We start from the raw sequence: 57,671 nt of genomic DNA, 5'->3' as shown, positions 1-57,671 counted from the left end.
TTATTTTTGATAAGATAATTCGTTCGAGAAGAAAGCCAACCAGCATCATTCGATTCATATTTGTAATCTTTAAATAGAATAACCGCATTTTTATCTTTTATAATTTTCAAAATAGATTGCTGTTCTTCAGAGGCATTTATTACCGTAAAATCAGGCAATTTATCGCCTGTTTTTAACAATTTAAGATCGTTAATTAAACGTTGTATATTTTTTTTGTGTTCAATATTTGAATTCAATTTAAAGAACGTAAAAAATACTTGTTCTTTATTTTGCTGATTTGGTTCGTTAAAAAAATGACGAATTACTGTATGATATAATAATTTGTTTTTTATCTCTTCAGAACCAACATTGGCATCAATATTATTTAATAAATCAACAATAAAATTGGCTGTTTTTCCTTTTTCAAGATAGACATCATTATAAAATTTATCGACTACAAAACCGTAATAAGGACTGAAAAAAATTAACGAATCCTTTTTAGTGTTGGTATTTTTGCGATATTCAAAATAAGAATCGACTAATTTTTGCGGGTTTTTTTTATTGAAATTACGAATCGCATATTCCTCTAAATTCGTGTAAATAGGGTAGAGTAACGCAATTTTTAAAATCTCTGAAAAATCATTAGAAAACGTTTTTGAATTCTTTTTATAGTCTTCAATGCGTTGTTCTTTCTTTTTGATAACCGTTTTTATTTCTGATAAAAATTCCTGTTGATTCAAGTTATAAAGCGATAAAAAATCTTTATTATCTTGTTCGGTTTGCAGAAAAGCTTCAATTAATAAATTATTTCGTTCAGCATCAATACCGCTAAAAACTAAAGATTCATCGAAATCCCACGTATTTAAACGCAGGAGTAAACTATCTTTTGGCTCTAGATATACATCTTGATATTCTGGTCCGTGTTGAAATTTATACAATCCTTTTTTAAAGGATTTATAACTTGCTAAAAAGCTATTATCTTTTTTTAAATAGATGGTATCCTTAAAGTTATAATTGTCTGACAAGATAATATAACTAACTTTTGGATTGATAATTTTACCGCCAAAATAAGTACGCTTTATTGTTTCTGATTCATTACAACCGATGAATAAAATCAATAAAAGGGAGGCTAAATATTTGGTCATATTTTTATGATTATCTTTATAAAGATATAAAGTACAAAAATAAACATCTCTATATAATATAGTTGTTAATTCGTTGTTAAAAGAATTGATTAAAAGAATCAAAATAGGCTATAAATAGCCTAAAACATTAAAAAAAGCTTCAAAAACAGGCAAATATAAGCGGATAAATAGTTCCTTACAAATTCTTTTTAAGCAAGGATATTTTATTACTTTTGTAGCCGAATTTAAAAAGCAATAAATGTTATCAGTTTCTAATTTATCAGTTCAGTTTGGTAAGCGTGTTTTGTTTGACGAAGTAAACACGAAGTTTACGCAAGGAAATTGCTACGGTATTATCGGAGCAAATGGAGCGGGAAAATCTACTTTTTTAAAGATTATATCAGGAGTACAAGAGCCAACTTCTGGTCAGGTTCATTTAGAATCTGGAAAAAGAATGTCAGTTTTAACGCAGGATCATTATGCTTTTGATGAGTATACCACGTTAGAAGCTGTTTTAATGGGGAATAAAGAATTGCATAAAATTAAAACGGAAATCGACGCATTATATGCCGATTATACCGATGAAAATGCAGAAAAAATAGGGGAATTACAAGTTCGTTTTGAAGAAATGGACGGTTGGAATGCCGATGCTGCGGCGGCAACATTATTATCAAACTTAGGAATTAAAGAAGAAGACCATTATACGTTATTAGCAGATTTAGATTCTAAGAAAAAAGTACGTATTTTATTAGCACAAGCCTTATTTGGAAATCCTGATGTGTTAATTATGGATGAGCCTACCAACGATTTAGATTTTGAAACTATCGCTTGGTTAGAGAATTTCTTGGCTAATTTTGATAATACGGTAATCGTTGTATCGCATGACCGTCACTTTTTAGATGCCGTTTGTACACATATTTCTGATATCGATTTTGCTAAAATTAATCATTTCTCAGGAAATTATACTTTTTGGTATGAATCAAGTCAATTAGCAGCAAAACAAAGAGCGCAACAGAATAAAAAAGCCGAAGATAAAAAGAAAGAATTAGAAGAATTTATTCGTCGTTTTTCTGCCAACATGGCAAAATCAAAACAAGCAACTTCTCGTAAGAAAATGATAGAGAAGTTAAATGTTGATGAAATTAAACCTTCTAGTCGTCGTTATCCAGCTATTATTTTTGATAGAGATAGAGAAGCAGGAGATCAGATTTTAAATATCGAAGGATTATCAAAAAGTTTTGAAGGGAAACCATTATTCGCCAATGTTGATATCAACTTAAATAAAGGCGATAAAGTAGCGATTATTTCAAAAAGTTCGAAAGCAGTTTCTACTTTTTATCAAATTATATCAGGAAATGAACAAGCAGATGCAGGAGAATATAATTGGGGAGTAACAACGACTCAATCGTATTTACCATCGGATAATTCTTCATTTTTTCAAAACGGAGAATTAGATTTAGTTGATTGGTTACGTCAATATGCACAAACCGAAGAAGAAAGAGAAGAGGTGTTTTTAAGAGGGTTTTTAGGGAAAATGATTTTCTCTGGAGAAGAAGCTTTAAAGAAAAGTAATGTATTATCAGGAGGGGAAAAAGTACGTTGTATGCTATCTCGAATGATGATGACAAGAGCCAATATTTTAATGTTAGATGAACCTACAAATCACTTAGATTTAGAATCTATTCAGGCATTAAACAACTCGTTAATTAACTTTAAAGGAACAATTTTGTTTTCTACACATGACCACGAGTTTGCACAAACCGTAGCTAATAGAGTTATCGAAATTACGCCAAAAGGAGTCATTGATAAGTATTCAACGTTTGATGATTATCTTGCTGATCCTAAGGTTAAAGAATTAAGAAAAAAGATGTATTCATAATATTTGAATTATATGTATAAACAAAAAAGAAGCTCCATATTAGGGCTTCTTTTTTGTTTATCATTCTCAAAACATTTTAGATACGATACGAGCGTGACGCTCGCACTAGCAAATTTTGGCAAATTCTACAAATCAGGCTAGCGCAAGCATCTTGCTTGTGCCGTTAAATCAAAACATATCATTCTCAAAACATTTTAGATACGATACGAGCGTGACGCTCGCACTAGCAAGTTTTAGCAAATTCTACAAATCAGGCTAGCGCAAGCATCTTGCTTGTGCCGTTAAATCAAAACATATCATTCTCAAAACATTTTAGATACGATACGAGCGTGACGCTCGCACTAGCAAGTTTTAGCAAATTCTACAAATCAGGCTAGCGCAAGCATCTTGCTTGTGCCGTTAAATCAAAACATATCATTCTTAAAATATTTTAGATACGGTACGAGCGTGACGCTCGCATTAGCAAATTTTGGCAAATTTTACAAATCAGGCTAGCGCAAGCATCTTACTTGTGCCGTTAAATCAAAACATATCAATCTTAAAATATTTCAGATACGGTACGAGCGTGACGCTCGCATTAGCAAATTTTGGCATGACAAATATTTAAAAAATCATCAAAAAAATTAAAGACTAAAAAAACTAAAAACATTTCCGCCATAACGCTTATCGTAACGATGGTTTGGATGCTGAGTTAAATCAGTATGTTTATCATGTTCAATAATTAACGTACCATCTTCATTTAAAAGCTGGCGTTCAAAAACTAAATCAGCAATTTTTAAAAACTTTTCTTGGTCGAAATCATACGGAGGATCAGCAAAAATAACATCTGATTTTAAGCCTGTTTTTTCTAAAAATTTATACACATCACTCTTGTAAGTATTGATGTCAAAATCTAATTCTTTTGCTGTTTCATTAATATATTTGATACAACCAAAATGTGCATCAACCGAATGAATAGTTGTTGTTCCTCGTGAAGCAAACTCATAACTGATGTTTCCTGTTCCTGCAAATAAATCTAATACAGCAATGCTATCAAAATAATAATCATTATTTAAAATGTTAAATAATGATTCTTTTGCCATGTCAGTTGTTGGACGTACGGGTAGTTTTTTAGGTGCAGAAAGGCGTCTGCTTTTATATTTTCCTGAAATAATTCTCATTAGCGTACTAGGATAAAATTAAAGATAAATTTAGAATAATTTACAAGATTACGGTATTTTAAGCAGAAATAAGTTATAAATAAAATAAACCATAAAAAAAATCCATCTAAATAAATAGATGGATTTTGTATAAATTATGTGTTTTTTAAATAGTTAAGAACTAAATATTTATTCAGAAACTTGTCCTTTGTCGTAAGACGGAGGCCAGTTACCACCAGTTGTAACATCTTCTAAAGAACCAACAGAAACAAATTTACCTTTAATTTGGTCTGTTTCTACAGCTTCTAATTCTTGTTTTACTAAAGAAGTAAGCATTCCTTTTAAAATAGCTGATTTTTCTACTTTCGCTTCAAAAACAGGAACAAATAATCCTGCAACTTTTTCAACTTTTCCTGTTGCTAATTCAAATTCTTTGTCAGTTCCAGGAACTTTAAACATTGTTTTGTAATCTTTTCCAGTAAAATATTTTGATACTGGTTCTGTACCAATCGTATCAATTTGCTTTTTAGATACCGTAACGAAAATTCCGCCACCTCTATCTACTTTTTCTTCAACGTTTGTCGTTTGAGTTAATACCAACTTCCCATTTTCAATAAAGTTGATTAAAGAATCTTTATTATTAGTGTAAGTTCTCTTAACTTCTTTATATTTTACTTCAGCATCACGAATTAACCTTAAATTGGTAATAACTTTGGCGTATCGAACTTCTTTTTCTTTAGCGAAATGGATAGGCTCCATAATCCCTGAATAAATTTTATACGTTAAAAATACAGTAGCTCCTAACAATAATATAGACACTAACCATCTGATTTTCAATGGCACGAACTTAACGATAAGCAACGCTAAAAGAATTGCAACTATAGTAGCTGCTAAAATCATTAATAATAAATTCATTTTTTTTGTTTTAAATATAGTTTCAAATATATGATATAGGCAAATTTACATTTTTTTTTGAATCATGAAAATATTTATCGATTAAATAGATTTATCTTTGCGATTATTTAAGATATGATAACATTAGCGTCTAAATTTTACGAAGAAGTTATAAAAGACTTTCCATATCAACCCACTTTAAAGCAAGATTTACTATTAGATAAATTAATACATTTTATTTTTGATACCAATGATAATTCTTTATTTTTATTAAAAGGATACGCAGGTACAGGAAAAACAACGATTATTAGCTCGGTGGTTCATAATTTATGGAAAGCGGGTAAAAAAGCTGTTTTACTAGCGCCTACAGGACGTGCTGCTAAGGTTATCGCTGGATATTCTAAAAAACAAGCGTTTACTATTCATAAAAAAATTTACTTCCCTAAAAAGCAAGGAAATGGCGGTATGAGTTTCGTAATGCAACCGAATAAGCACGTAAATACAACATTTATTGTTGATGAAGCTTCTATGATTTCTGATGCGCAACAAAATTCGAAACTCTTTGAAAACGGTTCTTTATTAGATGATTTAATTTCATATGTCTACTCAGGAAAAAACTGTAAAATTGTTTTTATTGGAGATACTGCACAATTACCGCCCGTAAAATTAACGATAAGTCCTGCTTTGGATGCCGATAAACTTTCGTATGAATTTAATAAAGAGGTTATTGAAATTGAATTAGATGAGGTTGTACGTCAGCAACAAAATTCTGGAATTTTAGCCAATGCGACCACTTTGCGTATGTTGGTACAACACGAAGCTATTGATTTTAAGTTTGATATTGAGTATCCTGATATTATCCGTTTGGAAGATAGTTACGATATTCAAGATGCGATAACCATGGCGTATGATGGCGATATTGGTGTAGAAGAAACCGCTTTTATTGTGCGTTCTAATAAAAGAGCAAATCAATATAATGAACAAATCCGAAGCAAAATTCGTGGACAAGAAAATGAAATTTCTACAGGCGATTACGTAATGGTTGTTAAAAATAATTACTTCTGGCTTAAAGAAAATTCATCGGCAGGTTTTATCGCCAATGGCGATATTTGCGAGGTAATGCGTATCAATTCGATAAAAGAATTATATGGTTTTAAATTTGCCGAAGTGGAAGTTCGTATGATTGATTATCCTGATATTCCCGCTTTTGAAACTGTTTTATTATTAGACACACTTTCAAGTGAAAGTCCTTCATTAACGTATGAAGAATCTAATAAATTATACGAAGCAATTAAAGAAGATTTTGCACATGAATCTAAATATAAGCAATTTATGAACATTAAGAAAAGTAAATTTTTTAATGCACTTCAAGTAAAGTTTTCTTATGCAATGACTTGTCATAAATCGCAAGGAGGGCAGTGGAATACTGTTTTTATAGAGCAACCTTATTTACCAGAGGGTTCAAGTGTTGCTTATTTACGTTGGTTATATACCGCAATCACTAGAGCGCAAAATAAATTATATTTAATAGGATTCAAAGATGATTGTTTTCTAGATTAATCTAGTCATTAATTTGATGATTTTTCCTTCTGAATACCTTTATAATGATCATTTAATAACAATTTGATAATATTGAAACTATTTTAATAGCTGTTTATGTGACTTTTATGAAAAAGTAGTGTCATAATAGTAGAGGTCTTTATTAAAAAGTCTTCACTATGAAAACTATTGTTATGAAAAATTTTATATTATTTATTTTACTTCTTACTTTCCAATTGAATTTTGCACAAACAACTGCTGTTTGTATTTCTGATGAAGAATCTTTATATGAAGATTTAAATGAAATTTCAGTGAAAAAATGCGAAATTGAAGAAGCTAAATCAAGTAAAAAAGTATCTCAAAAAGCACCTTTTAAAGCAATAAAAGCAACACATAATAAACATTATCAGAAAAGAAGAACTCGAAAAAATAATTTTATTGAAATTAATTCTTTCTCGAAATCGATACATTTAAGCGATGTAAAAAATAAAGTAACGAGTGTTAAAAGTAACATAACAGATATTGCTTTATCGTTAAAAACGATTGAAAATAATAAAATAATAGTTTCTTTTGCCCAAGTAGATGAAGTTCCTTCATTTCCTTTAAAACAAGAAAATGCCGATGCTTTTGATGATTTTAACGAAAAAATGACAGATCATATTGATGCGAATTTAATATATCCATCAGATGCAACAATTCATAAATTAAAAGGAATCGTAGCTGTAAATTTTATTATTGATATCAATGGTGATATTAAATCGATAAAAGCAAGTTGTGAAAATAGTGCGCTTTTAGAAGAAGAATCAATTCGAATAATAACGTTACTTCCTAAATTTATCCCAGGAAAACATAACGGAAATAAGGTGAATGTTTTTTATAGTTTTCAAATGGATTTTCACTAATCAATTTTTTGATACAAAATAAAACCTCTTTTTTAAACAAAAAAACAAGAGGTTTAAAAACCTCTTGTTTGAATTAATCTTGAATTAATATTTAAAAATAACTTATTTAAAATAAGAGAAATCTTCTCCGTCTTCTATTTTTAATAAACTTTCATAAATCATTTTAATGACATTTTCAACATCATCACGATGTACCATTTCAACCGTTGTATGCATGTAACGCAATGGTAATGAAATTAATGCAGAGGCAACGCCACCATTACTATAAGCAAAAGCATCGGTATCGGTTCCTGTAGCTCTTGATAATGCTGAACGTTGAAAAGGAATATTATTTTCTTGAGCCGTTTCGATAATTAAATCACGTAATTTTTGCTGTACAGCAGGAGCGTAGGCAATTACAGGACCTTTTCCAATTTCTAAATGTCCAGCTTTCTTTTGGTCAATCATTGGCGTAGTTGTATCATGAGTTACATCAGTTACAATCGCTACGTTTGGTTTTATTGTTTGTGTAATCATTTCAGCACCACGCAAACCGATTTCCTCTTGTACAGAATTAGTTATATATAATCCGAAAGGCAATTCTTTCTTGTTCTCTTTTAATAAACGAGCAACTTCTGCAATCATAAAACCACCCATTCTATTATCCAAAGCACGACATACAAATTTATCGCCATTTAAAATATGAAACTCATCAGGATACGTAATTACGCAACCAACATAAATTCCTAATCCTTCAACTTCGGCTTTAGTAGCACAGCCTGTGTCGATAAAAATATTATCAGGTTTTGGAGCTTCTTCATTTGCTTTATCTCTTGTGTGAATTGCTGGCCAACCGAAAACACCTTTTACAATGCCATTATCGGTATGAATATTTACAATTTTACTTGGAGCGATTTGGTGATCAGAACCTCCGTTGCGAATTACATAAATCAATCCCTCATCAGAAATATAATTTACATACCATGAAATTTCATCGGCATGTCCTTCAATAACTACTTTGTATTTTGCATCAGGATTAATAACTCCAACGGCAGATCCATAGGTATCTGTAATAAATTCATCAACATAAGGCGTTAGGTAATCCATCCAGATTTTTTGACCTTCCCATTCATATCCTGTAGGAGCAGCGTTATTTAAATATTTTGCTAAGAAATCTATTGACTTCTCGTTTAAAATTGATTTGTTTTTAGCCATAATTTCTGAATTTTCTGATTTATTTTTATAGTTGTTATTTAATTTTTTATTCTTTTTCTACGTCTTTTTTCTTTTTTTGATTTTCTTTATTATGATCATCAACTCCCCAAAAGCTACGTTTTTCAATAAACTCTTCTTGTTCTTTGAGTTGTTTTGGTGTCAATACTTTTAAAAATGAAGGATGTTGTTCAATGGCATATTCAATTTTTTCGATAATACTTGCAACTTCTTCATTTTCATAATCAATTTCTAACGGTTCTTTAATAACCATTGATTGTAAAACATTTCGCTTTTTGATAACCAGTCCTTTTTTATCAAAAGAACGTCTAAAGCCATCAATAACAATAGGTACTACAACGGGTTTATAAGTTTTGATAATATGAGCTGTTCCACGACGAACAGGTTTAAAAGGCGTAGTTGTTCCTTGTGGAAAAGTAATTACCCAACCATCGTCTAAGGCTTTGCGAATGTTCGAAATATCCGACATTTTTACTTGCCTTTTTACATCTTTTCCTTTGCTTCTCCACGTTCTTTCTACGGATATAGAGCCTGCATAGGCAAATATTTTAGGCAATAATCCTGCACGCATCGTTTCTCCAGCGGCAATATAATAGATGTTCAATTTTGGATTCCATAAATATCCGATATTTTTAAGCGTATCATCACGTCCTTTTAAAGCCGCGTTAAAAACGTGAAACATCGCCGCAACATCAGCAAAATACGTTTGATGATTCGAGATAAATAATACATTTTTATCAGGAAGATTTCTTAAAATATCCGAACCTTCAATTTGTAGTTCATTAAATTTCCGATAGCGACCGTGGGAAACAATACCAAGAAGTTGAATAAGTAATCTTTTTAAAAATAAGAGATGTCCGAAAGGATTCCTTTTGAATAAAGGCATTTGTAGTTGTTTTTTAAAATAATAGCTAAATTACAAAAGAAATAGAAGATATAGAAAATATTACTGTTTTAATAAATCTTTAATTTCAGATAATATCATTGCCGTTGCTCCCCAAACAATGTAATTGTTTAATTTAAAGCAAGGTACTTCCTCTTTTTTCATATATGAAGTTTCCATTTCTTTTGATGTTATATTGGCATCATTTAATAAATCACTGATTAAGATTTCAAGAATATGTGCTACTTCATAATTTTTTTTGAATACAGGTTTTTGCATTGTAACGCCTATAAATGGTGTTACTAAAAAATTACTAGGCGGTATATACGCATCAGAAATAGGACGGATAATTCTAATGTCATCAGAAAAAACACCAACTTCCTCAAAGGTTTCCCTTAAAGCGGTTTCTTCAAGATTCGAATCTTTTTTCGCTGTTTTTCCTCCAGGAAAACTTATTTGAGCTGAATGTGCACCTTTATAAGTAGCTCTCAAAGTTAATACAAAATGAGTTTGATTATTTTCATCAGGATAAAACAATGCCAAAACAGCCGCTTTTTTAGGATTCCTAAGAGCAATTAATTCTTCAGAAAATTGAGTTCTTATTTTAGGAGCAAGCTTTAATTGAGAAGATAAACCACCTAAAATCGTATCTTCTAAAGCAATTATTGCAGTATTGAAATCATCAAAATTCATATAAATAGTTGGGTTTTAAAAAAGAGATGCACTTGTTTTATATCTTATAACTGAACATCAAAATAAAGATAAAAAAATAAGTAACGATATAAAATGGCTCAAAATTTGATTTATCAAAATAAATTAAAATAATATTTTAAATGGAAGAAAAAGAAGAAAAAAATAAATATATAAAATTATTGCTAAGTATCTTGTTTGATGGAATTGGTTTACTATCATTTGTAATTCCTGGTGTCGGAGAATTTATTGACGTAATCTGGGCTCCTTTATCCGCTTTTTTAATCAAAAGAATGTACAAAGGAACGAAAGGGAATGTTGCCGCAACACTATCTTTTATAGAAGAAGCTCTGCCTGGATTAGATATTATTCCAACCTTTACCTTAACATGGATCTATACTTACATAATAGCATCAAACAAAAAAATAGCAAAAATAACGCAATAAATCTAAATGAAAATCTGAATAAATAGTAACGCCTGTTATAAAAAGTTATTTTTTATCAATATATATAAATTAGCAAATAATTAAAAGTCAGTAAGTAAGCAGTAAGGGAAGTAGTATCTAAAAAGAACATCGTTTTTTACTTTATTTTCCTTAAATTTGTCAGCTCAAATTAGAGTGACTATGAAGATATCATACAATTGGTTAAAACAATTTTTACAGACAGACTGGGAAGCTGAAAAAACAGGAGAACTATTAACAGACTTAGGTTTAGAAGTAGAAGGAATTGAAACAGTAGAAAGCATCAAAGGAAGCTTAAAAGGCATCGTAGTTGGTGAAGTAAAAACATGTATAAAGCACCCAAATGCAGATACGTTAAAAATAACGACTGTCGATTTAGGTGACGGACAACCTGTACAAATAGTATGCGGCGCTCCAAATGTAGACGTAGGACAAAAAGTGCCTGTAGCTACTATCGGAACAACATTGTATGATGATAAAGGAACTCCTTTTAAAATTAAAAAAGGGAAAATTAGAGGCGAAGAAAGTTTCGGAATGATTTGTGCCGAAGATGAACTTGGTTTAGGAAAAGGACATGACGGAATAATGGTCTTAGATTTTGAAATCCCTACAGGAACTCCTTGTGCTGAGGTTTTTAAGATTGAAACAGATGCTGTTTTCGAAATTGGTTTAACACCAAATCGTGCTGATGCTATGAGTCACTTTGGTGTCGCTCGTGATTTGCGTGCAGGACTGATTCAACAAGGAACAAATTTAGAATTAATTTCACCATCAGTTTCTGATTTTCATGTCGATGAACGCACACAAAAAATTGATATCGAAGTTGAAGATAAAAATTTAGTGCCTCGTTATTGCGGAATTACTATCACCGATATTGAAATAAAAGATTCACCTGAGTGGATTCAAAATAGATTAAAAGCCATCGGTATTACACCTAAAAATAATATCGTAGATATTACAAATTATGTTTTACACGAATTAGGACAGCCTTTACACGCTTTTGATGCCAATAAAATAAGAGGAAATAAAGTAGTCGTAAAAACCTTAGAAGCAGGAACAAAATTTACAACCTTAGATGAGGTAGAAAGAGAATTAGCCGCAGATGATATTATGATTTGTGATGCTGATAATAATCCGCTTTGTATTGCAGGTGTTTTTGGCGGTTTAAAATCGGGAGTTACCGAACATACAACCACGATTTTCTTAGAAAGTGCCTATTTTAATCCTATTTCAGTTCGTAAAACAGCTAAAAGACACGCCCTAAATACCGATGCTTCTTTCCGTTTTGAAAGAGGAATTGATATCAACCTAACAGAATACGCCTTAAAACGTGCCGCTTTATTAATCGAAGAATATGCAGGCGGAAAAATGTCTTCCGATGTTTTAGACTTTTATCCGAAGAAAATAAAAGATTTTGAAGTATTCTTATCTTTTGAAAATACCTATAAATTAATAGGACAAGAAATTCCAAAAGAAACGATTAAAAATATTTTAGCTTCTTTAGAAATTAAAATGAATAGCGTAACCGAAGGAGGTTTAGGACTAATTATTCCTTCTTACAGAGTTGATGTGCAGCGTGAAGCCGATATTATTGAAGAGATTTTAAGAGTCTACGGATACAATAATATTGAATTTTCTCATAAATTAAATACGTCCATTTCTTTTGATAGCGATAAAGAAGTTAAAATTGAAAATATTGTTGCCAATCAATTAACAGCCTTAGGATTCAACGAAACGATGGCAAATTCTTTAACAAAAGCCGATTATGTTGCGTTGTCTGAAGATTTAAATGAAACGCACAATGTAGAAATGCTAAATCCATTAAGCAATGACTTGAAAGTAATGCGTCAATCATTGTTATTTAGTGGTTTAGAATCGGTATCTTATAATATCAATAGAAAAAATAATGCCCTGAAATTTTATGAATTTGGTAAAACATATCATAAATATGAAAGCGGTTATCAGGAAGATAAACATTTAACATTATTCGTTACAGGAAATAGAACAAAAGATAGTTGGAAAGTTGCAAATCAAACATCAGATTTCTTTTATCTAAAAGGGATTATCGCTAGTTTATGTAGCCGATTAGGACTTCAAAACTTAAAAACATCGCCTGTAAAATCAGCTATATTTTCTGAAGGATTAACCTTGAGTTTAGGAAGAACCAAATTCGTAGAATTTGGAGTCGTTAACCCAACTATTTTAAAAGAATTTTCAATCAAACAAGAAGTTTTATTTGCTGATTTTAATTGGCAAAATATATTAACTTTAGTCGGAAATAAGAAAATTAAAGTAACTGAATTACCAAAATTTCAATCAGTAAAAAGAGATTTAGCGTTATTGTTAGATGATACAGTAGAATTTAAAGAAATTTATAATCTTTCTTTTCAATCAGAAAAGAAATTATTAAAAGAAGTCGATTTATTTGATGTATATCAAGGTGATAAATTACCCGAAGGTAAAAAATCATACGCTGTAAGTTTTGTTTTACAAGACGAAAATAAAACACTAGCAGATAAACAAATTGATAAAATAATGCAAAAATTACAGCTAACATTCGAAAAGAATTTAAATGCTGTTTTAAGATAATTTTAAAGCTCCAATATTTATTGGAGCTTTTTTATGTATTTATTTTTAATAAAAATAGTAAAATAAAAAACGTATATATAATATGTACAAATCAATAATACGCCCAATTTTCTTTCTTTTTGATCCTGAAAAAATTCATTACTTTACTTTTTCATTAGTAAAAACAATGTCTAAAATTCCATTTGTTCCAGCTATTTTTAGAAATTTATATCAAGTAAATGATAAAAAATTAGAACGAAATGTATTCGGGTTGACCTTTAAAAACCCTGTTGGTTTAGCAGCTGGATTCGATAAAAATGCCGTACTATATAATGAGTTGGCAAATTTTGGGTTCGGTTTTGTGGAAATAGGAACCGTAACACCAAAAGGACAAACAGGAAATCCGAAGAAAAGATTATTTCGCCTAAAAGATGACCAAGGAATTATTAATCGAATGGGATTTAATAATGAAGGACTCGAAATTGCGATCGAACAATTGAAAAAAAATAAAGGTAAAATTATTATCGGAGGAAATATCGGGAAAAATACCGACACCGCTCCAGAGAATTATACCCAAGATTATGTAACCTGTTTTAAAGGATTACATCCGTATGTAGATTATTTTGTGTTAAATGTAAGTTGTCCAAATGTAGGAAGTCACGCAAAATTAGATGATGTCGGATATTTAAAAGAACTAATTACCGAAGTTCAAAAAATTAATGCCAAACAAGAAAAACAAAAACCAATTTTATTGAAAATTGCTCCCGATTTAAATAATCAACAATTAGATGAAATTATTGAACTCGTAGCACAAACAAAAATTGATGGCGTTATTGCTTCCAATACTTCTGTTGATAGAACAAACTTGAAAGCTACAGAAAATCAATTGAAAGAAATTGGAAACGGTGGTGTAAGTGGTCAGCCAGTAAAAGAAAAAAGTACCAAAGTCATTAAATATTTAGCCGATAAATCGAACAAAGCATTTCCAATTATCGGAGTCGGAGGAATACACAGCGAAAAAGATGCCCTAGAAAAAATAGCAGCAGGTGCAGATTTAATCCAAATTTATACAGGATTTATTTATGAAGGACCAAAATTAATTAAAAGAATTAATAACGCAATTTTAAATAAATAAAATTAGTATCACGGTTATTTAATTTTCATAATTAGAAAAAATCATACCTTTAAAAATAAAATCAAAGAAGTAATTTTTAGAAGTTACTTCTTTTTTTACGCATCGTTTTATGAGTCTGTTTAAATTTGTAAAAAAAAATATAGTCGCAAAAAATGACGGAAAGGGAAATGACAGCAAGGGGTTGAAACCCCTTGTTAAAAAAAATAAAATAAGTCAAAGGAATTTTATTTTAGTTTCTCATCCTTATTTTTCACACAGTTTTTAGCTTTGTGTTTTTTGTCAATGATTTTATTAATTCTAGTTTTGTCAATTCGAGTGATTTTAATGAATAAAAGGAATTAAAATTGTATCGAGAATTTGAATTCTTTTATATTGATGAATTTTAATTGACTTTACTATTAAATAAGTTCTCGATACCATTTTTTTGAAGGAAAAAAATCACTCGAACTGACAAGTAGGTTCTTACAAAATTAAATAAATAAAAATATAACTTTAAGGCATAAAACGAAACCAAGTAAAAAGACTTAGCCCTGATTGAAGCAATTGTTTGAGCTCTTTTTTGATTTTTCTTCAAAAAAAGCGAGTGCGGAAAGCGGGAAATAGCTCCCCAAAAAAAAATCCAAAATTAAATGTTTGAAACTCTAAGCTCTTTTATAATCGCTTCTGCAACTTTAGCAATTTCTCCTGGTCCTGACAATATTTTTGTGCTTTCACAAAGTATCGTACACGGAAAAAAATATGGCCTAGCAACCGTTTTTGGATTGATGACAGGATGTGTTGTGCATACAACATTAGTAGCCTTCGGAATGTCTGAAATTATACAACAAGAACCAACCTTGTTTTTTATAATCAAGTTATTTGGTGCAAGCTATCTGCTATACTTAGCCTATCAAGTTTATAAAAGTGATGCGAAAATCGCTTTTTCAACAGAAAAATCAACAGAAAATATTCCTGAAAAATCAACCCTGCAATTGTTTAAAAAAGGATTTTTTATGAATGTCTTAAATCCTAAAGTTACTATTTTTTTCTTAGCCTTTTTTCCGCAATTTCTGTTCTCTAAAACCATAGAAACAATTATTCAATTTTATATTTTAGGCGGTTTATTTATCCTAATCTCTACATTAGTGTTTTCAGGAATCGCTATTTTAGCTGGAGAAATATCAGCAAGTATCAAAAAAAACGCCCAAATAGGTGTGTACCTAAAATGGGCGCAAATTATTGTTTTTCTAGGAATCGCAATCTTGATTTTATTCTAATCATTATACATTCTCAGCAGAAATATTTGCCCAATTCTCTCCCGTTTTTATGCGGTGAAGTTGCATTTCTGAAACTCCAAACTGTTTTGCCAAAATCTTTAAACGAGTTCTTCTATTAGGATTGTTTAATTTTCGCTTTAGCAATTTTACCTTCGTTTCTGTAAGTTTGACATTCGTCGGTTTATGAACCTTATTTACATATTCAGGATTTGAAAATTGATGTATCTCCTTTTCACGTCTGGTAGTCCATTTTAAATTTTCAACACGGTTATCTTTCTTATCATAATTTAAATGAATCACATATAAATCATCCTCTTTTTTCTCTAGAAAACTTTCCGCAACTAATTTATGAACATATCGACTCGTTTGTTTACCGCTTTCTTTTTGTTTTAAAGGTAAATTTTGATATCCATTGATGAAATATTCCTTTACTAAAAATTCCTCTTCCTTTTTACAGTTGATTATTCTTCCGTAATTCGATATTTTAAATTTTTCTTTTTCAGAGATTTTATTGTCAAATACTAATTCTTTCCACTTTTCATTTCGGTAGTTTCGTATCATAATTTTTCAATATTTATCTGAACTTAAATAATAAAATAGCTTTTTATTATTTAAAACAAAATTACAAATTTTATTCTAATCTTATTTCTAATCTTATTTCTAATCTATTCGAAGTTGTTTTATAAACCACTAACTTTAACTAACTTTAACTAACTTTAACGTAATTTAACAAAGTCAATATAAAAATTAATCTATTTAAAATACGTAAAATAGTCAAAATAGCCATTGCTTTTTACACATCGCTACTTGGCACAACAATTGTTTTATATAGTAAGTATAAATAGAAAAACTCAAACATCAATAATTAAAATGCTGTTTTTCAAATAATTAAACGTTTAAAAGTGCTTTTTGTATTTTTGTTTTAAAATATTTAAAAATCAAAATGCCACTATGACACCTAAATAAGCTATGAGCAAATCAAAAATAATACATTTAGACAATTTGTCACTTCAAGATGCTTTTAATGAAGATTCTGAATTAATCCCATTACTAACACCTGAAGATGAAGAATTAATAAACAAAGAAGAAATTCCAACAGAATTACCTATTTTACCATTAAGAAATACCGTATTATTTCCTGGAGTTGTAATCCCGATTACCGCTGGTAGAGATAAATCAATCCAATTAATAAAAGATGCCAATAAAGGCGATAAAACAATTGGAGTCGTCGCTCAAAAAGATATCGATACCGAAAATCCTGGTTTTGCTGATATTCATCAAACTGGTGTCGTTGCTAAAATTTTACGTGTCCTGAAAATGCCTGACGGAAATGTAACCGTTATTATTCAAGGAAAAAAACGATTCGTAATTGATGAAATTACACAAGAAGAACCGTACTTAAAAGCAAACGTTCATGAAGCTATCGAAGATAAAGAAGTTGAAGACGAAAAAGAATTTGAAGCAATTATAGAATCTATCAAAGAATTAGCCTTGGAGGTTATTAAAGAAAATCCAATGTTACCTTCTGAAGCTTCTATCGCTATTAAAAATATTCAATCCAATTCGTTTTTGGTAAACTTTATTTCATCAAACATGGAATTAAGCGTTGCCAAAAAACAAGTTATTCTTGAAGAAGATAATTTAAGAGAACGTGCACTTTTAACATTAAGTAACTTAGATAAAGAACTTCAAAAATTACAATTACGTAACGATATTCAATCGAAAACTCGTTCGGATTTAGATAAACAACAACGTGAATATTATTTACATCAACAATTAAAAACCATTCAAGATGAATTAGGAGGCGTTTCTCATGACCAAGAATTAGAAGACATGAGAGCAAAATCTAAAACAAAAAAATGGAATAAAGAAGTTGCCAAAACATTTGAAAAGGAATTAAATCGTTTAAAACGAATGAATCCACAAATGGCAGAATATGGTGTGCAACGAAATTATTTAGAGTTAATGTTAGAATTACCTTGGAATATTTATTCTAAAGATAAATTTAATTTAAAAAGAGCTCAAAAAATATTAGATAGAGATCACTTTGGTTTAGAAAAAGTTAAAGAACGTATTATTGAACATTTAGCTGTTTTAAAATTACGTGGCGATATGAAATCGCCAATTATTTGCTTGTACGGACCTCCAGGAGTTGGAAAAACTTCGTTAGGAAAATCAGTGGCAGAAGCATTAGGACGAAAATATGTTCGTATGTCATTAGGTGGTTTGCGTGATGAAGCAGAAATTCGTGGACATCGTAAAACCTATATCGGTGCAATGCCAGGACGTATAATTCAAAATCTTAAAAAATCGGGAACGTCAAACCCTGTATTTGTTTTAGATGAAATTGATAAATTAAGCCAAAGCAATCAAGGAGATCCTTCCTCAGCAATGTTAGAAGTTTTAGATCCTGAACAAAATACTCAATTCTATGATAATTATTTAGAAGTTGGTTATGATCTTTCTAAAGTTTTATTTATCGCTACCGCCAATAATTTAGGGCAAATCCCTTGGGCATTGCGTGATAGAATGGAACTTATCAACGTTACTGGATATACGATTGAAGAAAAAACAGAAATTGCTAAAAAATATTTATTTCCAAAACAATTAAAAGAACACGGATTATTACCAAAACATTTATCAATTCGAAAAAAATTAATTGAAAAAATTGTAGAAGGATATACGCGTGAATCAGGAGTACGTGGTTTGGAAAAACAAGTCGCAAAAGTTGTTCGATTTGTTGCTAAATCAATAGCAATGGATCAGGAATATAATGTTGATTTAACAAGCGAAGACATTGAAAATATTTTAGGAGCTCCTCGTTTAGAACGTGATAAATATGAAAATAATAATGTCGCTGGAGTTGTTACAGGTTTAGCCTGGACAAGCGTTGGTGGTGATATTTTATTTATTGAATCGATTATTTCAAAAGGAAAAGGAGTACTTTCTATTACAGGAAATCTAGGAAAAGTAATGAAAGAATCTGCTACGATAGCGATGAAATATATCAAAGCAAATGCAGCAGATTTTGGAATTAATCCAGAAGTTTTAGAAAAAAATGATGTACATATTCATGTGCCAGAAGGGGCAACCCCGAAAGACGGACCAAGTGCAGGAATTACCATGCTGACGTCATTAGTTTCTGTATTTACACAACGTAAAGTTAAAGATAAATTAGCCATGACTGGTGAAATTACACTTCGAGGAAAAGTATTACCCGTTGGAGGAATTAAGGAAAAAATATTAGCAGCAAAGCGCGCAAATATTACCGAAATTATTTTATGTGCTGATAATAAAAAAGATATTCTAGAAATAAAAGAAAGTTATTTAAAAGGAATGAAATTTCATTATGTAACAGAAATGCACGAAGTAATCGATATAGCCTTAACAAAACAGAAAGTTAAAAAAGCTAAAAAACTAGCTTAAATTTTAATTTTTCTTCGTTGATTTTTATTTGAGATGTTAAAATCACTTTACTAATTTAGTAACAATCGCTAAAAAATCACATAAAATTATCGAAAAATAAAAAGTAAAAAATTATTCTATAAAATTAGGATAATTAAAAAGTCTCTCCAAATCAATGGAGAGACTTTTTTAATGTAATATTATTAAAAATTCATAAAAGTATTGCATTATTGATGTTTATAAAAATGAAAAAAGTCATCTAAAAATAGAAATGATTATTATTTTCATCAAAAACTTATATAAATTACACCGATTCATATCAGATTTGACTAAAATATATTTTTTTTCTAAATTTAAGAAATAAATAACTTTAAAATTAGGAATTATTAAAAACATCTTTAAATCAATTAAAATTATTTTTTTATACCATAGCATTAAAAAGTCATAAAAGTCTCTAAATTTACATATTGATTAAAAGTCAAAAAAATGAATTATAAATAAATTATCAGTATTAAAAAGGTGCTTTTTTTAAGAAAATAATTTTTTCTTTAGTGATAGGGTGATAAAATGATAATGTATCAGAATGTAAATATAATCTATCAGATTTTTTACCATATAAATCATCTCCAAGAATAGGCGTGTTTAGCCCGAGACTATGCGCTGCATGTACTCGTAATTGATGAGTTCTTCCTGAAATAGGGTAGAAGCTAATTTTTGTTTTTCCATTTTTACGCTCTACGACTTCCCAATTTGTTTTCGCAGTTTTTCCATGTTCATAACAAACTAACTGTCTGGGTCTATCTTCTAAATCTACACGAAGTGGGAGGGTAATTGTTCCTGAATTTTCTGTTATAATTCCGTCTAATAGTGCGGTATATTTTTTTTGAACAGTTTTAGTTATAAATTGATTTTGTAAAATTTTATGAGCCTCTTTATTTTTTGCTAAAACTAATAAACCAGAAGTTGCCATATCTAAGCGATGCACAATAATAGGTCCTGAAATATTTTTAACTTGTTGTTTAATTCTTGTATACACAGAATCTTGAATATGAATACCAGGAACAGAGAGAAAATCAGCAGGTTTACAAATGACAATCAATTGATCATCTTCAAAAATAGTTTCTAATTCTTTTCCAATCGCTGGATTTTCTAACAATGGATTTGTATCCATTTCAATTCCTTTTAACATATGCGTTAAAATTGGCTTGCATTTCCCTTGGCAAGCAGGGTAGAATTGTTCATGCTTTCTAATTTCTTTATTAGGTGATTTGCCCCACCAAAATTCTGCCATTGCAATCGGTTTTAAATCATTTAAAAAGGCATATTGCAACAATTTAGGAGCAGTACATTCGCCTGAACCAGCAGGTAAATTTTGCACAGAAGTTTCTGAAAATAATTCTTTTAAATTTTTTGCTTCTTTTTTAATGTTTAAAAATTGATATTGTTCTGAAATATACACTTGTAAAGCAATAGACATTGCTTTATGTTTTTCTTTTAATAATTTTATTTCATCGGTAAAAACTAAAAGTTCCTCTTTTATAGGTTTTAATCTGTGTTTCCAGTAACGATTTACATTATTAAAAAAATGTTTTGCCTCTAAACTTTCTTTACTAAGCGTATTTTTTAAAATAAGATACGCTTCTTCGGATAATTCTCCGATTGCTTTTTCCCTTTTTAAACGTCTATTATTTTTAGCAATTTTTAAGGTTTCTTTTTTCTGATGAATATCGATAATTGCTTTTTCATTTTCTGAATTATACACGTTTATTAATTTTTGATATTCGGTATTTTCTTCTAATTTTTTAAGTTTACCATCAAATTTAATAAGATTATTTTTTTCTTGAAGATAGTAGGAGTCTTTAACAAGCATATCATATACTGGTGGAACAAATTTAAGATGTGTATTTGTTTCTCCTAATTTTCCAGATACTGCAGTGATATATCCAATTTCTTTTTGTTGATTTTCTACCACTAAAACTCCAAACATTTTTCCAATTGGTAGTCCTTTTTTTGAAGGGTCTATCCCAAAGTTATGATTAAAATCTGTTTGATTTTTTAAATAATTGATAACTTCTTTTGTTGCTAATTTACAGAGTGGGTGAGGTTCATAATAAAAAGGAAATGTAAATTTATTAGGAAGTTTTATATTGTTTATAGGACTAGAAAAATAGTGAAAATGTGTGTTCTTCAAAATAGGATGACTGTTTTAAGCAAAAATATACTTTTTTTAAGAATATTTTTAGCAGTAAGCTTTAGTATTTTTTTATAAAATATAAATAAATGTTATTTTTTTACTCTTAAATTATTATTAAATAATCTTTAATAGATAAGTTAATTTACAAAAGTATACTAAAATAACATTTTGTAAGTGTAATTAACATGATACATATGTAACTAAAAAGAGTTACACTGTTGCAAGTAGTATAAAACTAATTTAATTACTATTGTAAATAGATGAATCAGTAAACAAGTAATCTATTATTGTAAGATAATTAATTACAAATGTATGTTTTTTAGATAGGAGTAAAACTTATATTATTCTTAGAGTCTGTTTTAGTAAATTTCATTTAATTTAAAAAATTTGTAACAAAAAAATAAGAAATTGAATTTATATTTATTTCAGTTTTAGATCCTGATTTAGGGTCAATGTCGTGTCGTTATTCCCTTTTTTAAATAATTGATAACTTTTTTATAGCTAATAATTTACAGAGTAGGTGAGGTTTATAATAAAATATAGATTCTTAATTCTTAAGAAGGGAGTATACAATTATATATGTTACATAAGTATACGTAATGTTATTTTATGAACACTATGATTCATTACAGATGTAAAACAACCATAACGACGATTGTAAACTAATTATTTTCGACTATAAATAATTAAAGATTACAAATGTAATACTAGCCAGAGAGGTGTAAAGAATTATATCAGTATCAATAAGAACTTTTTTTTCTACTTAACTACTCAAATTAAATAGGCTAGAGTAGTAGAGCGCTATGTAATGTAGATGTAGTTCAAACTAACTTTAAGTTTAATCGTAAAACTAATAATATAATAAAAATAAGATATATAAATACTAATTTACTTACTTGTCAGAAAGTTAACGAGCAAGAGTGTGTTTTTACAGTTGTTTATTAATAAATCTTGGTAAAATAATTAAGAATATTACTAAAATAATATAATCGTAATCAACAGGTAATTTTACGTTAGATTACATTTGTTAATAAATGTGTTTTCTTATGTTGTGGTTGTATTGTTTACTATTGTAAACAAGTGTTGTTGTTAACTTTAATGTACAAATGTAATAGTCTTTCTTAATAAACATCTACTGACTACTGATTCAAAAAAGTTATGCTGAATTTATTTCAGTTTACAATACTATTTAGTTTATCTGTCTGATTTACTTACCAGTTTTATTACAATCTGAAATTCAAAAATAAAACATAACAATAATTAGTTTTGCTTGTTCTTAAAAGACAAAGTCTATCAAAATTATAAATATTTTTATAATTACAAAATAATATCAACAACCTGAACTTGATTTACCGTAGTAATTTTTAGCTTTTTTTTGATAATGTCAATTCGAGTGAGTGATTTTAATTTAATGATTAAAAGGAATTAAAAATTGTTCGAGAATTTGAGTTTTATATTTAGTGAATTTTGACGCTAAAAAGTTCTTCGACACAATTTTTTAGAAGAAAAAAAACACTAGAACTAACAGTTTATTTTTAATAGGCTCTTAGTGGATTCTAAAATAATAAGCTAACAAAAAAACTAAAAATAAGAGTATAAAATAAGATTTAAAATAGGAGTGAAGCAATATTTTAAACTAGCTTAAATAACTAACTAAAGAGAGTGTTTTAACCAAAAAAAAGACTGTCATTTTTGACAGTCTTTTTTTACTAAATCTAACTAAATATTTAAGTAAATTGAAAACTACTCAACGCTTAAAAATGAGAAACGGTAACTAATACCAATATTTAAATACGGATTACTTAAATTTCCACCACGAGCTTTTACGTAGCCAAATCCAGCTCTTGCATTTAATTTATTGGTTAATTTATGATTAATTCCGATACTTGGTTTTACGATCAAACCTTCTCCTGTACTAATTCCGCCACCACCAGCAGCACCTGCTAGAACTTGTGCAAATACCGATGTTGTATTGTTTAAAAAACGAGCCGACTGCACTCCTAAACCAACAATTCCTTCGGCATAAGCACCTGCATCACCAAAATTAGCGAACGAAGTTTGACCCGCTCCGTAGATATATTTATTCAAAAATAAGTTTATTTGTAACGAAATTTGATGCATATTTTTATCAAATTCAAGGTCTTTTTTATTCTTATTTGTTGAAACAATTCTTGAAGCATTTAGATATAAATCTTGTTTTATAATAACCTCCAATCCTTTTAATTTTGCTGATGAAAAGCTTTTTTCAGGAGCAGAAGAACTAGGAGTAATTCCATCTTTATCAAGATAGTATTTTAATCCAAAACCTAGTGTGTTACTTGAAAAATGAGCGTCAGGACTCATTAAAAATCCCTTATTGACTGATACATACATATTGTTCAATACTTTTTGTTCAATAGAGATATCAGGATATATTAAAAACCCACCTTTAGTTTCTACGCCGCCGCCGCCGCCAGCACCAATACCGAATTTAGCTAAAATATTTGTACGATTTTTATTCATTGAAATATGGTATCCAGCACCTAGAAAAACATCCATATATCCCGCTTTAATTCCGTGATATGCACCATCAGCTTTTACAAAAAAGAACATATTTTTGTTAAAATAAGAGTTCAATTCAAAACCAGCTAATCGCATTGTTTTTCCTTTATAATTCCCTTTTTTTACTGATAAATTATTCAAATGAACTAACAAAGAAATTCGATTACTAAGCGTGTTCCAAGACGTATTTTTTAGATTTTCAAAATCATCAAAATTAAAAACACGTTCTCGTTGTTTAAAATCAGCTGTTTCAAAAGATAACGGTATTTGAATAGCAACATTAAATTGATGATTTTTAATAGCTCCTTTGTCAAAAAAATTAACGTAACTATATCCTGCTGTTGTTGAGAAATAGCCGAAATTATATCCTAAATTTAAGTGTGGTAAAATAAAGGCACCACCGCCATCTGGAGCTGATGCACCGCCACCACCACCAAGATGAACTCCCGCATCAACAAACATATTTTTGCTGATTTTTTGTTGAATTCCAGCATTGATTCCCAAGGTAAAAAAACCACCACGAATACCCGTTACGGCTCCGTAAATACCAAGACCAGCATAACTCCAATCGTTTAGTTTTAGGTTGTAATGAATCCCTGTGAATCCCATATTTTTTTCATCTTTTCCTTTGTTTTTAGGCATTTTTATAGATAAAAAATCAACAGCTCCAAAACCTATTTGGGTTTCTTTTTCGGGGATTTTTTGATTTTTTATATAAATTGTTGCTTGATTTACTTGATTCCTGTTCGTGCTTATGTTCGTGTTTTGAGCGTAAAAAAAATGAACACTCATAGCAAAAAAGACTACAAGTGTTCGTTTAAAATAGCTAAAACATTTTGAAATTTTCAATAACATCAAATTATTTTTATTTTATTTATTTTTTATAAAATTCATGAATTAATCATGATTAATCGTGAATTTTTTGACGTGTTCCATCAACATAAGAAGCTACAAAAGCATCACTAATTCCAAGTTTAATCAATTCTTTTTTAAGTTTTTTAGCTTCATTTAATGTGGTAAATAAACCTAAAGAATATTTAAAATAACCGTTATCAGAAGTAACTATTGAAGGAATTGTTTGCGTTGATAATAAAGGGAATCTATTTTTTTGGAATACACCAATTTGAACAGAATAAATAGTTTCACCAGCAGTGTTTGTGCTTACTTGCTCAATAGTTTGATCTAAATTTTCTGAATTAATTCCAGTTCTCTGGTTGTCCTCAGTGTCATCGCCATTTCTTAAAGCTCTGATATTTGCTCTTTCGATACTGTCTAAAACACGACTATTTTCGGTGCTTTTTATCATTGCAATTTTATCATCAGTAAAAGAAGAAGACTCATTACTTAGGTTGTAAAAATAGTAGCAAGCACCAAGTGAAAGTCCTAATAATATTCCTAAAACCATCGACGTTGTTTTGTATTTACTTTTAAGTTCGGTTAATTTTTCCTGAACTTCTGTTAAATCGTCTCCTGATTCCTCTTTTTCTTCTTGAATTTCGGCTAATTCTTCTTGAGCTTTTATTAATTTTTCTTCAACATCTTGTCTTTTTAGTTGAAATTCTTTTAGATTTTTACGAGTTCTATTGAGTTCATTTTCAGATTCTTGTCTTTTTAAATTTGCTTGATTTAAATCGTTTTGTAACCTTTCGATTTTATTTTTATCTTCTTCTATTGACATATTTTATTATTTTTTATTATTGTTTTATTATTTATGATGATGTTATTATTTCTTGTTTTTTTATACTGATAATCACTGTTTTAGAAGTAGGTGTATGACTACCTTTGGCTTTACTTTTAATAGGAACTAACACATTTGTTTCTGGAAAATAAGTGGCAGTACATTGTTTTGGAATACTATAAGGAATCACTAAAAATCCTATTGCGTGTCTTTTTTCTCCTTGAAAATGGCTTGTTAAATCGACTTTATCTAATTTTTTCAATCCTTGTTTTTCCATATCTTCAGGATTCATAAAGACAACTCTTCGTTCGTTTAAAATTCCTCTATAACGGTCATTTAAACCGTAAATAGTGGTATTGTATTGGTCGTGTGTACGAATGGTCATCATCATAAAATGATTTTCATTTAGCGTAATATCCGAAGGTAAATTTGTGGTAAAATTGGCTTTTCCTGTTGCTGTTGGGCTAAAATTATTATCTCTTGCGTTGTTTGGCAGATAAAAGCCTCCTTTTTTACGAACTTTTTGATTATAATTTTCAAAACCAGGGATTGTTGCTTCAATTTTATCACGAATTAAATCGTAATTTTCGATGAGTGCTTTCCAATCGATATTGGTATTTTTCAAAGTTGCTTTTGCGATACCAGCAACAATGGCGGGTTCGCTCAATAAGTATTCCGAAGAAGGGTTTAAATGTCCGTTTGACTGATGCACAACACCCATTGAATTTTCTACGGTAACGAATTGGTCTCCAGATTTTTGTGTATCTTTTTCCGAGCGTCCTAAACAAGGTAAAATCAGGGCTTGTTTTCCGTGAATTAAATGACTTCTGTTTAATTTTGTTGATATTTGAACTGTTAAATCACAGTTTTCCAATGCTTTGGCGGTAAATTCGGTATCAGGAGTTGCAGAGATAAAATTCCCACCCATTCCTACAAAAATGCGTGCTTTTTTCTCGTGCATCGCCTCGATAGAAGCTACAACATCGTATCCGTGTTTTCGTGGTGCTTTGAATTGAAATTCTTTTTCCAAGCTATCTAAAAAGCTATCTTGTGGTTTTTCCCAAATTCCCATGGTTCGATCTCCTTGCACGTTGGAATGTCCTCGAACAGGGCAAGTTCCTGCACCTTTTTTCCCGATACTTCCTTTTAAAAGGAGTAAATTTACGACTTCACGAATATTATCAACAGCATTTTTATGTTGCGTTAATCCCATTGCCCAACAGATAATTATTTTATCATTATTGATAATCATATCCGTTGCTTTTTGAATAATTTCTAGGGATAAACCTGTTTGTGGTAGTAATTCGGGGATTGAATATGTATCTAAATCGGCTAAAAAATCTTCTAAACCAGCAGTTTTTTCTTTTATAAATTGATGATTAAAAACGCCTCCTTTTTCTTCTTCTTGTTTTTTCATCAATTTTAAGATGATTTTAAGCAAAGCTACGTCTCCGTTAATTTTTACTTGAAGAAAAAGATCTGTTAATTTTTCGCCATCGCCAAGCCATTTCAATGGGTTTTGCGGGTCGATATAATTCATCAAACCGACTTCTGGCAATGGATTAACCGTAATTATTTTACCGCCATTTTTTTTAGTTTGATGTAGGGCAGTTAGCATTCTCGGATGATTTGTTCCTGGATTTTGCCCGATAACAAGTACTAAATCTGCGTGATTAAAATCATCTAAAGTAACGGAACCTTTACCAATTCCGACAGTTTCAGAAAGTCCGCTACCGCTACTTTCATGACACATATTAGAGCAATCAGGCATGTTATTTGTTCCAAATTTTCGAACAAATAATTGATATAAAAAAGCCGCTTCATTACTTGTTCTTCCTGAGGTATAGAAAATGGCTTCATCAGGAGATTTCAAATTATTTAATTGATTTCCGATAAGTTTAAAGGCTTCTTCCCAAGAAATTTCTTCATAATTATCGCTTCCTTCTTTAAGAATCATTGGATGTGTAATTCGTCCACTTTTTCCAATTTTATAATCTGACCATGCTGACATTTCTTGTACGGAATGTGTCGCAAAAAACAGGGGAGAAACCCTATTAGTGGTTGCTTCTTCGGCGACTGCTTTTGCACCATTTTCACAATATTCTGCTAAAAAAGCTCTTTTTTCATCAGGGTCTGGCCAAGCACAACCAGGGCAATCAAAGCCATCTAATTGATTGATGTTTTTAAGTAAACTAATCCCTCGGACAACGCCTGTTTCAGAGAAAACATGGCTCAATGCCGATTTTATTGCTTTTGTACCTACGGCTTTTGTTGGTACGTCAATAAGCTCAATACCTGTTAGATTTTCAGGAGGTTGTGCGTGTATTTTTGTAGTACTATTTTTATCATTCATAATTTATATATTGAGGATTTGCGTACACGGTCATTTTATTATTTCTACTAAAACCGATTAAGCAAATCCCGAATTCTTTTGCAAAGTCAACCGCCAAAGAAGAGCAGGCCGAAACAGCGATAATAATCGGAATTTTCGCAAAAAAAGCCTTCGAAACAATTTCATAAGAAACACGTCCGCTAACGAGCATGTAAGTTGCTTTTTTAAGGTTTTTTTGCTGGATTAAATCACCAATACATTTATCAACAGCGTTGTGTCTGCCGATATCTTCTTTAATTGTTAAAAGTTTCTTTTCATCATTAAATAACGCACACGCATGACTACCGCCTGTTACTTTAAATAATTCCTGTAAATTATTCATTTTCAAGAACATATCAAATGTTATGTCAATAAATTTATTTAATTTAGAATGATGTAAAGAAGTGGTGTTTTTAGAATTTTCATTACTGTTTTTATGATGGTTATCAAGTGGTTTATCGGTTGTTTTTAAGTCTTTTAACTCTTTTTTTCCACAAATTCCACAAGAAGAAACCGATAAAAGTGTTCGTTTATTTAAGTATCCTTTCCGTATTTTTTCCTTAGGAATATGAACGTTTAAAATTGCGGAAAAATCCTTGTTTTCTTCCTCTATATTTATGGTTAATTCATCACTACTTTTATAAATATCTTCTGCATATAAAAGACCTCTAATCAGATGTTTATCGTCACCAGGAGTTCTCATTACAACGGTATATGATTCCTTATTTATATTAATTTGAAGTGGTGCTTCGATAACCAGAGAATCATCTACTTTTAAAGAAGAATTTTCTGATAATTTTATAGCTTGATAAACGCTTGATTTTTCCTTTAATTTTTCCATGTATCACACAAATATACTCAAAATTTTTTAAAATAAATAAGCCGTTATTTAGCTATATTTTACCTTAATTTTTGATGATTTCAGCTCCGTTATTTCATTATCAAAAAAATAAAAAAAAACGCTGAATCATCAAAATAAAAATCATCAAAAAGCTTTAAAAAATAGCGCAAAATTAGGCGATTTTAGAACAGTTAATTATCAGTAGTTCGTCCTTACTATTTGTTGTGAAAAACAAGTAGGTATTACCGCCGTCTTTTAGTTTTGTTTCGGTTCTAATTTGCGCTACAGTTTTGGGAAAATTACGTGTCGTAATATTTGCTTTTTCTAATTTTAAAAGACTCAAAATACGCTTTATTTTCTTTTTTTGATACGGATAAATAGCCTCAATTTTAAAGGTTCTTCCAGGGAAATTTTCAACAATTTTTTCGGAAGTATAAAGGTGAGAATGTTGTGCTATTTTACCAACTTCGTAACTGTTTGAAACTTCATTAAAACCGCCCGATTTTAAAATAGCCGTATTTGGTTCGTATAAAAAATTAATCGGATTAATATACGGTTTTATAGTTTTTTTATTTAAGGGGAATGACAGTATTTGTTCTTTGTTTTTCAGTAAGTTAACTGTATGTATCTCAACTATTGATTTAGTTTTTTTTTGCAATAAAAAAAGCAGCTCTTTTACCTCGTTATTTACAGCGATAACGTGTATTTCCTTTACATGTTTTAATGAATTCAAGCTGGCAGAAATATCTAGCATCGGTGAATTTTTAATTAAAATAGTAGGGGATTTTGTAAAGAGAAAATCAAGATTTTCAGGTACATTTGGTAAGCAATCTTTCAATAAAAAAACTTTCCCTTTTACCTCATCTCTGCGAGAAGGATCAATATAAATACAATCGAATTTTTGAGTCGAATTTTTTAAATAATCCAATCCGTTTACCGCAACTGTTTGAATGTTTTTAACACCCAATTTCTGATAATTATAAGCAACTATTTCTGATAAATTTTCATTGATTTCTGCATGAATAACCTGCGTAAATATTTTGGAAAAAAAGTACGCATCAACACCAAAACCACCTGTAATATCAAGTAACGATTTAGGACTGTTTTTGGGCTTGTTTTCAGTTCCGATATCAGCAAAAATATTGTTAAGTAAAGTAGCCTTATAATTGGCTGTTATTTCTGAAGAAGTTTGTTCAATACTGATTTTAGCAGGATAATAAATATCCGAAGTTTTAAACCAAGTAGGAAGTTTATTTTTTGATTTTTGCTTGGCAATAATCTGATTCGACAATTCTTGAATCGTAATACCCTCAAATGGACTTCCTTTTAAAATTAGTTTTGTGATATCAGAATTTAAATTTTCATCAATAAAACTTTGCGATGCTTTTTGTAATATCTTGTTATTCACTATTTTTTCACTGTTTTTACTGATTTTTTTAACGCTAAATTTTATATAAAAATTACAAAAAAAACAAAATTATACTATTTTAAAGTAAATAAAGTAAAAACAGCCTTGAATTATTTTTTATTTATTAAATTTATAACCTATAAACTTAAAATATAAAAACATGAATAAAGTTTTTTTAACAGCAGTTATTGCGTTTGCATCACTTTCTGCAAGTGCACAATTTTATGTATCGGCAAGTAGTGGTTATTCTTTTTCGGCAGTAGAATCAAAAATGGGAACTAAAACAACACTTGGTGGTGTTGAAAATACCTATGGTAGTTATGGAGAAGGTACACACACACAAGTTCGTGGAGGATATTTTTTTAATGATAAATGGGGAATTGAAACAGCAGTCGGATATTTACACGGAGCAGATCAAACATCAATCTTAGTAGATATTCCTGGACAAACTTTTGTAGATGTAAAATCAAGAGGTAGAGCTTTTGGATTGTCAATTTCTACCGTGTATAACATCACCGAACATTTTTATGGACGTGCAGGAGCATTAACCAAAATAGCTGGTAAAACAGAAGTTGTAGGAAAAATAAAAGACGATTTACCAGCAGCTTTATTAAATCCATTAGCACCAGCAGGAGCAACTGCCCCTTTAGATATCGATTTAACCAGAGAATTTAAAGGAAGATTTCCTATCGGATTTATTGGAGCAATTGGATATAAACATGAAATCTTGAAAAACTTACAAGTTTTTGGAGAAGTTGAATATTTAGGAATTAGTGTAACTAGAAATACTTCTGAAATTAGTGATTTCTCAGCAACTTTAGCAGGAGCTAGTAAAACTAGAGAAGAATTATTACAAGTGATAAACGCAAAACCAGTATTAAAAGCAAGTTTTGGACAATTATTACCTTTAATCAATGATAAAATTAATTACGAAGATTCATTAACGTTACAAGAAGCACAAGCGCAAGATCCTTTAGCGACAAAGGAATTATCGCAAACAGTTCCGTATTCTTCTTGGGGATTAAATTTTGGATTTACCTATACTTTTGGAAATGGTAAAAAGAAAGAAGCAGAAGCTAAAATCTAATCAAAAAAAGTAAAAGAGTAAAAAAGATAAGAGTATAAAAGTTTATTATAAAAAACGAGTAACTAAAAAGTTACTCGTTTTTTCGTTTCTCAAACGTTTTTAAACTCAATCAAAATATTTAAAAAAAGATGATTAGTCAGTGCCTGGTAGTAAATTTTACAAAGTACACTTGTATAAAGTAAGCAATACTGGGTCTTAAAAAGTACGCTTTGCTACAACCCAAGTAGCTTCTGTAGTGCGTGTTTTCTTCAATTTACCCCGAAAAAAACACTCAAAAAAAGGGGTTGGCACTCGCTCTAATCATCTAAATATTAGGCTAACATAGTAAGCCAATTTGTTTCTTGAATTTTACTGTCTAATTCTCTAAAGTTTCTTGCGGTAACGTCCATCTCTGTTTGTAATTTCTTAATGTCGATAGTTGTTTTAAGATTCGCATCGCCACTATTGTTTACTTGTGCATCGTATCTGATATTTCGTAATTTTTCAGACAACATCTTTAAGGCATCTCTTTTAGCAAGTGCTTCCATCAATGTTCCTTGTGTAGCAACTAATGTTTGATTATTGGTTTTATTAATCCGAATAACTAAAAATTGTAAATCTTGAATTGCTTTTCGCAATTGTGCTAGTAATTTATTCGGATTCTCTTGAGGAAGTTTATCACCAGAAACAATTAATACAGGTCTAATTCTGTTTTGTAATTGCTCGATTTTTTTCATTAAATCGGCTCTTAATAAAAGTCCTTCGGCAAGTTTCATTTCTTTATGAATTGCGGTGTTTTCTGTATTTTTGGTGATATCGTTCATTATCGTTCCTGTTTTTTCCTATTTTTTTTGATAAATAATTTTAAATGATACTTGCTTTTATCATTCTATCATTTCCTTGAAAATCTTTTTTAAGTTCGATGTTTTTAAACCCTTTTTCCGATAACATTTCCACGGTTTCTTTGCCTAAATATTGATTAATCTCAAAAAATAATATCCCATTTTTTGAAAGATGCTTTTTTGCCAAATCAGCAATTTTATCATAAAAAATAAGCGGATTTTCATCCGTAACAAACAAAGCTAAATGCGGTTCATTTTCCAATACATTTTTGTTGATTTCGGCTTTTTCTAATTCTCGAACATACGGCGGATTTGAAACAATAATATCAAAAGTTATTTTAGCATTGATAAAGTTCAAACTATCCGTTTTTAAAATATCCTGCTTTATAAATTGAATTTCAACATTGTTGATTTTAGCATTTTCTTGGGCAGTTTTTAAAGCTTCTTCGGAAACATCAATTGCAGAAATATCAAAATCAGCTAAATGCTTTTTCAAACTAATCGGAATACAACCTGTTCCAGTTCCGATTTCTAAAATAGAAAAATCAGAAATAGAAGACGCAGTTTTTAAATTTTGAACCTCATCTAAAATCCATTCGACTAATTCTTCGGTTTCAGGACGTGGAATTAAGGTGTTTTTATTCACTAAAAAAGGAAATCCGTAAAATTCGGTGTTTCCTAAAATATATTGAATCGGTTCTTGATGTTGTAATCTTTTTAACGCATCTTTTAAAAGAACGTGCTTTTCTTCGGATATTTTAAAATCAGGTTGCATCAACAAATCGATGCGTTGTAAATCCAAATAAGATTCCATCAAATAAAAGAAAAAAGTGTCAATTTCCGTTTGTGGATAAATTTCCGATAATTGCGTTGTAAAATCAGTTTTAAAATGGTGTAATTTCATAAATTAAAAAACAAACAGGAAAAAGTGAAAAGTAAATAAAAAGTAAAAAATTAACTTAATTTTGTAAAACACAAAATTACTGAAAATAAGTATAAATAAATATAAAAATCATGAAAAAAGAAAGCAATATTAAACGTAAAAATTTCGTTTTAATCACAAGTTTATTGATGCTTTTAACAACAAGTTGTGCGATTCAAGAAAAACCAATTTTCCTAAAAGTCGATACTATAAAAGTAGCTTCTATCGCTTTGGATACCATTCGATTAAATGCCAATGCTTTTTTTAAAAATCCGAATGATATCAGTGGAAAAATTTCGACTGATGCCATAAAAGTTTTCGTAAATGATACCGAAATAGCAACCGTTTCTTCCGAAGAATTTAAAGTTCCCGCAAAAAAAGAATTTTCAATTCCCTTAAATGTGAAGATTCCTACCAAAAAAGTTTTTGAAGAACTTCATAAGTTCAAAAATCAACAAGAAAATAAGCAGGAACATAACAATAATCAAATTAATGCAATTTTAGGCGGATTATTAAATTCATTTATCAATAAAAACGTAAAAGTGCAGTTTAAAGGCGATTTACGCTACAAAGTTTTTGGATTTTCGCGAAAATACGCTATCGACAAAACAGAAAGCATCCAACTTAATTTTTAGAACTTTTTATTTTTATAATCTTTTTTATTTTATAATTTTTGAATATTGAAACTCTTGAATCTTGAAGAAAAATAACGAAAATCAGCAACACGAAAAACAAGACGAAAAATATATAAAACGCTGTTTGCAATTAGCAAAAAATGGTATCGGAACAACACGTCCAAATCCATCAGTTGGAGCAGTAATCGTATATCAAAATAAAATTATCGGCGAAGGATTTACAAGTCCGTATGGCGGAAATCACGCAGAAGTAAATGCAATAAATTCGGTAAAAGAGAAAGACAAAACGCTTTTAAAAGATGCGACTATTTATGTAACGCTCGAACCGTGTTCGCATTTCGGAAAAACACCGCCGTGTGCCGATTTAATTGTTGAAAATCAATTATCAAAAGTCGTTATCGGTTGCCTAGATACCAATAGTTTAGTCGCTGGAAAAGGAATCGAACGCTTGAAAAATGCAGGAATAAAGGTAACTGTTGGCGTTTTAGAAAATCAATGTAAAAAACATCATAAACGATTTTTTACCGTTCAAAATAAAAAACGTCCATACATTATTTTAAAATGGGCAGAAACTACAGACGGTTTTATCGCTCCGCTAAAAAGAAATGAACAAAAACCTGTTTGGATTTCGAATCCGTATTCGCAACAAATTGTACACAAAATACGAAGCAAAGAACACGCAATTCTTGTAGGTACAAATACCGTTATTCAAGATAATCCATCGCTAACGGTTCGCAGTTGGTCGGGAAATAATCCTGTGAGAATTATCTTAGATAAAAATTTGAGAATCCCGTTAAATGTAACCGTTTTTGATAAAAAAGTAAAAACAATTATCTTAACCGAAAAAAGAACAAAAAAACAAAAAGAACAAGCTGAGGTTTTATCCGAAGAAAAAAAAGAAACTATTATTTATGAATATATTAATTTTTCATCAAAAAAAATAGCAACGCAAATTTGTGACGTTTTACAAAAACATAAAATACAATCGGTAATTATTGAAGGCGGAACAAAAACACTCCAAACTTTTATTGATGAAAATATCTGGGACGAAGCACAAATTTTTATCGGTGAAGAAATATCCTTCGGAAAAGGCGTGAAAGCACCGAAATTATCCGCAGAAAAAATACAACTGACCAAAAAAGAAGATATCAAAAATGATGTTTTAAAAATATACACAAATATTTTAAAAAAACAAGTTAAAAAACAAGGGGTTTAAACCCCTTGTTCAATGAAACTGAAAATTAGCAATAAACAAAACATGAGAAATAAAACAATAAAAAATATAATTTTCGATTTTGGTGATATTTTTATCAACCTAGATAAACAAGCAACATACAAAGAAATGGCGAAATTAGGCGTAACAACTATTTCGGAAGATATGATGCAAACCTATTATCAATATGAAATGGGTTTAATTTCTACGGATGAATTTATTGCTTTTTATCAACATAAATTTCCGCAATTAAATCGTACCGATTTAATAAATGCTTGGAATGCAATTTTATTAGATTTCCCTAAAAACAGATTAGCGTTTTTAAAAGAACTTTCAGCATCAAAAAAATATAGATTATTCCTATTAAGCAATACCAACGATTTGCATATTTCATGGATTCAAAATAATTGGGGAACAGAATTATATGAAGAATTTAAAAACTGTTTTGAACAATTTTATTTATCGCATGAAATAAATTTTAGAAAACCAAACGCCAATATTTATGAATTTGTTTTAAATGAAAATAATTTAAAAGCTTCTGAAACTTTTTTTGTCGATGATTTAAAAGAAAATACGGAATCAGCCAAAAAATTAGGCATTCAAACTTGGAATTTAATTCCTGGAGAAGAAGATGTCATTTCGTTATTAGACAGATAAAATAAAAAAATAGAATGACGAATGACGTACCTCATCATCAGTATTTTAATATCAAGTTTACTGTTTGTAATATTCAAATTATTTGACGTTTTTAAAATCAATACTTCACAAGCGATTGTTGTTAATTATCTAATTGCATTCTTATTAGGGATTCATACATCAAAAAAAATAGTGATTATTTTAGAAATATCGCAACAAAATTGGTTTACGGGGGCGTTTATTCTAGGAATTTTATTTATTCTGATTTTTAACGTAATGGGAATTACCGCCCAAAAAAATGGCTTAGCAGTTGCTTCAATAGCAGGAAAAATGTCCGTTGTTATCCCGATTATTTTGGGCGTTTTTCTATACAATGAACAACTTGAAACAATCAAAATAATAGGGATTTTATTCGCCTTGATTGCCGTATATTTAGCATCCGCAAAAAGCGATACAAAAACCATATCGCTAAAAAATTTGCAATATCCGATATTGTTATTTATCGGTTCGGGAATAATTGATGCTAGCTTGAAATATATGCAAAGTTCAACAGTTTCCAAAAATGATGTTCCATTGTTTTTAGCCACAATCTTTGGTTTTGCTTTTATCTTCGGATGTTTTTTTATGATACTAGAATTTATCAAAGGAAAACTTAAAATTCATTGGAAAAATATCGTAGGTGGAATTGCTTTAGGAATCCCGAATTATTACGCCATGGAATTTCTACTAAAAGCTCTCCAAACAGAAGGTTTAGAAAGTGCTACAGTATTTACCATTAATAATGTATCCATCGTTATTTTAACAACCGTTTTTGCCCTGATTTTCTTTAAAGAAAAATTAATTGTAAAAAATTGGATAGGAATTATAGTGGCTATTATCAGTATTTTAGTAGTCGCATCGGCATAAGCATAAATTATAAGAAAGAGATTAAAGCAGTAGAAAATAAAATTATGAGTGATATAAATAATACAGACGAAAATAAAATAAAAGATACCTATAAAACAATCGATATTTCATCCGAAGAAACTCTTTTTAAAGATAGAAATAGTAAATTCTTCGGATATGCTTTTCCTGTGTCATCAGAAGAAGAAGTTAAAGAAGCAATAGAAGTATTACGAAAAAAACATCATACAGCACGTCATTTTTGCTACGCTTGGCAATTTGGAATTGAAGCAGAAAAAATGCGTTTTAGAGCAAACGATGACGGAGAACCAAGTAACTCGGCAGGAATGCCTATTTATGGGCAAATTCAAGCTTTTGATGTGACAAACATATTAATTGTGTCTGTTCGTTATTTTGGCGGAACAAAACTAGGCGTAGGCGGATTGATAAACGCTTACAGAACCTCAGCAAAAATGGCGTTGGAAATTGCTGATATCAAAGAAAAAACAATCGATATTGAATATCAATTAAACTTTGGTTACGATATGATGAATAAAGTACAACGTATTGTAAAAGAACGAAACTTAAATATTACAGCGCAAAAACTAGAAATGGATTGTCAATATACGATATCGGTTCGTAAAAAAGACGCACAAATAGTTTTTGATATCTTTGATAATCTGTTTAAAGTTAGTATTAAAAGAATGGATGAGGAGGAGTAAGTAAAAATAATATGAAAATGAAATTAAAAATATCTACATCTTTAAGCTGTTTAGCTTTAACATTACTATTAGCCAGCTGTGGCGCTAATAAACCTAAAATTCATCATCTAACTGAAGGAGAAATAAAAACATACAGGAACGCTCAAAATTACACGGTAAAACTTCCCGAATCTTGGAAAGCAGTTCCCGATCATGATTTTGTAACATATACACCTAAAAATTTAGGCGCTATCTTTTATAAAAATACCGTTCAAATATTTAACATTACACCAAAAAAAACAGGAGCAGTAATAGAAAGTGAAAATGAAAAAATAACACTTCAAAAAGTTACAGAAGATTATATTAATCATCATTTTACGCAAAAAGAAGTCTCGCTTCAAGAAGTAACTAAACACCAAACTAAATTCGGGACAACCTACGCACAGCACTATAAACATGATTGGAATTCGGTAAATTACGACACAATAAGATTCTTTTTTGAAGTAAAAGAGAATTATTACACGTTTACGTATTCTTCCGAAGAAAAATATCAAAAAAAATACCAAGCAGATGCCGATTTAATTTTCAAATCATTAGCGTTTAAATAATAAATAAAATAAACAAACGACGGTACAATACAATATATACGTACCGTGATATGCGGTAGAAACGGATAGCAATCTGTCTCTACGAAAACACAAATACCAAAACTCATGAAAAACCCTATTGTATTTTTCTCATTACTGATACTTTCAAATATAATAGGGTATCTGTTTAATATTATTATAAGTAAATTTTGGGATAAGCGACATAAACAACATACAAGCACTTCTAAAAAAGAAGTGCTTTATTCTTTACTAATATTATTGATAAACATTCTTATTGCAATTCCTGGTTATATATTATGGCAAATAGATATCATAACTTTTTCTTCGGATAACTTTATAATTTCGTTTATAGCGCTTTTTATATTGATGGATTTTTTAATGTACATATTACATTGGTGTTCTCATAATATACCTTACTTAAATACGATTCACGCAAAACATCACGAACATACTATTGAATTCAATGCGGTGAGTTTGTATTATATGTCGCTTTGGGAAGCTGTCTTATTTGGTTTGTTGTTGACTATGGTATCAATATTATTTTCATTTAACTTATATAGTTTTATAGTGTTTCTTGTTTTTAATTGGCTTTACGGAGTCATTACACATTTAAACGTACAAAAAGAAAAAGACCTTTTGATATTCACAACAAACAGTTTTCATCAGAAACATCATCAATTAAACTATCGTAATTATGGATTTTATACTGTTTTTTGGGATAAAATATTTAAAACGATAAAAAAATAGGAGCATGCACTGTTTTTTATCATTTAAAAAATCCAATAAAAACAAGAACTTATATTTTTTAATTTTACGAAATCCGTAACAACGCTCGGAGAGGTATTTTAAATACTGTAAAAAATAGTGCATAAAACTAGGAATATCATAATTAAATAATTGAGTCTATATTTAACTTACTTAAAATCAAAGGTGTTTATAGGTTTTTAAGATTAAACATCGTAAATTTGCACGCCTTTTTACGAGAACAGATTTAACAAAGGCAGCAAACAAATTTATATTTTAATTCTCTTTTATATTGATATCGCTAAGAATCTGATCAATAGAAAGATACAAAAACTAGTTCAGACATGTCTGAAGAAAAAAACACAGCTGCTGAAGCAGTAACAGTAAACCCAGCAGAATTTTTAGCAACATTTAACTGGCATAAATACGAAGAAGGTATTGATGAAGTTGATGAATCTAAATTAAAAGAATTCGAAAAAGCGTTAGAAGGAACAGTAGGTTTCGTAAACGAACGTGATGTTATCGAAGGAACCGTTACAAGAATTACTGATAGAGATGCAATTATCGATATCAACTCTAAGTCAGAGGGAGTAATTTCTTTAAACGAATTCCGTTACAATCCAGGTTTAAAACTTGGAGATAGTGTTGAGGTATTAGTTGACAAAAGAGAAGATGCTTCTGGTCAATTAGTATTATCTCACAAAAAAGCACGTGTTATTAAAGCATGGGAACGTGTTAATAATGCACATGAAACTGGTGAAATCGTTAACGGTTTTGTTAAGTGTAGAACTCGTGGAGGTATGATCGTTGATGTATTTGGTATTGAAGCTTTCTTACCAGGATCTCAAATTGATGTGAAGCCTATCCGTGATTACGATCAGTATGTAGAGAAAACTATGGAATTCAAAGTTGTGAAAATCAACCACGAATTTAAAAACGTAGTAGTATCGCATAAAGCGTTAATTGAAGCTGATTTAGAAGATCAGAAGAAAGAAATCATTGGTCAATTAGAAAAAGGACAAGTATTAGAAGGTGTTGTTAAAAACATTACTTCTTATGGTGTCTTTGTTGATTTAGGTGGTGTTGACGGTTTAGTTCATATTACTGATTTATCTTGGTCTCGTATTAACCACCCGAATGAGGTTGTTGAATTAGATCAGAAATTAAATGTTGTAATTTTAGACTTTGATGATAACAAATCTAGAATTCAATTAGGTTTAAAACAATTATCTTCTCATCCTTGGGAAGCTTTAAATACTGATTTAAAAGTTGGTGATAAAGTGAAAGGAAAAGTTGTTGTTTTAGCTGATTATGGTGCTTTTGTAGAGGTTGAAGAAGGTGTTGAAGGTTTAATTCACGTTTCTGAAATGTCTTGGTCTACTCACTTACGTTCTGCGCAAGATTTCGTAAAAGTTGGTGATGAGGTTGAAGCTCAAATTTTAACTTTAGACCGTGAAGACCGTAAAATGTCTCTTGGTATGAAGCAATTACATCCAGATCCTTGGACTGATATTACTACTAAGTACCCTGTAAACTCTAAGCATACTGGTACTGTACGTAACTATACTAACTTTGGTGTGTTTGTTGAATTAGAAGAAGGAATTGACGGATTAGTTTATATCTCTGATTTATCTTGGACTAAGAAAATTAAGCATCCTTCTGATTTTGTTACTGTTGGTGATAAATTAGAAGTTCAAGTATTAGAATTAGACGTTGAGAACCGTAAGTTAAACTTAGGTCATAAGCAAACTCAAGATAACCCTTGGGATGCTCATGAAGCTACGTATGCAATCGGATCTACTCACGAAGGTTCTATCAAGGAAAAGAATGATAAAGGTGCAACTGTAACTTTTGCAGATGGTATCGAAGCATTCGCTCCAACTCGTTTCTTAGAAAAAGAAGACGGTTCTAAATTAGAAAAAGGTGATGCTGTAAAGTTCATCGTTACTGAATTTAGTAAAGAATACAGAAGAATTGTTGTTTCTCATACGTCTCTTTTCAAAGAAGAAGAAAAGAAAAACATCAAGGCTGCTGCTAAAAAAGCTGCTGACGTAGAAAAAACTACTTTAGGAGATATTGGTGGATTAGCTGAATTAAAAAGAAAAATGGAAGGGAAATAATATTTCTTTATCATAAACTCTTAAAACCCGTTACGAAAGTAGCGGGTTTTTTTAATGTTGTTTTTATGTAAAAAAAATAAATTAGCTTTAAATGAAATATATCACCTTAATAATATCTATTATTATTTGTTTTTCTTGTTCATCGGATGACCAAACCCCGACTATTGAACCAAATGAACCAAACTCAAAACCTGGAACTATAAAAATTGATGATATTGTTTTAGACGGACCAAAAGTTACTATAAATTGGAGTGATGCTGAAGATAAAGATGGCGACCAAATATTTTATAAATTATATGTAAATTCAATACTTATCACAGAAACTACGGAATCTATCAGTTCTACAGTCTTCGCATATAATGAAGATTATGTAGGTAGAATAATCGGTACAGATAAAAAAGGAGGAACAACTGAGGTTCTTTTTAAATTTTCAAGCTCCAAAAGTAAAATATTGTTATATACAGGTTTTGGAGGAACACTTTACGCATTAGATCTTTATACTTTAAAACCTATGTGGAAAACTGAAACTTCATTTATAGAAAGCCATGTCATATCCGATAACCTTATTTATTCTGGAATAAATGGATTGGATATTCTTTCTGGAAAAACTAATTGGACAAGTAAACCTACTAATAAAAAGATCGATGAATATCGTAGCATAATTGTAGATGTTGCTAATATTTATGCTCTTGATTCTGGCTCTACTTTATATTGTATAGATAAAATAACAGGAGGAAAGCTATGGCAACGTAATTTACCACATCATTACGCTCCTTTATCTATTGACTCTGATAAAATATTTACGTGTAGCAGCATTGTATCTGCTATTAATAAACAAACAGGAGCAATAATTTGGAACTTTAAATTAGAAAAAAATGCTTATAAAACATATACGAATCCCTTGGTAGTAAATAATGACATTTTTTTTGGTGATAATAGTGGTAGATTTTATTCTCTCAATAAAAATACAGGAATTAAAAATTGGAGTATCGATTCAGAATCAGAGATATCATTTTATGCTTCTCCAACACAATTTAAAGAGTCAATTATCACAGCTACTTATAGGGGAATATATGCTTATAATTTAAAAACAGTCACTACTATATGGGAGTATAATCCGTTGACTTTAAATTCATCAATAGAGACATCTCCATTCATTTATAATGATAAGGTATATATTGGAGTATCAAAGAATGGAAGTGGTGAATTGTTATGCTTAAACGCAAATGATGGGTCATTAATTTGGCGTTTTGATTTAGATAATAACACTACATCTTCGCCTATTGTATTTGATGATACTGTTTACATAGGAGATTGGAGTAAAAATATGTATGCTATAAATGCCGAAACAGGTATACTTAATTGGAAGAAAAAACATACGGAAATTATAATTAAATCTCCAATAATTATCATTGGAGAAGGGGAAAAAGTAATTTACCCAAGTGTTAACGGATTAAAAAATTAATTAAATTATGAAAAATAAAATATTTATAGTAATATTATTTTTTGGTGTACTTTTTTCATGTCAAAAAGAGGATACTCCTGAAATTACTCCTGAAATATTACCAATAGTTCTGAATAATAAAAATAAGATAACATCGTTTCAATTGAATATTGCAGGAAAATTAATTTCTGGTGTAATTAATCAAACAAATAAAATAATAACACTCAATACTGAAGATGCGGATCTAACATCTTTAGTGCCAATAATAGAATATTCGGATAAATCAAGTATATCGCCAGTAGTAAATATCTCTCAAAATTTCGAGAATGAGATAGTCTATACAATTATAGCAGAGAATGGAGCATCAAATATATACAGAGTAATTGTAAATAATATCAGTTCTAATACAGATATCCTTAATTTTAAATTATTAATTAATGCTAAAAAATATGAAGGTACAGTAAATAATGATGCTAAAACATTATATGTAGAAACTGATAATACACTAGAAACTGCGAATATCGTGTTTTCTATACCTGATGGAGCATCAATTCTTCCCGTTAAAGAAGGACCACAAAATTTCTACTTACCAGTTGAATATATTGTAACAGCAGAAAATGGTAAAACATCTACATTCACACTAACAACCAAAGCTTTTCAGTTTTTTGATAATCACTATAAAATGTTTTATAGTAATGCTACTGCAATTATTTCGGGGACAGGTATCGATTTATCTGTACCTAATTCCACTTTAGTGTTAGAAAATGAACAGAACTCATATATAATAAAAAACACATCAATTACAAATTCTTCTAATTATACAAACGGAATGTCTTTTAATGCTTTTCGGTATAGTTTTCCAGATAATATTGCTACAGCTACTAATTACAAACTTAAATATTTGATAGACGGTAACGTTAAAACTGTTTCAACTTTTAATATCGATGTTTTAGCCGAAGATATACCAATTATTACTTCTTTAAATAAAAACAGATATTTTAGTGGCGATATATTAATTATCACTGGTGAGAATTTACCTAATACTATTTCTATCCCTTCAAATGGTTCTGTTTTCATGATTTCAAGTTCAAGCTCAATCAGTTATGGTTTTGATTTAACTGTTAACAATAAAAAAACAGAATTAACACTTACATTGGGTTATAGCTATTTATTTCCATCATATTTCGGAAATTCAGAGCAAGAAAAAACCATTACATTATATGGTGAAAACCGTAGGGTTGGTACTACAATTAATACAATTTTCAAGTAAATAGATAAATATAAATACTTTTAGGTTGAATTCAAGTAGTAAAATATTTTTTTAAACCTTTAATTGTAACTTGGTTATAATTAAAGGTTTCTTCTTTTTATATTAATTTCTTTATTACCATTATATTTGTAGTGAAAATCAAAAAAAGTAATTAAAAAAACTATGACACTTATAAAATCGATATCAGGAATTAGAGGAACAATAGGAGGAAAGCCTAGCGAAAATCTTACGCCATTAGACGCTGTTAAATTTGCAGCAGCTTACGGAGCTTTTATCATCAAAAGAAACCCGACAGCTCAAAAAAATAATACGAAAATTAAAGTCGTTATTGGTAGAGATGCACGTATTTCTGGTAAAATGATTAGCAACTTAGTAGCAAACACGTTAGTTGGATTAGGAATTAATGTGGTTGATTTAGGCCTATCTACAACACCAACGGTGGAAATTGCTGTTCCTTTAGAAAAAGCACATGGAGGAATTATTTTAACAGCTTCTCATAATCCGAAGCAATGGAACGCCTTAAAATTATTAAATGAAAAAGGAGAGTTTTTAAACGGCGCAGATGGAGAAGAAATTTTAGCTTTAGCAGATAATGAAGATTTTACGTTTGCTGCCGTTGATGAATTAGGAAGCTACAGAAAGAATAAGCGTTATTTAAAGAAACACATCAAAGAAGTTTTAAACTTAGATTTAGTCGATGTAAAAGCTATTAAAAAAGCAAAGTTTAAAGTGGTTGTTGATGGTGTTAATTCTACTGGAGGAATTTTTATTCCTGCTTTATTAAAGGAATTAGGTGTTAAATGTATCGAATTATATTGTGAGCCAAATGGTGATTTCCCTCATAATCCTGAACCTTTAAAAGAGAATTTAACTGATATTTCTAAATTAGTCGTTAAAAAGAAAGCCGATTTAGGAATTGTTGTGGATCCTGATGTTGACCGTTTAGCTTTAATATCAGAAGATGGTTCTATGTTTGGGGAAGAATACACGTTAGTTGCTTGTGCGGATTACGTATTAGGTAAATTAAAAGGAGGAAATACAGTTTCTAATTTATCATCATCAAGAGCTTTACGTGATGTTACTGAAAAACATGGTGGAACTTACACAGCATCTGCCGTAGGTGAAGTAAACGTAGTTCAAATGATGAAAGATACCGATACTGTAATTGGTGGTGAAGGAAATGGAGGAATTATTTATCCTGCTTCGCATTATGGTAGAGATTCTTTAGTTGGTGTTGCGTTGTTTTTATCGCATTTAGCGAAAAAGAAAATGTCTTGTAAAGAATTAAGAGATTCGTATCCAAGTTATTTTATGAGTAAAAACAAAATTCAATTAACTCCGAAAATTGATGTTGATGAGGTTTTATCAAAAATGACTTTAAAATATCAAAATGAAGACGTTAATACAATTGACGGTGTAAAAATTGATTTTGAAAAACAATGGGTTCATTTACGTAAATCGAATACAGAGCCGATTATCAGAATTTATACCGAAAGCGATAGCCAAAAAAATGCAGATACACTTGCTGAAAGATTCATAACAGAAATTGAAGAAATTATTAAATAAATAATTTTAAGAAATAAAAAACAACACATAAATATAAATAATCAAGTTGAAATTAAGAACAATTAGTTTGAGTTTATTAATGATGGCGGTAACCGCATCATCAATAATAGGACAGGAGCAAAGTAAGCAAGAAAATAGAGAATATGATAAAGCGCGTAACAGCGAAAAATTTATCATCCAAAAAAAGAAAGTAACCAATAAAGGAAAGTTTTTCGCTTATTGGGGATGGAATTGGGCAAGTTATAGTGATGCTGATATTCATTTTAAAGGCGATAATTATGACTTTACCTTATCGGATGTAAAAGCGCAGGATAGACAAACAAAATTCTCTTTTAACAAGTATTTTAACCCTGGTAACGTTACAATTCCGCAAACAAATTATAGAATCGGGTATTTCTTTAAAGAAAATTACACGGTTTCTATCGGAGTTGACCACATGAAATATGTGATGATTGATGATCAAAATGTGAAAATCAACGGAAATATTAATGATGGAAACGCAAAATATGACGGAACGTACAATAATGAAACTGTTAATTTAGCAGAAGATTTTCTACGTTTCGAACATACAGACGGTTTGAATTACGTAAACGTAGAATTAAAACGTTTCGACGATGTAAGTCATTGGTTTGGCTTGAATCTTGAAAACTTACAAATTAACCTAACAGAAGGTTTTGGAATGGGAATTTTATATCCAAAGACAAATTCAAAATTATTAGGGAAAGATAGAAATGATTCTTTTCATTTGTCTGGATACGGAGCTTCGCTTGTTGCAGGTGTAAATATCTCCTTCTTAAAACATTTTTACGTGCAAGCAGATTTGAAAGGTGGACATATTTATATGCCTGATGTTAAAACAACTTCAAATTCTTCGGATAGTGCTTCGCAAAACTTTTTCTTTCTTCAGAAAACCATTTTAATAGGAGGAAAGTTTAGATTGTAAAAATATTAATTAATATTTTTTTTGAAAAAACCACTGCTAAAAACAGTGGTTTTTTCTTTTGTAAAAGACATTTTTTACAAAAGTTAGAAAAAAGTTAATTCTATATAATTTTTAGGTTATTTTGATGTAAAAAATTAAATTTATATTCTATATAGATAATTTATGAATTTAGAAGATTATTTCAGTCAATTTAGAAAGAATATCGTAGGAAATAACCAAACCTACCAATCGCCTTACGGAACACAAAAAATGATATATGCCGATTGGACAGCAAGTGGACGTTTATATTATCCGATAGAAGAAAAATTACTACATGAAATAGGAGCGTTTGTCGCAAATACACATACAGAAACTGCTACCGCTGGAGCTGTGATGACATTAGCTTATAATGAAGCTCGGAATATTATTAAAAATCATGTAAACGCATCCGAAGATGATATTTTAATTACCGAAGGTTCTGGAATGACAGGCGTTGTTAATAAATTTCAACGAATTTTAGGACTCAAAGTTTCTGAAAATCTTAAAGAAAATACACTAATTCCTGACCAAAAAAGACCAATCGTTTTTGTAAGTCATATGGAACATCATTCAAATCAAACTTCTTGGATAGAAACTATTGCTGAGGTCGTTGTTGTGCCTTGTAATGATGAGGGCTTAATCTGTTTACATATTTTTGAAGAAACTATCAAAAAATATGCCGACAGACCGATTAAAATAGCGTCAATTATCGCAGGTTCAAACGTAACAGGAATTAAAACTGAATATCATAAAATAGCAAGTTTAATTCATAAATATGGCGGTTTGTGTTTTGTTGATTTCGCTTGTTCCGCTCCCTATGTCGATATAAATATGCATCCGAAGAAAAAAGAGGAATATTTAGACGCTATCTTTTTTTCGCCTCATAAATTCTTAGGAGGTCCTGGAAGTTCAGGCGTTTTAATCTTCAATAAAAAATTATATAAAAATATGATTCCCGATAATCCTGGAGGAGGAACGGTGAGTTATACAAATCCGTGGGGACAACACGATTATTTTGATGAAATCGAAACCAGAGAAGACGGCGGAACTCCCGCTTTTTTACAAACTATCAAAATTGCATTCGCCATGCAATTGAAAAATAATATGGGAACGAAAAATATCAAAAAAAGAGAAAATGAAATAAATCCTGTTATTTTTAAATGCTTAGAAAAATTAAATGGCGTAAAAATATTAGCCCCAAATCAAAAAGATAGATTGAGTATTTTTTCTTTCTATTATGAAAAATATCACTTCAATTTAGTCGTGAAATTATTAAATGATAGATTCGGAATCCAAACCAGAGGCGGTTGCTCCTGTGCAGGAACGTACGGACATTTCTTATTAAATGTCAATCAAAATACATCAAATGAAATTAAAAATCAGATTTTAGAAGGATGTAATACTCAAAAACCTGGCTGGATACGATTATCAATACATCCCACAATTACCGATGATGAGGTACAATTTATCTGTAAATCTTTAGAAGAATTAACGGAAAATATCGAAAATTGGGCGAAAGAATATCAATACGATAGCCTCAAAAATGAATATACACATCAATCTGGGAAATCAATAGAAAAAGAAATCGTGGAAAATTGGTTTTTAAATTAAAATCATAATTTAGTTAAAATTTAAAACTATCTAAAAAAAACACAAAAAAAACAGAACAAAAAAATATCGATGAATACCAATACACTAAATATTGATTTTTTAGAAGAAAATTATCAAAAAATTAAACAATCCAAAATATCTGGAAGATATATCACCTTAGAACATATTAAACCAATTATTGAAGAATTTTCTAATGTTAAAATTGAAAATCATCAAAAAATATCCGCATATAAAATAGGGGAGTCCGAACAAGGAAAAGATATTTATCAACTAAAAATTAAGCAAGAAAAAACAGGAAAATTAGAAAATAAAAAAGAAAATAAGCAAGTAAAAATTCTTATTTGGAGTCAAATGCACGGAAATGAAAGCACAGGAACAAAAGCCGTGTTCGATTTTCTGAACTTCTTGAAAAATGAAGAAAATTATCAAGAAAATAACATTGCAAAAACAATTTTAGAAAATTGTGAAATTACGATTATTCCAATCTTAAATCCTGATGGAGCGGAGGTTTATACCAGAGTAAATGCTAATAATATCGACTTAAATAGAGATGCCGTCGATTTAAAAGCCAAAGAAAGTAAACTATTACGCAAAATTTTAGATACCGTAAATCCTGATTTCTGCTTCAACTTACACGACCAAAGAACCATTTTCGGCGTGGAAGGAACTCGAAATCCTGCAACAATTTCATTCTTAGCACCATCCGAAGAAATTACCCGAAAAATTACAGAAGGACGTAAAAAAACCATGAACGTAATTATCGCCATGAATGAATTATTACAGGAAATAATTCCGAATCATATAGGACGATATACCGATGAATTTTATCCAACAGCCACTGGAGATACGTTTCAAAAATTAGGATACAATACAATTTTGATAGAAGCAGGGCATTTTCCAAACGATTATGAACGAGAAAATGTGCGTAAATTTAACTTTTTTGCACTATTACAAGGGATTTATCATCTTGCTTGTAAAAATAATACTACAGAACATCAAGAATATTTCGCTATTCCAAACAATATCAAGAACTTCTATGATGTTATATATCGAACAGGAAATAAAACGGAAAATAATCACGAAAATAATCAAAAAGATGTGGCTTTTCAGTATGTAGAGAAAGTAGAAAATGGTAAATTTGCACCGACTTTAAAGAAAGAAAAAGAAGGAGACTTATCTTCATATATCGGACACAAAGAATTACGTAAATAATTATATCAAAAAAAAACGAAAGAAAACGAAAAAGAAATAGTCAAAGAATAAAAAAAGTAATAAAATGTGAAGAAGTATCAAGATAAAAAACCCGAAAGTTTATCTCTTAAAAAACAATCATAAAGTCATTTAATTGTTATTTAAAAAATTTATAAAAACTTATTTTAGTGATTTTACCTGAAAAAAAAAGAATGAAGAAGTTTGTACTCGATGAAATAGACCATCAGATATTAGACATTTTAATTGAAAATGCACGAACGCCATTTACGGATATTGCCAAAAAACTATTAGTATCGGCAGGAACAATTCACGTACGTGTTAAAAAAATGGAAGACGAAGGAATTATACAAGGCTCAACATTGTCGTTAAATTACGATAAAATGGGATACACTTTTATAGCTCACGTTGGCGTTTATCTCGAAAAATCATCAATGACACAACACGTTTTGGACAATTTAAGATTGATTCCAAATGTAACTGTAGCCTATGTAACCGCTGGGAAATACAACGTATTTTGCAAAGTGAGAGCGAAAAGTACACACGATGCAAAAGATATTATTTATCGAATGGATGATATTGAAGGTGTTTACAGAACCGAAACAATGATTTCTCTAGAAGAAAGCATCAACGATAAAAAACGCTTAATGCACGCTATTTTTAAAGAAATTTAGAGTTAGAGAAAATTTAGTTTTAGTGTAAAAACTTAATTTATAGTCTTTTAGTATAAAATCCCGCTTTTTAAAAGCGGGATTTTTAAGTTTTATCAATATATAATGTTGTTTTTTATTTAATATAAAAAAACAACATTATGTTAAATAGAATAATAGAAGATGCTTTATTATTCAAAACTCCATTCAAATCGTTTAAAAACAGTTGTCCAATCTTTTGGAAAATTGGCTTTTATAAGAAGTTTTTCTGATGAAAAAGGATGCGAAAATTCCAAAGAATAGGCGTGTAAAAATAAGTTCTCACAATCAAAATTATCAATAAACATGATATTATGATTTTTATCACCATATTTTGGATCGCCAATAAGTGGATGACTTATTTTATTGAGATGAATGCGTAATTGATGTAATCTTCCCGTAGTTGGTTTCATTTCAACCAAGCTATAACGTGAGGTTTCGTAAGGTTTTACAGGAATATCTAAAATAATATTTGCAACTGTTTTTAAATGTGTTTCGGCTTCTTTATAAACGTCAGAATCACGTCCTTTTACAGGAGAATCAATCGTTTTAGAAGCAGGAGCATGTCCTCGGACAATTCCATAATATGTTTTCTGAATTTCATTGTTCGTGAAAAGTTCTTGGAATTTAGAAACGTATTTTGTTTCTTTTGCTAATAAAATAATTCCTGAAGTTTTTCTGTCTAAACGGTGGATTGGATAAAATTTTTGTCCAAATTGATTGAATAGTATTTGTAATAAAGAATCTTCATCAGAAACATTTCTAGAATGATAGGCGTGATGAACAACGATATTATTAGGCTTAGAAACACATAGGATATAAGCATCCTCATAAAGAATTGTAAGGCTCATAAATTGTTTTGGCTTTTTTTTGATGTTGATGATTTTGTTTAAATTGATAGATATATCAAAGTTCGTAAAAGTAAATTAATTCGTTTCGTAATAAAAGAAAGTCGCGTGTTAGTTGTTTTTTGTTTTGTTGTTTTTTTTAAATAAAAAATTAAATAAATTTTAAATTAATTAAATAAATTTTAAATTAATTAAAACATAAATAAATAACTTAATAATACTAATAATACATACATACACCACCTATTTTTCTATAAATATATATGTATTATAATTAACATTATGTTAAATAGAGTGTTTTATTGTTCTTTATTTGTTTTTTGATAAGATTCTTTTTTACAAACTTGCTTACCTCACCTAGTATTTAAATTAACCTGTCTTATTTATTTTATTTAAAATTCATTTCAACTTCTTAATTTTTTAAAAGCTAAAAAATAGAAAAAATCAGGATGACGATAATTTTCTGATGTTATTGCTGTTTAGTTGTATATTTGCATTTTTATAAATTTCACGCCAAATTTTACGATAAACAGCTTTTATGCCTTTTAAAAAATTACATTCAGAAATACAAGAAAAATTAGTATCCTTAGAAATAACAACCCCTACACCCTTACAAAAGAAAAGTATTCCTGCTATAAAAAGTGGTGCAAATATCTATTGTACAGGCTTAGAAGGAAGCGGAAAAACAACGACTCTTGTACTTACAACTTTGCAAAAATTAAAATTTCAACCTGAAGGAAACAGCCCTAGAGCCTTTGTACTCGTTGAAAATAATGAAAAAGCAGCTGAAATATATAAAGAGTTTTTTAAATATACACGATATAAAGAAATACGTGTGTATTTAGCCGATGAAAAAATGCATGTAGATACTCAAAAATCGGAAATTTTTGAAGGTGTTGATATTCTTATTTCTACGCCTAAAAGAATGAATAAATTGTTTTTACTTAACGGAATCAGTCCATCACAATTAACAATTTTTAGTATTGAAGATGCCGAATTTCTGAAAAATACCAACGCATACAGTGCGCTAATGGGAATTACACAAAGTATCAATAAATGTCAGTTTGTTTTATATGCCGATAAAATATCACCAACATTAAAACGTTTTGAATCGTACTTTATGGAACATTCTAGAGTTATATCAGTATAAAAAAGCATATCATATCATTTAAAAACAAAAAACGGAATTGTATAGTATATAATTCCGTTTTTTGTTTTTAAAATTTTATACTTATACGTTACTTAAACTAAAATTAGAGGCTAACGTAATTATTTCAGCATCAGGATCTGTATTATAAATAATACTCTCAATAACAGATAAGTTTTTATTATTTTTTGTGATTAAAATCATTTTTTCACTAGAATCTTGATGAATTATCTTGATGAATTTCTGATAAATAGTCGTATCACCCATGATATTTTTTTGAATTAAAGCATTCTTTTTAGAGAAAACAAGCATTGTTTTATTCTGAATATCTTGTTTCATAAAATAATCGATTGTTTTACTGGTCGCAATAATTGTTATCAAACAATACGTAGCTATTTTATAATTTCCAAAAGTAAGAACTCCAGAAATAATAATTAAAGCATCAATAATAAGTATTAATTGATTAAAACTAATATTGATTTTTGTCGCTAAAATTCTGGCTAAAATATCTTGTCCACCAGTGGTTGCTCCTGCTTTTTTAACTAAAAAAATGGTAACACCAATAAGGATTCCGCCTAAAATAGACGACAATAAAATATCATCAATTAAAACCTGATTTTTTGTAAATAATGATATAATATCTAATAAAAATGATGATGAAATCATGAAAAAAGCAGTTTTAAACCCTGTTTTTTTTCCCAACAAACTAGTTCCCCAAAGTAATAAAGGAATGTTAATGCACAATGCGATAACGCCAATCGATGAAAAACCAATAAGCTCACTCAGGATAATTCCTAGTCCAAAAACTCCACCAGGCACAATATTATAAGGCACTATAAATAATGCAAAAGCCAGTGCGACTATTAAAGATCCAATAAATACTAATCCATAGTTTTTAAATTCAGCACTCATTTTATTATTGTTTATCATTATTACCGTTTTTAATTTTTTTTATAAAGTTGTTTTTTGAGTTTTTGATGATGATTAAATCTGTTTAAAAATCTTTTAAAATCCGTGCAAAAATATATTTATTACTTATTTTATAGTAATAAACACTTGATTATCGTATTAAATAAGTAATTTTAGCTGTTTTATAGTAATAATTAAAAGTATATCACTTTTTAAGAAGTTGTTTTGATTTTTTTTAAGTGATTTTTACGGTTTTTTGATAAATAATAATCTTGATTTTTAAAAGAATCATATATAAAAAATAGCATAAAATGATAAAATTAGATGAAGTTGATTTAAAGATAATACGAATCTTGCAAGAAGATTGTAAAAAGACCGCGAAAGAAATTTCTCAAAGTTTAAATCTAACGGTCTCTCCTATTTATGATAGGATTCGGCGTTTGGAGAAATTAGGTGTTATTAAAAAATATGTAGCAATTTTAGATAAAAATCATATAAATAGACCTATAACGGCTATTTGTATGGTTTCTTTGCGATATCATAATCAAGGTTTTATGGATAAGTTTGAAGCGCAAATAAAAGAATTGAAAGAGGTTCAAAAATGTTATCACATGGCGGGAAAGGTAGATTATTTTTTACACATCAACTTACCAGGAATTGAAGATTATCATGATTTTGTACGTTTAAAATTATCTAAAATTGAAAACATCGGTGTTTTAGAAAGTTCGTTTGTCCTTAAAGAAATCATCGACAAAACAGCATATTATGTATAATAAAAAACCTCATCAATAAATTGATGAGGTTTTTTTGAAAATATATGGATTATATACTAGATCACTTTTACGTTCACTGCATTTGGTCCTTTGTTTCCTTCTTCTAAATCGAATTCAACTTCGTCACCTTCTCTAATCTCGTCGATTAAACCTGAAATGTGTACAAAGTGGTCTTTTTCAACACCTTCTTCTGTAATAAAACCAAATCCTTTAGTGTCGTTGAAAAATTTTACTATTCCTTTACTCATCGTAATGTAAATTAATTTGTTAGTACTTATTAGTTTGCAAATATAGTGTCATTAATCTAAACAAAAGTATATTATGTGTTTTATTCCTGATTTTTTTTAAAGTATAAATACTTTATAAGTATTCTTTGAGTATTTTTAAGCTCAATTAAAGTTCAAAAGTTAAAAATATCAAAAAAAGAATGAACATTCATTTTTATTGTATATTTGTTGTATCTTTGTGTCAGAATAGATGTACATTACATCAGCAATAAAAGAAAGAATAATTATAATAAACTATAAATGGCTAAACTTCAAAAAAGTATTGATAAACGAAATGCACTTGTTAAAGCAACTATCGAGCTGGTAAATAACAACGGTTTTCACGCTACGCCGATGAGTAAAATTGCAAAAATGGCAAAAGTATCGCCTGCTACGATTTATCTTTATTTTGAAAGCAAACAAGATTTAGTAAATCAAACTTACATCGAAGTAAAAGCAAAATATACTGATTACGCCTTTGCTACATATAATAACAATCTTTCTGTGGAAGCTGGTTTTAAATTAATTTGGAATCGTATTGCGGAATTTAAACTCAAAGAATGTGAAAATGCCATGTTTTTAGCGCAATGTGATAATACACCAATGATTGATGAAGCAAGTCGTCAAGAAGGAATCAAGCATTTACAGCCACTACTCGACCTTTGGAATCGTGGTAAAAAAGAAGGAATCATCAAACCAATGTCCGATTATATATTATATGCGTATGCAATTAATCCGCTATCATTTTTAATGATTTATCAAAAAAGAGGTGTTTTTACTTTGGATGAAACTCATATTGAAGAAGCGTATCAATCTGCTTGGAATAGTATCAAAATGTGTAAAAGTGTAATTAATGAATCAGTATAAATAAAAAATAAACCTCAACTCAATATAAATTATATAAAAAGAACAACTATGGAATTATTAGACAAATTAAAATGGAGATACGCCGCTAAAGCAATGAACGGTAAAAAAGTATCCGAAGAAAAAGTAACGCGTATTTTAGAAGCAGCACGTTTAGCACCAACCTCAAGCGGATTACAACCTTTCGAAATTTTTGTGATTAAAAATCAAGAAATTAAAGAAAAAATTAGACCAATCGCTTGGAATCAATCGGTAATTACTGACTGCTCTCACCTACTTGTTTTCGCTGCTTGGGATACTTATACCGAAGATAGAATTAATCATATGTTCGATTTAACAAACGAAATTCGTGGCTTTAAAAACGAAGGATGGGAAAATTACCGTCAAATGTTATTAAGTACGTATCCGCAGAAAGATGCCGAAGAGAATTTTAATCACGCAGCAAAACAAGCTTACATTGCTTTTTCACAAGCTATTACAGCCGCAGCTTATGAACAAGTTGATGCAACGCCTATTGAAGGATTTGATCCTGCCGCTGTTGATGAAATTTTAAACTTACGTGAAAAAGGATTGCGCAGTGCTGTATTACTTCCTTTAGGTTACAGAGCTGAAGACGAAGATTGGCTAGTAAACTTAGTAAAAGTTAGAAAACCGATGGATGAATTAGTAACCGTAATTGAGTAATATCAGTAACGAATTTTATCAAGTTATCAAATCAACTAAAAAACAAGATGAATAAAACAATTTTATTAGAAAAAAGACCAATTGGTAAACCTCAGTTATCTGATTTTAAAGTTGTTTCAGATAAAATAGCAACAATTAATACAGGTGAAATCCTTTTAGAAACCACTTATGTATCTGTAGATCCTTATTTAAGAGGAAGAATGAGCGATGCGAAATCATACATTCCTTCTTTTGAATTAAATAAACCTATACAATCTGGTGTTATAGCCAAAGTAATTGCGTCTAAAAATACTGATTTTGCCGTAGGTGATTTTGTATCAGGAATGTTAGCCTGGAAAACACAACAAATATCTAATGGCGAAGGACTTTTAAAAGTATCGGAATCTAAAGCACCTTTAAGTGCCTATTTAGGAGTTTTAGGAATGACAGGTTTAACAGCTTATTTAGGTTTGCATGAAATCGGAAAACCAGTTGCAGGAGAAACAATTGTTGTTTCAGGCGCTGCGGGTGCTGTTGGAAGTATTGTAGGACAAATAGCGAAAATTCTAGGACTTCGTGTTATCGGTATTGCAGGAACTGACGAAAAAATTGAAATGCTAAAAAATAAATTTGGCTTCGATGCTGGTATTAATTACAATACCGATAAAGATATCAACGGAACAATTAAAAAACTAGCACCAAGTGGTGTCGATATTTATTTTGATAATGTTGGTGGCGAAATATCTGATGCCGTTTTATTTAATATTAATCGATTTGCAAGAATCATTGTTTGTGGTGCGATATCAGTATATAATAGTACTGAAACTCCAAAAAGTATAAGTGTACAGCCTTTTTTAGTGAAAAATAGCGCCTTAATGCAAGGATTTATTGTCTCTAATTATACCGATAAATTCCCTGAAGCAATGGAACAATTATCAACATGGTTATCCGAAGGAAAAATAACCTATACCGAAACTATTGTAAATGGTTTTGAGAACATTCCAACCGCTTTTATTGATTTATTTGAAGGTAAAAATAAAGGTAAAATGATTGTTAAAATTAACAAAAACTAAAAAATTAAAAGATGAATAATTTTCAATTTAAAAATCCAACCAAAATTATCTTTGGAAAAGATACTATAAAAGAAATCACAACAGAAATTCCTAAAGATGCAAAAGTCTTACTTCTTTTTGGAGGCGGAAGTATCAAAAAAAATGGCGTTTACAACCAAGTAAAAGAAGCTTTAAAAACTGTTGAAGTTGTTGAGTTTGGAGGAATTCCTGCAAATCCAGAATATTCGCTATTATTAGACGCTTTAAAAGTAATTAAAGAGGAAAAAATCACGTATTTATTAGCTGTTGGTGGTGGTTCTGTTATTGATGGAACGAAGTTTTTATCAGCCGCTGCATTATACGAAGGCGAAACTCCTTGGGATATTTTAACCAATAACATCAGAACTGAAAAAGGAATGCCTTTTGGAACGGTCTTAACAATGCCTGCAACAGGTTCTGAAATGAATTCTGGCGCAGTAATTACCCGAAGAGAAACCAAAGAAAAACTTGCGATGGGCGGTCCTGGATTATTTCCTGAATTTTCAGTGTTAGATCCGCAAGTAATTACCTCTATTCCACAACGTCAATTAGCCAATGGTTTAGCCGATTCTTTTACACACGTTTTAGAACAATATATGACCTATCCTGTAGGTGGATTATTGCAAGATCGTTTTGCAGAAAGCATTTTACAAACAATTATTGAAGTTGCGCCAAAAGTTTTAAAAGATCCTACGGATTACAAAGCCGCTGCAAATTATATGTGGAGTTGTACCATGGCTTTAAATGGATTAATTCAACAAGGAGTTCCTGGTGATTGGGCAGTACATGGAATCGGACATGAATTAACGGCTTTATTTGGTATCGACCACGCGCGTACTTTGGCAATAATTGCACCAAGCCATTACGCCTTTAATTTTGAAGCTAAAAAAGAAAAATTAGCACAATATGCCGAACGTGTTTGGAATGTTACCACAGGTTCTACGGATGAAAAAGCACAAGCAGGTATTGATAAAACAGTGACTTTTTTCCATGAATTAGGTATTGACACCAAATTATCAGAGTACACGAAAGATTACGAAGGAACTGCTGAAATAATCGCAAAACGCTTTACAGAACGTGGTTGGTTAGGTTTAGGAGAGCATCAATCTTTATCGCCTAAAAACGTTGAAGAGATCGTAAAAATGGCGTATTAATTTATTTTTTTGATAGATGAAAATACTACAAAAAGCAGCCATTGTATTTACAATGATTTCTGCAATGATTATGGCATCAAGCTGCAAAACTGAAAACAAGGAAAACAATAATTCTGAAACAATTTCTTCAGAAGAAAAAACAACCACTAAAACTAAAAAAATGAACATCTTATTTGTTTTAACATCACACGATAAATTAGGAGATACTGATAAAAAAACAGGATTTTGGGTAGAAGAATTTGCTTCTCCATATTACACTTTGTTAGATAAAGGTGCTACAATTACCATTGCAACGCCAAAAGGAGGTGCTGCTCCTATTGACCCAAGTAGTGATTCGCCTGATGCTGCTACAAAAGCAACCGAACGTTTTAATAACGATGACGCTGCAAAGGCTAAAATTGCAAATACAAAAGTATTATCAACAATTGATGCAGAAGATTTTGACGCTGTTTTTTATCCTGGCGGACACGGTCCTTTATGGGATTTAGCAGAAGATGTTGCTTCGATAGCGTTAATTGAAGATTTCAATAATCAAAACAAACCGATTGCTTTTGTATGTCATGCTCCTGCGGCTTTAAAAGAAGTTAAAAACGAAGATGGAACTCCTTTAGTAAACGGTAAAAAAGTTACAGGATTTACCAATACAGAAGAAGAAGCTGTTGGGCTTACCGATGTTGTTCCTTTTTTAGTAGAAGATATGTTAACTAAAAATGGTGGTATCTATTCGAAAAAAGA

At 29.9% G+C, this 57,671-nt stretch carries 49 protein-coding genes (2 of these 49 cut by a window edge); 31 read left to right on the top strand and 18 right to left on the bottom strand.

Features of this window, described 5'->3' with window-relative positions; genetic code table 11:
* Positions 1-1,124, bottom strand: partial view of a hypothetical protein gene (locus L0U77_RS09010; RefSeq protein ID WP_233862517.1) — the 5' portion only. The gene continues 235 nt to the left of window position 1, outside the view; 1,124 of the gene's 1,359 nt are visible here — the first part of the coding sequence; it begins with the start codon at positions 1,122-1,124; its stop codon lies beyond the left edge, outside the window.
* Between the two features lie 238 nt (positions 1,125-1,362).
* On the opposite strand from L0U77_RS09010, the gene L0U77_RS09005 reads away from it, so the two are divergent.
* Positions 1,363-2,982, top strand: a complete 1,620-nt coding sequence (locus L0U77_RS09005; RefSeq protein WP_101918309.1) for an ABC-F family ATP-binding cassette domain-containing protein — start codon at positions 1,363-1,365, stop codon at positions 2,980-2,982.
* Between the two features lie 623 nt (positions 2,983-3,605).
* Here L0U77_RS09005 and L0U77_RS09000 read toward each other — a convergent pair.
* Positions 3,606-4,142, bottom strand: coding sequence for an RsmD family RNA methyltransferase (locus tag L0U77_RS09000; RefSeq protein WP_101918308.1), 537 nt, complete (start codon positions 4,140-4,142; stop codon positions 3,606-3,608).
* A 168-nt stretch (positions 4,143-4,310) separates the two neighbouring features.
* Positions 4,311-5,036, bottom strand: a complete 726-nt coding sequence (locus L0U77_RS08995) for a hypothetical protein (protein WP_233885792.1) — start codon at positions 5,034-5,036, stop codon at positions 4,311-4,313.
* A 114-nt stretch (positions 5,037-5,150) separates the two neighbouring features.
* Here L0U77_RS08995 and L0U77_RS08990 point away from each other — a divergent pair, with 114 nt between their 5' ends.
* Both L0U77_RS08990 and L0U77_RS08985 read left to right on the top strand, forming a co-directional pair.
* On the top strand, positions 5,151-6,575 hold the full coding sequence (locus tag L0U77_RS08990) for an ATP-dependent DNA helicase (RefSeq protein ID WP_233898008.1): 1,425 nt from the start codon (positions 5,151-5,153) through the stop codon (positions 6,573-6,575).
* 173 nt (positions 6,576-6,748) lie between these two features.
* Entirely contained in the window at positions 6,749-7,456 is a 708-nt protein-coding gene (locus L0U77_RS08985; protein ID WP_233899080.1) for an energy transducer TonB, read from the top strand.
* Between the two features lie 102 nt (positions 7,457-7,558).
* Here the strand turns inward: L0U77_RS08985 and L0U77_RS08980 are convergent, their stop codons facing one another.
* Genes L0U77_RS08980 through L0U77_RS08970 form a run of 3 tightly spaced genes read right to left on the bottom strand, consistent with a single transcriptional unit; the run spans position 7,559 to position 10,244 of the window.
* A complete protein-coding gene (locus L0U77_RS08980; protein WP_101918303.1) occupies positions 7,559-8,650 on the bottom strand; it encodes a M42 family metallopeptidase in 1,092 nt (363 codons plus the stop codon).
* Between the two features lie 46 nt (positions 8,651-8,696).
* A complete protein-coding gene (locus tag L0U77_RS08975; protein WP_101918302.1) occupies positions 8,697-9,554 on the bottom strand; it encodes a lysophospholipid acyltransferase family protein in 858 nt (285 codons plus the stop codon).
* Between the two features lie 60 nt (positions 9,555-9,614).
* Complete coding sequence (locus L0U77_RS08970) at positions 9,615-10,244, bottom strand: NUDIX hydrolase (protein WP_233900394.1); 630 nt, start codon at positions 10,242-10,244, stop codon at positions 9,615-9,617.
* Between the two features lie 140 nt (positions 10,245-10,384).
* Here L0U77_RS08970 and L0U77_RS08965 point away from each other — a divergent pair, with 140 nt between their 5' ends.
* The 4 genes from L0U77_RS08965 to L0U77_RS08950 all read left to right on the top strand — a co-directional run bounded on the left by L0U77_RS08965 (position 10,385) and on the right by L0U77_RS08950 (position 15,664).
* Positions 10,385-10,687: a hypothetical protein gene (locus L0U77_RS08965; protein ID WP_101918300.1), complete on the top strand. Its 303-nt coding sequence runs from the start codon at positions 10,385-10,387 to the stop codon at positions 10,685-10,687.
* Positions 10,688-10,867: 180 nt separating this feature from the next.
* The gene (pheT, locus tag L0U77_RS08960; RefSeq protein ID WP_233862493.1) at positions 10,868-13,294 is read left to right on the top strand and encodes a phenylalanine--tRNA ligase subunit beta; all 2,427 of its coding nucleotides are present in this window, start codon (positions 10,868-10,870) and stop codon (positions 13,292-13,294) included.
* 82 nt (positions 13,295-13,376) lie between these two features.
* Positions 13,377-14,408 carry a quinone-dependent dihydroorotate dehydrogenase gene (locus tag L0U77_RS08955; RefSeq protein ID WP_193700179.1) on the top strand — a complete coding sequence of 344 codons (1,032 nt, stop codon included), beginning with the start codon at positions 13,377-13,379 and terminating at the stop codon, positions 14,406-14,408.
* Between the two features lie 629 nt (positions 14,409-15,037).
* Positions 15,038-15,664 carry a LysE family translocator gene (locus L0U77_RS08950; RefSeq protein ID WP_233898006.1) on the top strand — a complete coding sequence of 209 codons (627 nt, stop codon included), beginning with the start codon at positions 15,038-15,040 and terminating at the stop codon, positions 15,662-15,664.
* A 3-nt stretch (positions 15,665-15,667) separates the two neighbouring features.
* Here L0U77_RS08950 and L0U77_RS08945 read toward each other — a convergent pair whose 3' ends face one another.
* A complete protein-coding gene (locus L0U77_RS08945; protein ID WP_193700181.1) occupies positions 15,668-16,225 on the bottom strand; it encodes an HNH endonuclease in 558 nt (185 codons plus the stop codon).
* Positions 16,226-16,633: 408 nt separating this feature from the next.
* Between L0U77_RS08945 and lon the strand changes: the two genes are divergently transcribed.
* Complete coding sequence (lon, locus tag L0U77_RS08940) at positions 16,634-19,090, top strand: endopeptidase La (protein WP_101918295.1); 2,457 nt, start codon at positions 16,634-16,636, stop codon at positions 19,088-19,090.
* Positions 19,091-19,580: 490 nt separating this feature from the next.
* On the opposite strand, the gene L0U77_RS08935 is transcribed toward lon, so the two are convergent.
* The 6 genes from L0U77_RS08935 to L0U77_RS08910 all read right to left on the bottom strand — a co-directional run bounded on the left by L0U77_RS08935 (position 19,581) and on the right by L0U77_RS08910 (position 30,102).
* Complete coding sequence (locus L0U77_RS08935; protein WP_233898004.1) at positions 19,581-21,260, bottom strand: RluA family pseudouridine synthase; 1,680 nt, start codon at positions 21,258-21,260, stop codon at positions 19,581-19,583.
* A 1,746-nt stretch (positions 21,261-23,006) separates the two neighbouring features.
* Positions 23,007-24,596 carry a hypothetical protein gene (locus L0U77_RS08930; RefSeq protein ID WP_233901052.1) on the bottom strand — a complete coding sequence of 530 codons (1,590 nt, stop codon included), beginning with the start codon at positions 24,594-24,596 and terminating at the stop codon, positions 23,007-23,009.
* Between the two features lie 115 nt (positions 24,597-24,711).
* Complete coding sequence (locus tag L0U77_RS08925) at positions 24,712-25,482, bottom strand: hypothetical protein (RefSeq protein ID WP_233901051.1); 771 nt, start codon at positions 25,480-25,482, stop codon at positions 24,712-24,714.
* Between the two features lie 31 nt (positions 25,483-25,513).
* Complete coding sequence (locus tag L0U77_RS08920; RefSeq protein WP_233898002.1) at positions 25,514-27,835, bottom strand: FdhF/YdeP family oxidoreductase; 2,322 nt, start codon at positions 27,833-27,835, stop codon at positions 25,514-25,516.
* Positions 27,828-28,694, bottom strand: coding sequence for a formate dehydrogenase accessory sulfurtransferase FdhD (gene fdhD / locus L0U77_RS08915; protein ID WP_233885770.1), 867 nt, complete (start codon positions 28,692-28,694; stop codon positions 27,828-27,830). Before fdhD ends, L0U77_RS08920 begins: the two co-directional genes overlap by 8 nt.
* A gap of 172 nt (positions 28,695-28,866) precedes the next feature.
* Positions 28,867-30,102, bottom strand: a complete 1,236-nt coding sequence (locus L0U77_RS08910; RefSeq protein ID WP_233901050.1) for a THUMP-like domain-containing protein — start codon at positions 30,100-30,102, stop codon at positions 28,867-28,869.
* A gap of 160 nt (positions 30,103-30,262) precedes the next feature.
* On the opposite strand from L0U77_RS08910, the gene L0U77_RS08905 reads away from it, so the two are divergent.
* Entirely contained in the window at positions 30,263-31,189 is a 927-nt protein-coding gene (locus L0U77_RS08905) for an outer membrane beta-barrel protein (RefSeq protein ID WP_233901049.1), read from the top strand.
* A gap of 311 nt (positions 31,190-31,500) precedes the next feature.
* On the opposite strand, the gene L0U77_RS08900 is transcribed toward L0U77_RS08905, so the two are convergent.
* Positions 31,501-31,992: a DIP1984 family protein gene (locus L0U77_RS08900; protein WP_233899105.1), complete on the bottom strand. Its 492-nt coding sequence runs from the start codon at positions 31,990-31,992 to the stop codon at positions 31,501-31,503.
* A gap of 40 nt (positions 31,993-32,032) precedes the next feature.
* The gene (prmC, locus tag L0U77_RS08895; RefSeq protein WP_233901048.1) at positions 32,033-32,914 is read right to left on the bottom strand and encodes a peptide chain release factor N(5)-glutamine methyltransferase; all 882 of its coding nucleotides are present in this window, start codon (positions 32,912-32,914) and stop codon (positions 32,033-32,035) included.
* Positions 32,915-33,024: 110 nt separating this feature from the next.
* Between prmC and L0U77_RS08890 the strand changes: the two genes are divergently transcribed.
* The 15 genes from L0U77_RS08890 to L0U77_RS08820 all read left to right on the top strand — a co-directional run bounded on the left by L0U77_RS08890 (position 33,025) and on the right by L0U77_RS08820 (position 49,206).
* A complete protein-coding gene (locus tag L0U77_RS08890) occupies positions 33,025-33,567 on the top strand; it encodes an LEA type 2 family protein (RefSeq protein WP_233900404.1) in 543 nt (180 codons plus the stop codon).
* A gap of 61 nt (positions 33,568-33,628) precedes the next feature.
* A complete protein-coding gene (gene ribD, locus L0U77_RS08885) occupies positions 33,629-34,783 on the top strand; it encodes a bifunctional diaminohydroxyphosphoribosylaminopyrimidine deaminase/5-amino-6-(5-phosphoribosylamino)uracil reductase RibD (protein ID WP_233901047.1) in 1,155 nt (384 codons plus the stop codon).
* A 42-nt stretch (positions 34,784-34,825) separates the two neighbouring features.
* Complete coding sequence (locus L0U77_RS08880; RefSeq protein ID WP_233901046.1) at positions 34,826-35,437, top strand: HAD-IA family hydrolase; 612 nt, start codon at positions 34,826-34,828, stop codon at positions 35,435-35,437.
* Between the two features lie 21 nt (positions 35,438-35,458).
* Positions 35,459-36,322, top strand: coding sequence for an EamA family transporter (locus tag L0U77_RS08875; RefSeq protein ID WP_193706647.1), 864 nt, complete (start codon positions 35,459-35,461; stop codon positions 36,320-36,322).
* A 44-nt stretch (positions 36,323-36,366) separates the two neighbouring features.
* The gene (locus L0U77_RS08870; RefSeq protein ID WP_233901045.1) at positions 36,367-37,020 is read left to right on the top strand and encodes an IMPACT family protein; all 654 of its coding nucleotides are present in this window, start codon (positions 36,367-36,369) and stop codon (positions 37,018-37,020) included.
* Between the two features lie 17 nt (positions 37,021-37,037).
* Entirely contained in the window at positions 37,038-37,607 is a 570-nt protein-coding gene (locus L0U77_RS08865; RefSeq protein WP_233897993.1) for a DM13 domain-containing protein, read from the top strand.
* A 105-nt stretch (positions 37,608-37,712) separates the two neighbouring features.
* Positions 37,713-38,354 carry a sterol desaturase family protein gene (locus tag L0U77_RS08860; RefSeq protein WP_233897992.1) on the top strand — a complete coding sequence of 214 codons (642 nt, stop codon included), beginning with the start codon at positions 37,713-37,715 and terminating at the stop codon, positions 38,352-38,354.
* Positions 38,355-38,695: 341 nt separating this feature from the next.
* On the top strand, positions 38,696-40,471 hold the full coding sequence (gene rpsA, locus L0U77_RS08855) for a 30S ribosomal protein S1 (RefSeq protein ID WP_101915238.1): 1,776 nt from the start codon (positions 38,696-38,698) through the stop codon (positions 40,469-40,471).
* A 91-nt stretch (positions 40,472-40,562) separates the two neighbouring features.
* Positions 40,563-41,936, top strand: coding sequence for a PQQ-binding-like beta-propeller repeat protein (locus L0U77_RS08850; protein ID WP_233901044.1), 1,374 nt, complete (start codon positions 40,563-40,565; stop codon positions 41,934-41,936).
* A 7-nt stretch (positions 41,937-41,943) separates the two neighbouring features.
* Entirely contained in the window at positions 41,944-43,185 is a 1,242-nt protein-coding gene (locus tag L0U77_RS08845; protein ID WP_233901043.1) for a DUF5018 domain-containing protein, read from the top strand.
* 162 nt (positions 43,186-43,347) lie between these two features.
* A complete protein-coding gene (gene glmM / locus L0U77_RS08840) occupies positions 43,348-44,751 on the top strand; it encodes a phosphoglucosamine mutase (protein ID WP_233901042.1) in 1,404 nt (467 codons plus the stop codon).
* A gap of 46 nt (positions 44,752-44,797) precedes the next feature.
* Positions 44,798-45,694, top strand: a complete 897-nt coding sequence (locus tag L0U77_RS08835; RefSeq protein ID WP_233901041.1) for a hypothetical protein — start codon at positions 44,798-44,800, stop codon at positions 45,692-45,694.
* A 162-nt stretch (positions 45,695-45,856) separates the two neighbouring features.
* Positions 45,857-47,323 carry an aminotransferase class V-fold PLP-dependent enzyme gene (locus L0U77_RS08830; protein WP_233901040.1) on the top strand — a complete coding sequence of 489 codons (1,467 nt, stop codon included), beginning with the start codon at positions 45,857-45,859 and terminating at the stop codon, positions 47,321-47,323.
* Between the two features lie 69 nt (positions 47,324-47,392).
* Complete coding sequence (locus L0U77_RS08825) at positions 47,393-48,535, top strand: M14 family zinc carboxypeptidase (protein ID WP_233901039.1); 1,143 nt, start codon at positions 47,393-47,395, stop codon at positions 48,533-48,535.
* Positions 48,536-48,726: 191 nt separating this feature from the next.
* Positions 48,727-49,206 (top strand): Lrp/AsnC family transcriptional regulator, encoded by a 480-nt coding sequence (locus L0U77_RS08820; RefSeq protein ID WP_233885668.1) that lies wholly within the window; start codon positions 48,727-48,729, stop codon positions 49,204-49,206.
* Between the two features lie 167 nt (positions 49,207-49,373).
* On the opposite strand, the gene L0U77_RS08815 is transcribed toward L0U77_RS08820, so the two are convergent.
* The gene (locus L0U77_RS08815; protein ID WP_233901038.1) at positions 49,374-50,072 is read right to left on the bottom strand and encodes a pseudouridine synthase; all 699 of its coding nucleotides are present in this window, start codon (positions 50,070-50,072) and stop codon (positions 49,374-49,376) included.
* A gap of 535 nt (positions 50,073-50,607) precedes the next feature.
* On the opposite strand from L0U77_RS08815, the gene L0U77_RS08810 reads away from it, so the two are divergent.
* A complete protein-coding gene (locus L0U77_RS08810) occupies positions 50,608-51,219 on the top strand; it encodes a DEAD/DEAH box helicase (protein ID WP_193700193.1) in 612 nt (203 codons plus the stop codon).
* 81 nt (positions 51,220-51,300) lie between these two features.
* Here L0U77_RS08810 and L0U77_RS08805 read toward each other — a convergent pair whose 3' ends face one another.
* The gene (locus L0U77_RS08805) at positions 51,301-52,146 is read right to left on the bottom strand and encodes a YitT family protein (protein WP_233899130.1); all 846 of its coding nucleotides are present in this window, start codon (positions 52,144-52,146) and stop codon (positions 51,301-51,303) included.
* A 290-nt stretch (positions 52,147-52,436) separates the two neighbouring features.
* On the opposite strand from L0U77_RS08805, the gene L0U77_RS08800 reads away from it, so the two are divergent.
* Positions 52,437-52,898 (top strand): Lrp/AsnC family transcriptional regulator, encoded by a 462-nt coding sequence (locus tag L0U77_RS08800; RefSeq protein WP_101918272.1) that lies wholly within the window; start codon positions 52,437-52,439, stop codon positions 52,896-52,898.
* Between the two features lie 56 nt (positions 52,899-52,954).
* On the opposite strand, the gene L0U77_RS08795 is transcribed toward L0U77_RS08800, so the two are convergent.
* A complete protein-coding gene (locus tag L0U77_RS08795) occupies positions 52,955-53,146 on the bottom strand; it encodes a cold-shock protein (protein WP_101918271.1) in 192 nt (63 codons plus the stop codon).
* Positions 53,147-53,425: 279 nt separating this feature from the next.
* Between L0U77_RS08795 and L0U77_RS08790 the strand changes: the two genes are divergently transcribed.
* The 5 genes in view from L0U77_RS08790 to L0U77_RS08770 are tightly spaced (at most 48 nt apart) and all read left to right on the top strand, a layout consistent with a single transcriptional unit that may run on beyond the window.
* The gene (locus tag L0U77_RS08790) at positions 53,426-54,031 is read left to right on the top strand and encodes a TetR/AcrR family transcriptional regulator (protein ID WP_233897982.1); all 606 of its coding nucleotides are present in this window, start codon (positions 53,426-53,428) and stop codon (positions 54,029-54,031) included.
* A 48-nt stretch (positions 54,032-54,079) separates the two neighbouring features.
* Positions 54,080-54,712: an NAD(P)H-dependent oxidoreductase gene (locus L0U77_RS08785; RefSeq protein WP_233885648.1), complete on the top strand. Its 633-nt coding sequence runs from the start codon at positions 54,080-54,082 to the stop codon at positions 54,710-54,712.
* 47 nt (positions 54,713-54,759) lie between these two features.
* Complete coding sequence (locus L0U77_RS08780; protein WP_233901037.1) at positions 54,760-55,764, top strand: NADP-dependent oxidoreductase; 1,005 nt, start codon at positions 54,760-54,762, stop codon at positions 55,762-55,764.
* Between the two features lie 11 nt (positions 55,765-55,775).
* Positions 55,776-56,936, top strand: coding sequence for an iron-containing alcohol dehydrogenase (locus tag L0U77_RS08775; protein WP_233897979.1), 1,161 nt, complete (start codon positions 55,776-55,778; stop codon positions 56,934-56,936).
* A gap of 16 nt (positions 56,937-56,952) precedes the next feature.
* Positions 56,953-57,671: the 5' portion of a type 1 glutamine amidotransferase domain-containing protein gene (locus L0U77_RS08770; RefSeq protein ID WP_233897978.1), read on the top strand. It continues 103 nt past the right edge of the window; 719 of the gene's 822 nt are visible here — the first part of the coding sequence; its start codon is at positions 56,953-56,955; the stop codon falls past the right edge of the window.

It is taken from the genome of Tenacibaculum piscium (assembly GCF_021390715.1).
Lineage (GTDB): Bacteria > Bacteroidota > Bacteroidia > Flavobacteriales > Flavobacteriaceae > Polaribacter > Polaribacter piscius.
The sequence above is the reverse complement of the archived record's forward strand: the minus strand, read 5'-3'. Positions and strand labels throughout refer to the sequence as shown.

What these genes read in the sequence shown, in the direction of transcription:
- L0U77_RS09005 (WP_101918309.1), top strand. Translation starts at nt 1,363, where the DNA reads ATGTTATCAGTTTCTAATTTATCAGTTCAGTTTGGTAAGCGTGTTTTG.
- L0U77_RS09000 (WP_101918308.1), bottom strand. Translation starts at nt 4,142, where the DNA reads ATGAGAATTATTTCAGGAAAATATAAAAGCAGACGCCTTTCTGCACCT.
- L0U77_RS08995 (WP_233885792.1), bottom strand. Translation starts at nt 5,036, where the DNA reads ATGAATTTATTATTAATGATTTTAGCAGCTACTATAGTTGCAATTCTT.
- L0U77_RS08990 (WP_233898008.1), top strand. Translation starts at nt 5,151, where the DNA reads ATGATAACATTAGCGTCTAAATTTTACGAAGAAGTTATAAAAGACTTT.
- L0U77_RS08985 (WP_233899080.1), top strand. Translation starts at nt 6,749, where the DNA reads ATGAAAAATTTTATATTATTTATTTTACTTCTTACTTTCCAATTGAAT.
- L0U77_RS08980 (WP_101918303.1), bottom strand. Translation starts at nt 8,650, where the DNA reads ATGGCTAAAAACAAATCAATTTTAAACGAGAAGTCAATAGATTTCTTA.
- L0U77_RS08975 (WP_101918302.1), bottom strand. Translation starts at nt 9,554, where the DNA reads ATGCCTTTATTCAAAAGGAATCCTTTCGGACATCTCTTATTTTTAAAA.
- L0U77_RS08970 (WP_233900394.1), bottom strand. Translation starts at nt 10,244, where the DNA reads ATGAATTTTGATGATTTCAATACTGCAATAATTGCTTTAGAAGATACG.
- L0U77_RS08965 (WP_101918300.1), top strand. Translation starts at nt 10,385, where the DNA reads ATGGAAGAAAAAGAAGAAAAAAATAAATATATAAAATTATTGCTAAGT.
- pheT (WP_233862493.1), top strand. Translation starts at nt 10,868, where the DNA reads ATGAAGATATCATACAATTGGTTAAAACAATTTTTACAGACAGACTGG.
- L0U77_RS08955 (WP_193700179.1), top strand. Translation starts at nt 13,377, where the DNA reads ATGTACAAATCAATAATACGCCCAATTTTCTTTCTTTTTGATCCTGAA.
- L0U77_RS08950 (WP_233898006.1), top strand. Translation starts at nt 15,038, where the DNA reads ATGTTTGAAACTCTAAGCTCTTTTATAATCGCTTCTGCAACTTTAGCA.
- L0U77_RS08945 (WP_193700181.1), bottom strand. Translation starts at nt 16,225, where the DNA reads ATGATACGAAACTACCGAAATGAAAAGTGGAAAGAATTAGTATTTGAC.
- lon (WP_101918295.1), top strand. Translation starts at nt 16,634, where the DNA reads ATGAGCAAATCAAAAATAATACATTTAGACAATTTGTCACTTCAAGAT.
- L0U77_RS08930 (WP_233901052.1), bottom strand. Translation starts at nt 24,596, where the DNA reads ATGAGTGTTCATTTTTTTTACGCTCAAAACACGAACATAAGCACGAAC.
- L0U77_RS08925 (WP_233901051.1), bottom strand. Translation starts at nt 25,482, where the DNA reads ATGTCAATAGAAGAAGATAAAAATAAAATCGAAAGGTTACAAAACGAT.
- L0U77_RS08920 (WP_233898002.1), bottom strand. Translation starts at nt 27,835, where the DNA reads ATGAATGATAAAAATAGTACTACAAAAATACACGCACAACCTCCTGAA.
- fdhD (WP_233885770.1), bottom strand. Translation starts at nt 28,694, where the DNA reads ATGGAAAAATTAAAGGAAAAATCAAGCGTTTATCAAGCTATAAAATTA.
- L0U77_RS08905 (WP_233901049.1), top strand. Translation starts at nt 30,263, where the DNA reads ATGAATAAAGTTTTTTTAACAGCAGTTATTGCGTTTGCATCACTTTCT.
- L0U77_RS08900 (WP_233899105.1), bottom strand. Translation starts at nt 31,992, where the DNA reads ATGAACGATATCACCAAAAATACAGAAAACACCGCAATTCATAAAGAA.
- prmC (WP_233901048.1), bottom strand. Translation starts at nt 32,914, where the DNA reads ATGAAATTACACCATTTTAAAACTGATTTTACAACGCAATTATCGGAA.
- L0U77_RS08890 (WP_233900404.1), top strand. Translation starts at nt 33,025, where the DNA reads ATGAAAAAAGAAAGCAATATTAAACGTAAAAATTTCGTTTTAATCACA.
- L0U77_RS08880 (WP_233901046.1), top strand. Translation starts at nt 34,826, where the DNA reads ATGAGAAATAAAACAATAAAAAATATAATTTTCGATTTTGGTGATATT.
- L0U77_RS08875 (WP_193706647.1), top strand. Translation starts at nt 35,459, where the DNA reads ATGACGTACCTCATCATCAGTATTTTAATATCAAGTTTACTGTTTGTA.
- L0U77_RS08870 (WP_233901045.1), top strand. Translation starts at nt 36,367, where the DNA reads ATGAGTGATATAAATAATACAGACGAAAATAAAATAAAAGATACCTAT.
- L0U77_RS08865 (WP_233897993.1), top strand. Translation starts at nt 37,038, where the DNA reads ATGAAATTAAAAATATCTACATCTTTAAGCTGTTTAGCTTTAACATTA.
- L0U77_RS08860 (WP_233897992.1), top strand. Translation starts at nt 37,713, where the DNA reads ATGAAAAACCCTATTGTATTTTTCTCATTACTGATACTTTCAAATATA.
- rpsA (WP_101915238.1), top strand. Translation starts at nt 38,696, where the DNA reads ATGTCTGAAGAAAAAAACACAGCTGCTGAAGCAGTAACAGTAAACCCA.
- L0U77_RS08850 (WP_233901044.1), top strand. Translation starts at nt 40,563, where the DNA reads ATGAAATATATCACCTTAATAATATCTATTATTATTTGTTTTTCTTGT.
- L0U77_RS08845 (WP_233901043.1), top strand. Translation starts at nt 41,944, where the DNA reads ATGAAAAATAAAATATTTATAGTAATATTATTTTTTGGTGTACTTTTT.
- glmM (WP_233901042.1), top strand. Translation starts at nt 43,348, where the DNA reads ATGACACTTATAAAATCGATATCAGGAATTAGAGGAACAATAGGAGGA.
- L0U77_RS08830 (WP_233901040.1), top strand. Translation starts at nt 45,857, where the DNA reads ATGAATTTAGAAGATTATTTCAGTCAATTTAGAAAGAATATCGTAGGA.
- L0U77_RS08825 (WP_233901039.1), top strand. Translation starts at nt 47,393, where the DNA reads ATGAATACCAATACACTAAATATTGATTTTTTAGAAGAAAATTATCAA.
- L0U77_RS08820 (WP_233885668.1), top strand. Translation starts at nt 48,727, where the DNA reads ATGAAGAAGTTTGTACTCGATGAAATAGACCATCAGATATTAGACATT.
- L0U77_RS08815 (WP_233901038.1), bottom strand. Translation starts at nt 50,072, where the DNA reads ATGAGCCTTACAATTCTTTATGAGGATGCTTATATCCTATGTGTTTCT.
- L0U77_RS08810 (WP_193700193.1), top strand. Translation starts at nt 50,608, where the DNA reads ATGCCTTTTAAAAAATTACATTCAGAAATACAAGAAAAATTAGTATCC.
- L0U77_RS08805 (WP_233899130.1), bottom strand. Translation starts at nt 52,146, where the DNA reads ATGATAAACAATAATAAAATGAGTGCTGAATTTAAAAACTATGGATTA.
- L0U77_RS08800 (WP_101918272.1), top strand. Translation starts at nt 52,437, where the DNA reads ATGATAAAATTAGATGAAGTTGATTTAAAGATAATACGAATCTTGCAA.
- L0U77_RS08795 (WP_101918271.1), bottom strand. Translation starts at nt 53,146, where the DNA reads ATGAGTAAAGGAATAGTAAAATTTTTCAACGACACTAAAGGATTTGGT.
- L0U77_RS08790 (WP_233897982.1), top strand. Translation starts at nt 53,426, where the DNA reads ATGGCTAAACTTCAAAAAAGTATTGATAAACGAAATGCACTTGTTAAA.
- L0U77_RS08785 (WP_233885648.1), top strand. Translation starts at nt 54,080, where the DNA reads ATGGAATTATTAGACAAATTAAAATGGAGATACGCCGCTAAAGCAATG.
- L0U77_RS08780 (WP_233901037.1), top strand. Translation starts at nt 54,760, where the DNA reads ATGAATAAAACAATTTTATTAGAAAAAAGACCAATTGGTAAACCTCAG.
- L0U77_RS08775 (WP_233897979.1), top strand. Translation starts at nt 55,776, where the DNA reads ATGAATAATTTTCAATTTAAAAATCCAACCAAAATTATCTTTGGAAAA.